Origin of the sequence: Sporosarcina sp. P16b (assembly GCF_002743065.1) — a bacterium.
Taxonomy (GTDB): domain Bacteria; phylum Bacillota; class Bacilli; order Bacillales_A; family Planococcaceae; genus Sporosarcina.
Genome location: NZ_PDYO01000013.1, coordinates 1 through 57,671 on the forward strand (window position 1 = coordinate 1; position 57,671 = coordinate 57,671).

Consider the following 57,671-nt stretch of genomic DNA (forward strand, 5'->3'; position numbering starts at 1 on the left):
TTGTGTTTAATTATATATATGAGCTAAATTTAGAGTTGAGTGATTGTAGATTTTAGTTAGTTGCTCAATAAATCATGTTAAGCGCTCTATCGTCTCGCTTACTCGCTCAATGAGGCATGGTATGCGCTCTATTGTCCCGCTTATCTGCTCAATGAGTCGCGCTAAGCGCTCTATCCCCCTGCCTAACCGCTCAATGAAACATCCCAAGCGGTCTATCCCGCTTATCCGCTCAATGAAGCACACCAGGCACACTATCGCCTTGCCACTTACCCACTATAAACCTTGCGAACCAAGCACCAATCAATCATCCCCCGTAGCGAGACGATAAAAAAATCCATGTCGGAAAGCCCATGGATTAGACAGCGAATGTTTCTATTCGAGATGATTGAAGCTGGCTAACTAATCATACGGGGTAGTAAATATCGTCTTCGCTTTCATAGCGTAATGCAATGGATAGTCCATTGTCTGACTTGAATTTAAGTGTAGTTGTGTCCAGATAACCAGTTAGAATAGAAAATGAATGGCGATCTTGTTGTGGAGGCAAAAGAGAATAGTGGATAATATCATGAATAAGCGAAGACATTTCCTCGTACGACGTAAAAACGTAATACTCATTGACCATATAAGCCGGCATACTGCTCATCTCCTAAACAAATAGAATGAAGACTTGAGCGACGGGAGAAGGAGAGTAAACGATTGCCTATTCAGCAAGTATTTCAGAATAGGCTTCAAATATAAAGCTGAAAATATAAAGCTGAAATTATACTTGCGAATAGAAGAATCATTGTACAGTTATTATATAGTAAAATGTTATAAAATACTATTGAGTATTGTCAAAAAAATCAAAAGGGTAAAAAAGATTAATTTTTAAAATTATACATAGTTTGCATGAATGCCAACAAAGCATTTTTATCAGCGTTGGATAACTTTATACCATTAAAGGATACTGGTTTTTGCAATAATTTCTCTAGCTCAATTTCTTTGGACGGCTCATCACTTTTTGAAGATGAAATGGCTTGATCTACTGTTTCATTCGGTAGGTAACCTGCCAATATTAGTAACTCATTCTTATCTGCCTCCAAGGCAGCTGCTAGTGCACAAATCGTTTCACGAGAAGGGTTGTATCTACCTTTTTCCAATGAAGCGATGAAGGAGTAACTCAGATTAGCTAGATCAGCTAAATAACGTAAAGTCATTTGTCTTTGTTCACGCAATTTTCGTAGGCGAATTCCAAATTTGTTCAAACATATTCCCTCCTTAACTTCTTGATGACTAATATTGCAAAGTATGTATTCCTATCATAACCTATTTACTTATAAAAAGCAGGAAATACTTGCCTAACGCTTTTAGGTAGAAAGACTTTAAATGAAAAATCATAAAGTAATTTTTGAATTTAATTTAAAAGTCTATATTACTAGTGGATAGAATCTGAGGAAAAAGTTGTATATTTTATCACTAACACATTATATTGTGAGCGGCATTATCATTTTACAACTTTTTTAAGTGCTACTATCCTCCATATCCCCAAGTTTAATAACCTTTAGTGTAATGTTCAGTGCATTGAGAATAAACTAGGACTAAAAAAATAGATGTTCGTGGTATTCCAAAAGTAATTGGCAGAATTAACTAATAAATGTGTTGACAAAAAGAACAAATCAATTTAATATGTGTTGTAAGGCTAAACAAATGGTTTTTTTAACCTATTTGTTTAGAAAAACAACACGAAAGTTAATGGTAAAAAGGAGGTGGTAAGTAACTTGATTATAATTGAAAACGCTCTTGTAATATGCAAATGTCTGCCCTGACTTTTATCCGTATTTACAAGGCTTTTTACTTACTTCCAACAGCGCCAGTGGTGAAAGACATAAAGTACATTATTACGATAAAAAGATAGTGTAAAAGTTGTTAAGTAAAGAAAATGTACTAATAAATTAGCATAACAGCTGCTCTAGATTCTCTATTAACATTGGTTGATCAAAATACACATACAAGGAATGCGTTTGTTTTCAAGAATTACGCATAAAAGTATAAAAATTTATGATGATACGGAAAGTGTAGGTGTTGAGAATGCGTTATGAATATCGGGAATCTCATAATCTTAACAAATTGAAATCTACCTCTCTTTTATTACTTCTATGTTCTTTATTGGTAGTAGGTGGATGTTCTCCATTGTTTGGAGGTAAAAAGAGTGGTGATTCAGCAGCCGTTGCTCTAGCTAGTGAAAAGGTCGCCCCATACGTGGAAGGGAAAAGTGAAGTTCTTTCTTATGTATGGACTACTAGGAAGGAGTTATCCCTTACGTTTAATGGAATGGCTGACAAAAAGACAATGGTGGAGCTTTTGGATGCACTAGAGGAAAACAATATTCCAGCTACATTCTTTTTACCAGGTATACGAGTAGCAGAAGAGCCCGAAATTGCCAAAATGATTTTGGATCGCGGTCATGAAATAGAAAACAACACACTAAATCAATTGGATCTTCAGAATATGAGTTATGAGGAATTATATAAAGAAGTCAAACTCAGCAATGAAGTAATTCGAAAAGAAACTGGTATAACGCCCCGTTATGTCAGAACACGATCGGGTGAATACAATGAGGATCTTCAAGCCGTTACTGCACAACTTGGTATGGATGCCGTTATTAATTACACAATCAACCCACGAGAAGGGGAGATGCAAGGAGCTAAGACAATCGGCAAATATATTGAAAGGTATATAACGCGTGGATCAATTATCTCCATGCATACGGATATTAATCCCGACGTGGTTGGAGCTATACCGTATATCGCGAAGGCTGTTGAAAATACAGGTTATAAATTAATCCCGTTAAATGAACTAGTTAATAAAGGTACCAAGCGTAAACCATTAGAACAAATAGCCGGCTATGATCGAATTAAAATCAATCCAAACTATAGCGATATTAAACCAAATATCTTTTACGATGCACCTACAGAAGAAAAAGTGATCGCACTGACATTTGATGACTGGGCAAGTGATTACACAGTTACAAAGATTCTTGAGATCTTGAAAGAAGAGAAAGTTCCCTCCACATTCTTCTTGATTGGTAAAGGGGTAGAGAAAAATCCAAACTTAGCTAGAGCAATTTATGAGCAAGGTCATGAAGTGGCTAGTCACTCATACGGTCATGAAGTAGTGACAAAAATCACACCTGAAGAACTGCAAGAGGATTTGGTTAAAGCGCATAAAGTCATTACTGAAGCGATTCAAGCAAAACCGACCATGCTATTCCGTCCAGCTACAGGTGAAATAGATGAAAAGACAGCAAAAATAGCTATGGCAACGGGTTACAAAAGCATTGCATTGTACGATGTCACGCCATTTGACTGGGATATAGAAAATGATGCCGATGAAATCGTTAAACGTATCATCAACAAACGCGGAGATGGAAGTGTCATTGTACTTCACATCCTAGACGGCACGCACACTATCGAAGCCCTCCCCAAAGTTATCCATACATTACGCGAAGAAGGCTATACATTTAAACATATGACGGAGTTAATGCGAATGAAGAATAACTAAATGACAGAGGTGGTATGAATGGTGAATTCATTATACGAGCGAATCATGTATAGACAAGAAAAGATTGCAGTAGTTGGATTAGGTTACGTCGGACTACCGGTAGCTATAGCTTTTTCTGAAGTAGCTGATGTCATGGGCTTTGATGTTAGTGAAAAAAAGATTGATCAGTTATTTGCTGGTATAGACGTAACAGGTGATGTTGGGGATGAACGAGTCCGCAATACGAGTATGCTCTTTACATCAAATGAAACGGATTTGCAGGACGCAAAGTTTTTCATTGTCGCCGTCCCAACACCTATTCAGTCTGGAAACCTTCCCGACTTGAAAGCCCTACAGTTGGCCAGCCAAGTGGTAGGTCGAAATATGAAGAAGGGGTCAGTCGTAGTCTATGAGTCAACTGTATATCCCGGAGTTACAGAGGAAGTGTGCATTCTTGAACTAGAGGCAGCATCTAACCTGAAATTCGGTACGGACTTTACAGTAGGTTATTCGCCAGAGCGTATTAATCCAGGTGATCAAGTCCACCGACTAGAGAACATTGTAAAAATTGTTTCTGGCAGTGATGAGGAAACACTAAATACTATCGCAAGTGTCTATGAAATGATTATCGAAGCTGGTGTATACCGAGCGGAATGCATAAAGGTAGCAGAAGCGGCAAAGGTTATCGAGAATGCGCAGCGGGATATTAACATCGCATTCATGAATGAACTCTCCATGTTGTTCAATCAAATGAAAATTGACACACAAGCGGTATTGCGTGCAGCAAAAACAAAGTGGAACTTCCTACCCTTTTCTCCGGGATTAGTAGGTGGTCACTGTATAGGGATCGATCCCTACTATTTAACGTTTAAAGCAGAAGATTGCGGATACCGATCTAAAATATTACTTGCGGGTCGCCATATCAATGATTCGATGGCGGCATATATTTCCCAGCAAATCCTTAAGATTCTTGTACAGCAGAAAGTGAATCTGAACAATATCAAAGTAGGCGTATTAGGTCTTACTTTTAAAGAAGATTGTCCTGACTTTCGTAACACAAAAGTACTCGATATTATCAAGGAATTAAAAGAGTACGGAATCGAGCCAATTGTCGCAGATGCATTGGCGGATCCCAAAGCCGTTAAAGAAGAGTGTGGTATCACGCTTGTCTCCACAGAGGAATTCAAAGGATTGCATGCAGTCATTGTAGCGGTGCCACATGAAGCATATAGAGGACTCACGTTGGAGGACTTCCAGCAAATGTTCGAAACGGATACTACTCAACTACTGGTGGATGTTAAAGGAATCTACGAGAAAAAAGAATTTGAAGATCAGAATATCCGGTATTGGAGTCTATAAGAAAGGTGTGAAATTATGGTGAAAGAAAAATTAAATGCTAAAACAGTAATTAGACACACTAGTGAATCGGTCCTTCTTCCAAACGTCCCAATACTGCAAAGAGATGACGAAGGTAAAATGGTCGAAACAAATCGCCTGTTGAAGAATTCCTACTCATGTAATTTTACTATCACAATGAAAAATAAAAATGTTGGTAAAAAAATGAAAACAAAAGCGATTGAATTATCCAAGACAGACCTACTTGTCGACTTCGACCCATCTATGAATTCACTGAAAGCCGGCGATGTAGTAAACCTACGTTTTAAAATTCCTAAAGGAACGATGGAAGAAGGATACGAGTCGACAGTGAGGATTCGTGGAACAGTTAGTTGGCAGGAAGTGAAAATGCCAAATGACGAAATCACTTGGAAGATGGTCTTTACATTCGTCGAGTCACTAGATTCCTACTTCCGGAGAACGAAGTGGAAGTTTATCACAACCTTCACCCTTGCCAGTCTCTTACTTGTTGCATTCTTTATTGTATTGATGCGAATTGAAAGTCTAGTCTATTTTAAATTTAATAAGTTTATTTACTTCTATAGTTTGATTGCAGCTACATTTTTGCTCACTCGATATATATTTGGAGCTTTCTATAGGAATGTACCAATCAATTCTAATTATCGTCCAGGTGTATCCATTATTATTCCGGTTTTTAATGAAGAAGAGTGGATTCATAAAACGATATATGGTTGCCTGAATCAAAACTATCCAATCGATAAGTTGGAAGTAATCGTCGTAGATGACCAGTCTACAGATCTCACAGTCGAAAATATCTGGAAAGCAGTAGAAAGGTTAGAACAAGAAGATGAAGTATACAAAATCAAAGAACGTTTACAAGTATACGTAATGTCGCAAAACGGCGGGAAACGCAAAGCATTAGTAGATGGCGTGGCAATGGCCAAACATGATCTTGTTGTTTTTGTCGATTCAGATAGTTTCTTAGAACCAAATGCCATTTTGAATTTAGTCCAACCATTTCAAGATCCTAAAATGGGTGGCGTTGCAGGACGCACAGATGTGGAAAATAAATATGTAAATAGTATTACAAAATTACAAGTTGTCCGTTACTATATCGCTTTTCGCGTCATGAAAGCAGCAGAATCTTACTTCGATTGTGTCACTTGTTTATCGGGTCCATTATCTTGTTATAGAAAGTCTCTAATTCTCGACCACCAAGAGGATTGGCTTAATCAAACTTTCTTAGGTCATCCAGCGACTTTCGGAGACGATCGCAGTATGACCAACTATATTTTACAAACACACCGCACCGCATACCAAGATAGGGCCATCTGTTCAACAGTTGTCCCAGATAAATTTGGCGTGTTTTTAAAGCAACAAATGCGCTGGAAACGCTCTTGGTTACGTGAATCACTACGAGCAGGAACATTTATTTGGAGGAAAGAAGTATTTATGGCTTTGTTCTTTTACGTAGGACTGATTGTACCAATTGCTGCACCAGTCGTCGTATTGTACAACTTACTCTATGTGCCGCTGTTTTACGGTATATTCCCCACCACCTTCTTGCTGGGACTATTTCTCATGGCCTTCATGATGAGTGCCGCCTACTTGTTCTTTAAGAAAAGCAGTCTGTGGGTCTTCGGATTTGTCTTCGTTTTGATGTATGAAGCCGTTCTATTATGGCAGATGCCTATTGCATGGGTGACATTCTGGAAATCTACTTGGGGAACACGCGATACGCCACAAGATATTGAAGCGCGCGATAAGAAGTTGGGCAAGAAGTTGAAAAAAGATCCTCTAACTATTAAATCATAACTATATGAGTTTGTAGATAAGGAGAATGACGTATGAAACGAAAAAGTGATGAAATATTAGATTATGAAAAGAAAAACCGACGGAAAGTCAGACGATCAATTCTTCAATTAGGTATTTTATTGGTCATTGTATTTCTTGTGTTCCAAGCGTTTGTTGAAATGAATCGTTATGATGCATTGAATAATGAAAAGTGGAAGAACAGGCAAGGTTTTATAGCCCTTTCATATCCAGGTGTATCAAGGGATGGATCAGATTCTCTGTTTGCAAATAAGCAATTGCAACGGCAGTTGGAAGCGTTGAGAGAACAAGGATATGAGACGATCTCTCAACAAGATATTCTGAATTTCTACAAAAACAAGAAACCATTACCTGAGAAAGCATTATTTCTTGCATTTGAAGATGGACGTACAGACACGAGCGTTTACGTCAATCCACTGTTGAAGAAGTATAACTACAAAGCGACATTGCTCTCTTTCGCCAACAAGTTAGATGAGAACGATAAACGTTTTCTTCAACCTTCACACCTAAAGCAAATGCAAAAAAGTGGGTTTTGGGAATTAGGTAGTAACGGTAACCGCTTAACATACATCAATATCTTTAATAAGGAAGGCACGTTCTTGAATATTCGTGATGATGAAGAAGTGCTAAGTAAAGATAAAATCGAATCGTACAATCACTTTTCGATGGACTTCATCCGCGATCAATATTTGATTCCAAGTGAGAATCGATTGGAAATGGAGAAGCGCATCACAAATGATTACAAAGCGATGCGCAAAATCTATCAAGAAAAATTGGGTGCTATTCCTGGGGTCTACATGATTATGCATGCAAATGGTTTGTATAATACAGCAAACAAATTGGTTACAGACGTCAATGACAAAGAGATTAGAAAAACATTTGACATGCACTTTAATCAAGAAGGAAATGCACTTAACACTAAAGGAAGAGAATTATATAACCTAACCCGCGTTCAGCCAAAACCTTCTTGGTCTACGAATCATTTACTCATGAAAATACAAAATGATACAAATCAAAAAGTAGATTTCGTAAAGGGTAACGAAAAACAAGCCAACCAATGGAAAGCAATTGAAAGCGCAGCGGAATTTCGTGATAGTCTGATTACCCTTACTTCAAAATCAAAAAAGGTTGGAAAACTGGTACTGAAGGAGAATACCGCAAAAGATATACAGTTTACAGGAAAAGTAGGGGGGAGTATCGAGGGCCAACAATCCATTTTCTTACGACATAGCGATAATGGCGACTCTTACGTGAAAATTACAGTTGAAAATAATTATTTAGTAATCGAGGAAAAGGTAGAGGGACAATTGAAAGAACTACTTGTAAAACAGTCCATACCAAAAGTTGAAATCGTCCAAACAACAAATAATGAAAACCCCATTTCACGAAAAGAAGATAAAGCACGGAGCGATGGACTGCCTAATGAAAAAAGCATAGACATCAAACTTCAGAATAATATATTAAACATCAGGTTAAATAACAAAAAAATTGTAAGTAATCTAGAAGTCAATCAAGACATTCAAGCTGGAAAGCTAGCACTGGGTTCTACCTGGGTACCGGGAGACTTCAATGATCCAATTCATGATGCACAGTTTAGTGAAGTGACGATTGCTTCATTAGCGGACAGTGGTGTTGAGCAGACGACCTTGTTCACAAATGAAATACAAAAGCCACAGCAACTGATGTATACATTTGTTGGTTCTATCAAGTCAGCAATGAACTGGGTAGTCGATAACTTCTAATAACCGGCATCAGTTGAAAAGGCGGGATTTCAATGCTTACTAATAAAAAAATACTATTCATGATGATTTCCTGCCTCTTTTTTAGTGGATGTCAGGATAAAAAACAGCAAACCGTAGATTTATCCATTCTAGATGAATTGGAACTTTCGGCTTGGGTGACTGAGTGGCAGTGGCAAAGTGGAGTGGGAGACCTCCGACAAGTTCAAGTTCTAGATAGGGCACAGGTTTTTGCAGCCTATTTTGACGGGGAGGATCACATATATTTACGGGACAAAATGGACGATGCCATTGGTGCTATGAAAATACTATCAAAGGAACGTAATATCCCACTCGATTTAACCATTGTTAATGATCAGTTTCTGCCTGATGGAACGGTCGTTCACAAAGACTCCGAACTAATTGGACGCTTGGTAGAAACGCCGGAAAGTCGTAAACGGCATATTGATAATATTTTGGAATACATCAACGCCTATCAATTCGAAGGGTTAGAACTAGATTATGAAAATGTAGATGGGGAAGATCTGTCAAACTTGCTTCAATTTTATAAAGAATTATATGATGTTCTGTTAGCACAAGGAAAGCCATTGCGTATTGTATTGGAACCCAACTTAGACGTCGAACAATACAATTTTCCTGTAGGGCCAGTCTACGTCATGATGGCCTATAACTTATTTGGCGGCCATTCAGGTCCAGGGCCAAAAGCAGACGATGAATTCATCCGCAAAGTAGTGGGTAAAATGAATACCCTTCCTGGGCAACCAGTTATCGCATTGTCGGCTGGCGGTTTTAGTTGGCAACATGGAAAAGATGAAACGAAAACCCTCACTGAAAAAGAGGCAGAAGAACTTGCTAGAAAAAGTGAGGTGAAGCCCATACGAGATCCATCTAGTGGCGGTATGTACTTTGATTATCAAGATGAACACGGTGATACGTACACAGTTTGGTACGGAGATCAGCAAACCTTGTATCAATGGATGAAAGTTGCGGCTGAAGAGGGACAAATGAGAGTTTCCCTATGGCGAATGGGTGGAATGGAAGACTCCACATTGAAATTCCTAAATAACGCAGTCAATTATAAAGCGAAAGTGAAAGGAGAAAACGAGATGTTTGCCAATCATATAAAAGAACTCAGGAAACAAATGAACCTGACGCAAGCTGAATTGGCTGAGCGGGTGGGCATCGGTCGTACAGCTTTATCCAAAATAGAGAATGGTGCTTACTATCCAAGTGCTAAGACCATGAAGAAAATATCGGATGTGCTCAATAAGCCAATAGGCGAAATATTTTTCAACACTGACATTTCGTAAAGGTGCGTAAAACTAGTACGTATAGTTGAGTTCTAGTGGGAGTCGTAATGCAATCGAAGGGAGTGAAGATTTGTGAAAGTATATATAGCTAATGAAAAGATTAAAATGCCTATAGCAAACGAAGAAGTAATCAGTAGAAAAGATATAGAAATTCCTATTCACTCGAAGTTGGTGCGACTTACCATTGTTCGCGCACCGGAGGGATATGGAAAGACCATGTTGCTAAGTAAATCATTTTCCCACATAACAGATTCGACGGCTTGGCTCACATTAGACGAAATGGATAACGACCCCATTCGTTTTTGGTCCTACATGATTACGTCATTAGAGAAAAGCGGCAATATGATTGATGCAGAAAAGTTATTGTCTTTCATCAAAACAAGTCCGCCCTATTACATGATTGTCGATATGCTGTTGAATGAACTAAATGCCCAACGAAGAAGAGTTACACTGATTCTAGATGATTATCATATAATCACGAATCCTGTCATTCATAACATGATGAACCAATTCATCGATTCTTTATTGCGTCATATAAAGGTTCTCATAACAAGCCGAAATGAAGTGCCGTTATCCGTTTCCAAGTGGCGGACAAAGGGCTGGGTGTACGAAATCGGTATCCAACAACTGCAATTCCAATTGAATGAAATCCGAGAGTTTTACGACAAGCGTTCTTCACTATCGAGATATTCAATATTTTTCTACGAGCAAGTATTACGTATTACAGAAGGTTGGCCTTTAGGTATTCAATTGATAAGTCTCAACGGATCAGCAGAAGATCCCCAATGGAATGTGGAGGAATCTTCCGTCCTATCACCTGTCGTAGCAAATTACTTAGTGTATGAAGTATTGTGCAGTCTCACTCCCTTCATGCAAGACTTTCTCATGCGTACATCGGTATTACAATATGTAACACCCGAAAGTTGTAATCAGTTATTGAATCGTAATGATAGTGAAGAAGTCCTGAGAGAAATAGAAAAGAGAGGTTTGTTTCTTAATCAGTTAACCGACAGTCAACTGACGTACACGTACCATAGTCTATTTTCAATTGCCTTACAGAATGAAAGACGTCGACATTTTTCGAATGACTGTATAAATGAGGTGTATGTTAAAGCAGCACATATCCGCTATGGACAAGGCGATTATGCAACAGGAATTGAGTTGGCGATTAAAGGGGAGTTATTTGATGTAGCTGATCGTTGGATTAAAGAGAATCTGGTAAACATCATTTTATCCAAACAGACCGAGACATTCATGCGATGGATGTTGATACTACGTAAAAGCTCTTTCGAACTCCATGCGGAAACGCTTGCAGTATATGCGTTCAATCTAGCCATTCAGTTTGAAATGGAAAAAGCGGGATTGATTATTCGAGAGCTTGACCGTAGGGATCAAAAAACAGGTTGGAAAAAGGAAGACTCGTTAGAAGATGCCACACTAATTTTAGACATTGTAAAAGTGTTTATGTTGTTTACACAGGGTGGTCCGACAGAGAAAAAAGACTTAGGTTCGCAAGAGCGAATTAACAATCATTCATTTTCCGCTGATTTACGATGGAAAAACGTATCGATGACGTATAACCACTTTCAACCTCAATTGCTGAGAACTTGTTTAGGCAATAGAGGTGGACTACACTCTGTCAAACGACTGTCTACACTGAATGACGTCTTACGTACTGATAAATTCCTTGCTCATAATTTGGCAGGATACAGTCATGGTCTACAAGCGGAAGCCTTCTATGAAATGAATCTATTATCCGAATCCACGTATTATATGAAAAAGGCTATAGAATATACTGATCGTCATAGTGATGCAGGCTTGTCTATACCCATGTACATTCTACAGGCTAAAATGTATCTGGCTAATCAGCAGTTCGTTAAAGCTCAGGCCATATTAAACCACGCGATGGAATCAACGGTTAATACTAACTGGCAATGTATTTTAATTATAATGAAAGCACTAGGCTATATTCGTGAAGGATCCTTCGACCAGGCAGAGATTGAATTGAACAGATCATATAATTTAACACATCGGCAAGCGAAATTTGATATGGAGTTCAGGGTGCTTGTACAAGCGCGACTGCATATGGCCAAAGGCAATACGCGAAAAGCCCTTTATTGTATTGATCAAGTTACGCAAGAAGCTAAAGAAGCATTGCATATAGCAACTACCATCGAGGCAAAGATATTGCGGTCCATCTGTATGTGGAATAACAACAAAAAAAGGATAGCAATCGATATACTTCATGAAGCATTGGAATTAGCGGTAAAGTCGGGCTTTAAACGCATGTTTTTGGACGAAAAAGCATTGAATCCAGTGCTAATGAGTTATATAAAATGTCGAATGAACTTTGAACAACCGCATTGGAAGACAGTTCCGCTTGTCTTTGCAGAGTCGCTACGGACGGATCATATCGCTCATCGTGCGGCTGCTCATCAAAGTAGTAAACCCAATTTAACTCCCCGCGAGGAAGAGTTGATTAAGGCACTCGCAACCGGCTCATCCAACAGGGAGATTGCGGAACAGCTTTTTCTTTCGGAAGGAACCGTTAGAGTGTACTTATCGAAAGTCTATAAAAAACTCAATGTTAGCTCACGGACTCAAGCAATACTGCAAGTCATGGATTGGCAGTAGAACAAAATATACTACTATTGATTAGGAGGTGACGGTCATGACCACATTACTAGCCTCAAAATTACAAAAACCTACCGTACGTGATGAGTGGATTAGCGGAGAGAATATGATTGCTGTCCAACATGAAGCAGTGCAATCAAAGGTACTGTTCATTACTGCTCCAACAGGTTATGGAAAGACAACATTTTTGACTAGTTGGTCAGGTAATTTGAATGAAAACGTCGCATGGTTGACAGTCGATGAAACTGATAATGATGCAGAGCAATTTTTTCGATATATCCTCTATACAGTCTACTCGGCGTGCAATTTGCTTCCGCAAGAAAAATTACAGCTAAAACTTGTCGATGCAGACCGCAACGATTTGAACACGATGTGGAATTTCTACAAAGAACTAGGTAATGTAATGACAAAGCGGGTTCGATTAATTATTGACGATTTTCATCATATTACTGCTCCAGAACTGTTGGAAATGATTCAGTATTTTGTAATGGATTTACCCGAATCCTTGAAGATATGCTTTGCTAGTCGCCACCTCCCTCCTTTTACACTTGCACTCTGGCAATCCTTATTCACTGTTACTGAAGTGAAAATGCAGCATCTGCGTTTTACGGTCGTAGATATGAAAAAATATTTGAAAAACCAACCCGAACAGCAACAATCAGTATGGCAAGAATTCGTGCAGACAGAAGGTTGGCCTGCGGCACTACGAAATGTTGTGCAGTCACAAAATACGTATGATCTGCAGCATTCTGGAAGGTACACTATGAATGTGTTAATGAATGATCTATGGGGTGAATTTTCAAGCTCGGCACAGCATTTCCTTTTAACAACATCCATCTTGAATACAATGGATCAAAGAATATGCGACGCATTACTCGGGAATAATGAAAGTCTGGTCCATTTACAAAATTTAGAGGAAAAAGGCTTTTTCATAGAAATGGACACGCAAAAAAACGCATATTATCGTTATCATCCCCTTTTTTCTATAGCCTTACAGCAAAAGTTGCAACAAACCTATTCAAAGGAGTTTGTATTAGAGCTTCATAAAAAAGCAGCAGGTGTATACTTCCAGCAAGGTGATATTGTATGTGCAATCACACACGCATTGATAGGAAAGGCGTATCCACTTGCAACTACTTGGATGATGAATCACGGCGTGGACATTATCAAAAGTCGAGAAACCTCTACTTTCATATCTTGGTGCCGTGAATTTGAAGAAGCTCATATTCCATTAACTTTGGATCTTCAGTTACTGTATGCTTTTTCTCTTCTTTCCGAGCACCAAATAGATGCAGCGGATCTCGTCACAAGTAAAATGACAACACAAGAGAATCGAAAAGAATGGAATGCTTTTACCAGTAGAAGCCCATCCGCTCCCTACGACTATTTCTTAATCAAGTCCTACATTACGATCATCCGAATGGGCGGTGTGACAGAAGTAGGGGAGTGGCTGCAAAAAGGATTTGATTTTAACGTAGAAAAACGCTCTAAGCTATATTTACTGCCACTTCAGTTCAATAAAACCGAGCCTACGTTATCACGTACACCATTGGGTTCACGTAAAATGTCAGCAACCCCTGAACAACAGAAATACCTATTGGAAAAGCAATCTTGCCAAGCAAATAAACTTTCTATAATCGGTTACTATCACGGAATTCAAGCGGAAACATTGTATATGAAAGGCTTAATGAAAGAATCTAGAGAACACCAAGTAGAAGCACTTCTGTCAGCCCATCACTTCCAAGATCCAGGTCTACTAATTCCTATGTATGTATTGAGTTGTAAGCTACATATGGCAAATGGCGAAATGGAAAATGCGCATGGAACGTTGCAGAGTGCCCTGTTTTATACAGAAGATAGCTACTGGAAAGACTTTTTATATGCATTTGAAGCATTTATTTACTTGAAGCAAAGTCGTCTAGAAGAAGCAGAAATCTCCTTTTTGAAATTGAAGGAGGATTTCGTGGATAATATTCAACATCCATTTGTCACACTCGTAGATGTAAGACTACTTTTGCAAAAAGGCCAATGGAGGGAAGCGTTAAAGAAAGTAGTACATGTGAAAATTGAAGCGTTACAGGAAGGGCAAATTGAGACATTTATCGAAGCAACAATTTTAGAAAGCTTGTGTTACGCCTATCAAGAGTACTGGTTGGAAATGGCACATTCTTTACATGAAGCCATGGTTTATAGTAAAGAATATGAATATGCGCAGTTATTTATCAAAGAAGAGACAATAGGTTCACTGTTGAAGGAATATGTCAGAGTTCGTAAACAACAACATGATGTGAACTGGACGCACGTTCCGTATTTCTATGTAGATCGACTAGTACAGGCAACAAATAACAGAATTCTATCATAGTGTTGCTGACACTACGCGAAAAAAAGTGAAAATAAAAAATACTAGTTAGGTTAACAGCGTATAAACAATAGAGTGTGACTTGAAAGCGATACTCCTTTAGTCAGGAGTGTCGCTTTTTGCTATACTGAGTAAAGGTAAAGGAGTGCGTAATAAATGAAATATCAAGATCGTCCACTTGTGCAAGCATTGCAGAATTTTCATAACCGAAAACCTGTTTCATTCCACGTGCCGGGACATAAAGGGGGCACATTATCTGATTTGCCGTCCGCTGTGCGTCAAGCACTTGCTTATGATCTGACGGAGCTGACAGGACTAGATGACTTGCATGAACCGGCAGAGGTAATTAAGGAAGCAGAAGATAAGTTGGCAAATCTTTATGGCAGTGAACGGAGTTTCTTTCTGGTGAATGGTTCGACTGTGGGAAACCTGGCTATGCTGTATGCAACAGTTCAGCCGGGAGACTGTGTAATGGTGCAACGTAATGCACATAAATCGATATTCAATGCACTGGAACTGACAGGTGCGATTCCGGTTTTTCTATCTCCAGAATGGGATGATCCAACGCAAACAGCTGGAACAGTATCATTGAAGACCGTAAAAGAAGCACTCAAGAAGTATCCGAATGTGAAAGCGGTCGTTCTCACCACACCTACTTATTATGGAATAATAAATAGAGATCTAGAACAAATTATAGAAGTATGTCATAGCTGTAGTTTACCGGTTCTCGTTGATGAAGCGCATGGTGCGCATTTTATAGTGAATGATGCATTTCCAACAAGCGCACTCGAACTCGGAGCCGATCTGGTCGTTCAGTCGGCGCATAAAACATTACCCGCGATGACAATGGCCTCTTTTTTACATATACATTCGCAATTTGTAAAAGTGGAAAGAGTTGCACATTATCTTCAGATGTTACAGTCCAGTAGTCCGTCTTATTTATTGATGGCATCCTTGGATGATGCAAGGTATTATGCAGAAACGTATGACGAAAAGGACTATGAGAGTTTTCGACTATACAGAAGTAATGTAGTCCGTGATCTATGCAACATAGCGCGTATCGAAGTAGTAGAGACTGATGATCAACTGAAGTTGCTCATTCGCGCAACAGGTCATACCGGATACGTCTTGCAGGAAGCATTGGAGCAACAGGGTATTTATCCCGAGTTGGCTGATCTATACCAAGTGTTGCTAGTACTGCCCTTAGTGAAAGCGAGGGACGCGGAACATGGCATTGACCTAGTGGACAAATTTAAGATAGCGATGGAGTGGATAGAAGGGAAAGAAGCTACTTCAGTACGGTTTAACAGCTTTTCATCAATTAATTTTACGTCAACGGTAGTATACACAGCAACTCAGCTTCATAGGATGGATATGGAATGGGTGAGTATGCAAGACGCAACTGGAAGAGTGGCAGCGGACGCGATTATTCCGTATCCACCGGGCATTCCACTAGTATGTGCGGGAGAGCGTATTTGTCAAGAGCACATGAAACAAATGCAGGATCTATTGACGTCCGGCTGTAGATTTCAAGGAGCAATCAATGGTAAGACGAAACAAGTTAAAGTAGTTTTGGAATAGATAGGGGATAAAAAGATGGCTGGATTATTCATTAGTTTTGAAGGGCCGGAAGGGGCCGGCAAGACGACTGTATTGCAAGCAATTGCGGAACGTTTATTGGCACAAGGACAAGATGTAATCATGACACGAGAACCGGGTGGAATTCCTATTGCAGAAAAAATTCGTGAAGTCATCTTGGATTCAAATCACAGTACAATGGACGGTAAGACGGAAGCGCTGTTGTATGCAGCTGCACGTAGACAACATTTAGTAGAAAAAATCATACCTGCACTACAACAGAATAAAATTGTTCTATGCGACCGTTTTATTGATAGTTCATTGGCATATCAAGGGTTCGCACGTAAATTAGGCATCGACGAAGTACTGGCAATCAACTTATTCGCGATTGAAGAGTATATGCCGGATTGTACTATTTTCTTCGATGTGCCGCCCGAAGTTGGACTAGCCCGGATATGGAGAGATAAGGAACGTGAACAGAATCGTCTAGATTTAGAAAAAATGGAGTTTCATGAGCAAGTGTACAAAGGCTATCAAGAAGTGATGTTACGGGATGAAGGGCGAATACAGATAGTTGACGCACAACAATTACCAGCACAAGTAATTGAAAATGTTTGGCAAATTGTAAGTACGGAAGTCAACTTACATAAGAATTCATGATATAATAAAGAAGAAATACGTTTTATGAGAAATCGGAAAAGGGGAGAGTACATTGAAACTGATTGTAGCAGTCGTACAGGACCAAGATAGTAACCGATTATCTTCCGCATTGACTAAAAGTGATTTTCGGAATACAAAATTAGCCAGTACTGGTGGATTCCTTCGCGCAGGTAACACAACATTTCTAATGGGTGTGGAAGATGAGTTAGTCTCCAAAGCACTAGATTTAATTCGTGATAATTGCCGTTCTCGTGATCAAATGGTTGCACCGGTTTCACCAATGGGTGGTAATGCGGACTCATATATTCCGTATCCAATTGAAGTAGAAGTAGGCGGAGCTACTGTATTTGTCTTGCCAATTGAGCAGTTCCACCATTTTTGATTTAGAGGTGAATGCTGATGAAAGTCAATGGTGAATACCGTACAGGGATGGATAAATTATCGCCTGATCCTCTTCGGCATGCACAGGGTAATCCCAAGTTTGGACAAATGGTAGAAAAACAAGGATCACGTCTGCAAGGAGAACAGATTGCCCGGTTGTTTGGGGATATCTCAAGTGCTGGAGATCGTCTCGCAAGGTCTCGAAATTTACGTGACATGGCGAAATACAAGATGCTGATCAAACGTTTTTTGAAAGAGGCAGTAGATTCAGGTATTGAGTTAACACAATCTCATACATGGAACCAGTTCGGTGAAGGTCGCCGGTTGAATTTGGTGCAAACAATAGATGAAAAACTAATCGCGTTGACGGAAGCACTGTTGGATGAAGAAGAATCATCCATTGATTTACTCGCCAAAATTGGTGAAATCAAAGGTCTTCTGATCAATTTATATACGTGATCCCGTGCCGCACTCACATGTAGCACGGGGTTTTTTGCAACATCTTTACTAACTAAGGAGGAGCTTGCATGTCACAGACGTTGCACGACCATGCATTGCAGTCTCAGAAGCAAGTTATCGACAAATTAACTATGATTCATAAAAGACAACGTATTGGACATGCCTATTTATTTGAAGGTTCGAATGGTGCAGGCAAAGAGGCAGTTGCACAATATTTCACGAAACTGCTATTATGCATGAATCCGAAAGAAAATGTTCCATGTGAAACATGTCACTCGTGTAAACGTATAGAATCAGGTAATCATCCGAACGTAGTCTGGATCAGACCTGATGGACAGGACATCAAAAAGGATCAAATGTCTGAATTAATTATAAAAATGACGAAAAAAGGGTATGAAGAGGGACGGAAAGTATATGTGATTGTTCATGCGGAGAGAATGAATGCCTCAGCAGCCAATACATTGCTGAAGTTCCTTGAAGAACCTGAAGGAAATGTCACAGCTATTTTACTTACGGATTCCTATCCATCCATTTTGTCAACAATTCAATCACGGTGCCAGCGAATTTCGCTTCAGCCGATGAATCGCCAAAATAGTATTGAAAGTCTCGTGGAAAAAGGAGTTACAGCTTCTATGGCATCTACTGTAACGATGATGACAGCAAATGTTGAAGCGGCTTATAGGATGGCTCAAGAAGATTCCTTTGTACAGAGACGGAAATTAGTGTTAAAATTAGTAGAGGCAATCGAACAGCGATCCCCAGGTGAGGCGTTGCTGTTCATTCAGACAGATTGGATGCCTGTCATGAAGGAAAAAAGTGATTGTGAACAAGGCCTTGATTTGCTTCTCTTCGCGTACCGTGATATTGTGGCGGTGAAAGCAGGTTTGCAATCAACTATATCGTATCCCGATCAATTAGAAGTCTTCACGGGACATTCTGTCAAAAATACTTATAGCAGTTTAACTGTTAAAATAGATGCCGCCTTGCAGGCGAAAAAACGATTGCATCAAAATATGAATCGTACGCTTTTACTAGAACAATTGGTGCTTACTATGCAGGAGGGGTTATCGTTTGTATAAAGTCGTAGGCGTCCGCTTTAAAAAAGCGGGAAAGTTATATTATTTTGACCCATTGGATATGCCGATTGAAATTGGCGACTATGTCATTGTGGAAACAGCACGAGGTGTAGAGTACGGTAAGGTAGCCAGTCGAAGTAATGAAATAGATGATGAAGATGTCGTCTTGCCACTGAAAAAGATCATTCGTCTTGCAGATGAGGGTGATCGTGAACGAGTCAAAGAGAATGAGCAAGAGGCAAAGGAAGCATTTGATGTCTGCGTTGAAAAAATTACAGAACATCAATTAGATATGCGTTTAGTAGATGTGGAATATACATTTGATCGTAATAAAATTGTTTTTTACTTCACCGCTGAAGGCCGAGTGGACTTCCGCAACCTAGTAAAGGATCTCGCTGCGATTTTCCGGACGAGAATTGAATTGCGCCAAATCGGTGTACGTGATGAAGCGAAAATGCTAGGCGGTATCGGTCCATGTGGTAGAATGCTTTGCTGTTCAACATTTTTAGGTGATTTTGAGCCGGTATCTATCAAGATGGCGAAAGATCAGAACCTTTCATTGAACCCATCAAAAATTTCGGGTCTATGTGGTCGTTTGATGTGTTGTTTGAAGTATGAAAATGATGCATATGAAGAAGCGAAAACGCTAATGCCCGATCTAGGTAAACAAGTAGTTACACAAGATGGAGTAGGAAAAGTAGTCGGACTGAACTTATTGGAGCGTGTACTTCAAGTGAATATGCCGGCATTTGAACGAGTAGTGGAATATGCGTGGAGTGAGATTGAGGATTTACAGAAAGAAACAGCTCAATTGACTAAATGATGAGGTGGAACAGTTGAAAGAAGTGAACTTTCTTGACAGGGTAATGGATTTTGAACAACAGTTGGATTCTATGCAAAAACAATTCCGGGAACTCATTGGATTTGTTGCAAAGATGACTGAAGAAAACCACTCGCTTCGTCTGGAAAACCATCATCTGCGAACGCGACTTGATGAAATCGATAAGATTACACAAGAAATAGAAGAGGCCGCGCGTGATGAACGTCCAAAGAAGCTTGACGTGGGCGAAGGCGTAGACAATCTAGCTCGTTTGTACAATGAAGGTTTTCATGTGTGCAATGTGCACTACGGCAGCAGCCGTAAAGGCGAAGATTGTCTATTCTGCCTGTCATTCTTAAATAAACAGAACGGTTGAGAGGTCAATTCCTATTTTTAGGTATTGGCTTTTTCTTTTGATTGAAGGAGTGTAGATTGTGAACCTAGAAAATGATGAACGAATGGACTATTTATTGGCAGAGGACTTGCGCATCATTCAAAGCTCTTCTGTTTTTTCCTTTTCACTAGATGCAGTGCTGTTGGCACGTTTTGCCTATATGCCGATCCGAGGAGGAAAGATTGTTGATTTATGCACAGGTAACGGTGTAATCCCTTTGTTCATGAGTGCCCGGACGAAAGGCGAAATCATAGGTATTGAATTGCAAGAACGCCTAGCGGATATGGCGCATAGAAGTGTAGTGCTTAACGGTCTAGAACAACAGATCACGATTGAAAATGGAAACGTCATAAATATTGCAAAAAAAATTGGTTATGAGTTATATGATACGGTTACATGCAATCCTCCTTATTTCCCGGCAAATGAAAAAAGTGCTAGAAACAAAAGTGAGTATTACACGATCGCTAGGCATGAAGTAGAGCTAACACTAGATCAAGCAGTGAAATCTGCAAGTGAATTATTGAAACAAGGTGGGAAAGCAGCATTTGTTCACCGTCCCGGTAGACTTCTTGACATCATCACATCCATGAGGCAGTATCGTTTAGAACCAAAGCGTATTCGTTTCGTCTATCCGAAAGAAGGGAAAGAAGCAAATACACTATTAATCGAAGCAATTAAGGATGGAAAACCTGATCTTAAAATTCTACCTCCTTTATATGTCTACCGTGAAAATGGAGAATATACGGATGAAGTAAGGCGGCTATTGTATGGGGAAAATTGAGCACTTCTTCTATGTACTAGTATGCAATGACGGATCATATTACGCTGGATATACGAATGATTTAGAACGCCGCTTACGTATACATAATGAAGGAAAAGGCGCAAAGTATACGAGAGGGCGTCTACCTGTAAAGTATATTTATCAAGAATTATTTGAAACTCAACGGCAAGCGATGCAAGCAGAGTATCAGTTTAAGCAATTAACCCGAAAACAAAAAGAACAATATATAAAAAAGGAGCGGTCCACATGATTACGTCACAAAAGAGTGCTGAAGCAACAGAGTTCGGGAAGTTGTTCATCGTAGGCACACCAATCGGCAACCTCGAAGATATGACATTCCGTGCAGTTCGGATCTTACAGGAAGCAGATTATATTGCGGCGGAGGATACGCGTAATACGATTAAATTATGTAATCATTTTGAGATTACTACACAAATGATCAGTTATCACGAACATAATACACGTGTGGCAGGAGAAAAAATAATAGAACTCCTTCAAGATGGGAATAACATTGCTATTGTCAGTGACGCAGGGATGCCATGTATTTCAGACCCCGGCGCAGATCTTGTGGAATTAGCGATTGAACAGGGATTCGCTGTCGTTCCCGTTCCGGGACCGAACGCAGCTATTACAGCATTAGTAGCTTCAGGTATTACAGCGCAACCGTTTTTGTTTTTTGGATTTCTATCGCGTCAAAAAAAGGAATTAAAAACACAGCTTGAGAAGTTACAGCACTATGAGGAAACAATAATATTTTACGAGGCTCCACATCGCTTAAAACAGACATTGCGCGGTTTAGTAGAACAATTTGGAGATAAACGAAAAATCGTGATGGCCCGTGAATTAACGAAGCGATTTGAAGAGTTCTTAAGAGGAACGATTGCAGAAGCAATAGAGTGGGCAGAATCCAATGAAATCAGAGGGGAGTTCTGTTTGATTGTGGAAGGTAATCAGAACGTGCAACACGAAGCCGCAATTGCTTGGTGGACAGACCTATCCATTAAGGAACATGTAGAACGTATAATAGAAGAAAAGGAAATTCGTTCGAAAGATGCGATCAAAGAAGTGGCAGATGTCCGTGAGTTGAGTAAACGAGATGTTTATCAAGCCTATCATGTAGGGTAAGAAAAAATCCTGAACGTGTCCACGTTCAGGATTTTTACAAATTAATTGATTTTATTTTGAATTTCATCCATCAATTGCTTTGCACCTTCAGGACTCAAAATTAACTTACCATCGATCAAACGAAGATTATCATCCGACACTTCTCCTGTAATCGAACATGTCATATTAGGCATGTACTTTTTTAAGATGATTTTGTCGTCATCCACGTATATTTCTAACGCATCTTTTTGCTCAATACCGAGCGTACGACGAAGTTCAATCGGGATCACAACACGACCTAGCTCATCAACTTTTCTCACAATTCCAGTAGACTTCATGGAAAAAATTCCTCCTACACTCCAGATTTAACATTCGTCAAAATTCGACAGGATTCTCTTGCCTGTTAAATATCATACCAACTCTTCCAATAACCGTCAATCATCATAACTCAAATAAACACTATTAATATTTATTAATTATTTGATAGGTAAAAAATGAGAGATGCTGAAGGTATGGGGATCGTAGCCAATGAGCAAGCTGAAAGAAGTTATAAAAATATAAGGTTCGGAGGAGAACATGGCACTTTCGTGCAACATCCTATAAAATGAAAATATACATTAATTATTTGGAGGAATTACGCGTGGAGAATCAATCAAAAACATTTTATATCACAACACCTATTTATTATCCAAGTGGGAAATTTCATATAGGAACGGCATACACGACAATTGCATCGGATGCAATGGCGCGATATAAGCGTTTACGTGGCTACGATGTCAGATTTCTAACTGGAATGGACGAGCATGGCCAGAAGATTCAAGAAAAGGCAGAAGAAGAAGGTCTGTCACCAATTAAATACGTCGATGGCATTGCAGATATTGCGAAAGATTTGTGGAAACTGATGGATATTTCTTATGATGACTTAATCCGTACGACGGAAGATCGTCACAAGACAATCGTTGAAAAGATATTTAAGAAGTTTCTTGATAATGGAGATATTTATAAAGGAAAGTATGAAGGATGGAAATGCGTTCCATGTGAATCATATTTCACCGAATCGCAACTAGTAGATGGAAACTGTCCAGACTGTGGTCGTCCAGTTCACCGAGTAGAAGAAGAGTCATACTTCTTTAATATGAAAAAGTATGCAGATCGTCTGCTTGCGTATTATGAAGAGAATCCTACATTCATTGAGCCGGAATCACGCAAAAATGAAATGATCAATAACTTTATTAAACCAGGTCTTGAAGATTTATCTGTTTCCCGTATGTCATTTGACTGGGGAATTAAAGTGCCTGGAGATCCAAAACATGTTATTTACGTCTGGGTCGATGCATTGACGAACTACATTACAGCACTTGGTTATATGTCCGATGACGAGTCTTTATTCGATAAGTACTGGCCTGCGGATGTTCATGTGGTAGGTAAGGATATCGTTCGTTTCCATACGATTTATTGGCCAATCTTCCTGATGGCACTTGACTTGCCATTGCCGAAGAAAGTATTCGCACATGGTTTCATCATGATGAAAGATGGCAAGATGTCGAAATCTAAAGGCAATGTAGTTTATCCAGAAATGCTTGTTGAACGCTATGGCCTTGATGCTACACGTTATTTCTTGCTTCGTGAATTACCATTTGGTCAAGACGGTGTATTTTCACCGGAAGCATTTGTCGAGCGTATTAACTATGACTTAGCGAATGACTTAGGAAACTTATTGAACCGAACCATCTCAATGATCAATAAATACTTCGATGGCGAGGTTCTGACTGAAGGTCTTGTACCAACTGAATTTGATGCACCATTACGCGATATGATTCAGCATACAGTGAAGAAATATGAGGTTTCTATGGAAAAGATGCAATTTAGCGTCGTACTTTCTGATGTATGGGCATTAATTTCCCGTACAAATAAATATATTGATGAAACGTCTCCGTGGATATTGGCGAAGTCAGAAGAAGATCGCATGAAATTGGCTTCAGTTATGTATCACTTAGCGCTATCCCTTCATCATACAGCGGTTCTCTTACAGCCATTCATGACAAACGCACCGAAACAGATGATCGAACAACTAGGTCTGTCCGAAGATTCATTAGGATGGAATACTTTAGATGAGGGCTATGCAATCGAAGCGGGCACAACAGTCATCAAGAAAGGCGTTCCTATCTTCCCGCGTCTGGAGACAGAAGTAGAAGTTGAGTACATTCGCCAGCAAATGGCCATTACTGCACCTGCTGAAATGGAAGAGAAACTGGAAGAAGAAACAAATGAAATCACGTTTGAAGAATTCATGAACGTAGACATGCGTGTAGCGACTGTCACGGCGTGTGAAAAAATACCAAAAGCCGACAAGCTGTTAAAGTTACAAGTAGACTTAGGCTATGAGCAGCGTCAAGTAGTATCTGGCATTGCACAATATTACAATGCTGAGGATGTAGTAGGCATGAAAGTCATTGTCGTTGCGAATTTGAAGCCGGTTAAACTACGTGGTGAATTATCACAAGGCATGATTTTGGCAGGCGAAAAAGATGGCGTGCTAAAACTTGCGACAGTTGATCCAGCATTAGAGAATGGCGCACAAGTAAAATAATTGATCACGTAATAAAGCTGTCATTAGAGGTCGGAATCCACGACTTCTGGTGGCAGTTTTTTGCGTTTAGGTATCAATTAGGTCATTGGAGAGTAGAATGCGGAGTTATGTTGTTGCGCATGAGTGATTATGCCTGTCCTGTAATGGTTTGGAGACTTGGCAAGTAGGAGACAGTTGTCGGATGAATCCTCAGAATAGTTATTTTACAAGGATACTGGTTCTGCCGGGAGACTTATGCGATGTGTCTAGTTGAAGAAATGGAAGAAGTGTTTACCTTTTCAATCGCACTTTCTTGGTCTAGAAAAAAACAATTTCACTTAACCTAGAAAGCGATATACCCACTTTGCTTGATTTTATGTCGTAAATGTTACAACAAACTTATAAATGTCGAAATTCTTCCATATACCCCCTAATACTTTTGCACGTCTAGTAGTAAAGCGTTTCGAAAACAGTAGACGGAATAAACAAACTATTTGTTACACAACTGTAATACAAATGAGATGAAAGACACAATCAAAGACAATAGAATAGAAAACAGTGTTAGGAGAGATACTATGTTTATTGATACACATGTTCATTTAAATGCAGATCAATACGAAGAAGACGTGGAAGAAGTCATTCAACGTGCAATTGATGCAAACGTAGAAAAAATGGTCGTAGTTGGGTTTGATACAAAGACTATCAACAAGGCCATGGAATTAGTAGAACAATACCCATTCATCTATGGTGTTATTGGTTGGCATCCTGTTGATGCAGTAGATTGCACAGAAAGTGATCTACAATGGATCAAAGAGTTGTCGGCCCATCCGAAAGTCGTCGGCATTGGAGAAACCGGTCTCGATTACTACTGGGATAAATCACCGAAAGATATACAGCAAGAGTTGTTTCGTAAACAGATCCAACTAGCAAAAGAAGTAGATTTGCCAATCATCATTCACAATCGCGATGCGACAGGAGACGTAGTTCGGATTTTGCAAGAAGAAAATGCGGCAGAGGTCGGTGGGATTATGCATTGTTACAGCGGTAGTGTTGAAACAGCTGCACAATGTATAGAAATGAACTTTCTTATTTCGCTAGGCGGACCTGTAACGTTTAAGAATGCTAGAATGCCAAAAGAAGTAGCAACAAAGATACCACTAGACAAGTTGCTGATCGAAACGGATGCACCGTATTTGGCACCACATCCTTATAGAGGGAAGCGCAATGAACCTTCCTATGTCACATTAGTGGCGGAGGAAATCGCGCGGTTGAAAGAAGTGTCGGTTGAAGAAGTAGCAAAACAAACGACTGCGAATGCATTACAACTGTTTAAGATTCAGTGAACGACTTACGGCAATTATTTATTTAATAAATCTGGAATGCCTCAAGTTAAGAATGATTAGTAGTTTAGAAGTTTGACAGTGTAAAACAAACGCTTTATACTCAGCCGTGTAATGAAAGGGGAATTTTTTAACATGTCTCAGAAGAATACAAAGGTTATGCGCATTGCGCTTTTATTTATGGCGATAGCATTATTCGTAACCACAACGTCACTCGTACTGATTGACGGAAAAAAGAAGAATATCTCAATGGATCTTAATGGCAAGCAAATAGAATTACGTACAGCAGCGGCTACAGTCGGAGAAGTACTAGCAGCAAATGATGTAAACGTACAAAAGCATGATCTAGTAGAACCAACAGTGAACACACCCATTGAAAATGATACAGAGATCAAATGGCAAAAAGCAAACAAAGTAGTAATAGACGTAGATGGCAAAACTCAAGAACTTTGGACAACAGAAGCTACAGTGAATGATGTACTTAAAACAGCAAAAATTGAAGTCTCTACACATGACGAAATTGAACCCGCTCTAGAGACGAAGATTACGGAAAATCAACCAATTACGATTGCTAAAGCATTCCCTGTGATTGTTAAAGACGGCGGTAAAGAGCATACTGTATGGTCAACACAAACAACCGTCAGAAAGTTTTTGACAGATCAAAAAATCCGTCTTTCAAACTTGGATAAAGTAGAAGGCGACACAAATGCAAAATTGACGGCATCTAATGCAGTGGTTAACATTGCACGTGTTGAAAAGATCACAGATGTAATTGAAGAAACAGCGGACTTCAAAACAAAAAGAAAAACAGATATGACTATGCTCAAAGGTAAAGAGAAAGTTGTCACGAATGGTAAAAAGGGTAAACTACAAAAGAAATTCCAAATTACGAAAAAGAATGGAAAAGTAGTTTCTCGTGAATTGATTGGTAAGACAATGGTAGAAGAACCTACACATAAAGTAGTTCACGTAGGAGCTAAAGCGCCGAAAGTAGAAGTTGCAACTGCAACGCCGGCTATAGTAAAAGCATCTGCCAATACAACAGCAAAATCTTCAAGTACACCAGCACGGGCGCAAGTTGCAGTATCACGTGGTAACGATGGTGAACCAAGCGGCGGTAAAGAATTCTACGCCAATGCAAGTGCGTATACGGCTTATTGTAATGGATGTTCGGGTATTACAGCGACAGGTATTAACTTGCGTGCGAACCCGAATATGAAATTAATCGCAGTCGATCCACGAGTGATTCCATTAGGATCTAAAGTGTGGGTGGAAGGCTATGGTTATGCCATCGCTGGAGATACAGGTGGCGCTATCAAAGGAAACCGTATCGATTTACACATGCCTACCAAAGAAGCAGCTTACTCATTTGGTCGTCGTCAAGTGAAAATTAAAGTTATTAACTAATAGCAATGTACCGATAAGAAGAGAAAAACTCTCTCTCTTGTCGGTTTTTTCTGTTTCCTACCGGTATGGATGTACAGAATTGAAAAAACACAGTAAAATGGGAAGAATGATATCGTAAGAAAAGAGGAATAGTGTGAATATAGAAGAAGTAGTCGTGGTGGAAGGGAAATCCGACACTATTGCTGTCAAACGAGCGACAGGAGCAGATACGATTGAAACAAACGGTTCAGCGATTTCAGATAAGACGATCCAGCGCATACGCCATGCACAGCAGACGCGTGGAGTCATTGTATTTACTGACCCCGACTTTCCGGGCCGACGTATTCGGGCAATTATCGAAGAACAGATTCCCGATGTGAAGCATGCATTTTTACCAAAGAAAGAAACTATAGCAAGAAATGGACGGGGAGTAGGAATTGAACATGCGAACGATGAAGCGATTCGTCAAGCGTTGGCTTCTGTTTATACGGTGAGTGAGCATACAATAGAAGAGATCCCGATGGCAGTATTATTGGAAGCTAAATTAATCGGTCACACCGACTCAAGAAAGCGAAGAGAATGTCTGTCGGAGTTATTAAATATTGGGCAGGTAAACGGCAAAGGATTGAAGAAACGACTGGAGATGTTCCGAATTTCTATCGTAAAGCTGAATGAAGCGATACAAGTTCTTGATGAGGAGGAAATGAAAACAGATGTATAAAGATATAGCAACGCCAGTGAGAACGAAAGAAATTTTACAGAAACACGGGTTTTCCTTCAAGAAGAGTTTAGGCCAGAACTTCTTAGTAGATTCGAACGTATTGCATAATATCGTTTCTCACGCAGCGATCACGAAAGACACAGGTGTCATTGAAGTGGGACCGGGAATCGGTGCATTAACTGAACATCTCGCACGACAAGCAGGGAAAGTTGTGGCATTTGAAATAGACGGTCGACTGTTACCTGTACTCGAAGATACGATGTCTCCTTATTCGAATGTCACTGTGATTCACCAAGATGTACTAAAAGCGGATATTCATCAAGTGATTGAAGAGCAATTTGCAGACTATGAGGATATCGTGGTTGTCGCCAATTTACCGTATTATATAACAACACCAATCATCATGAAGTTCCTGATGGAAAAAGCCCGCGTAAGTCAGCTTGTCATCATGATGCAAAAAGAAGTAGCAGATCGAATCACAGCAGTACCAAGTACAAAGGCATATGGGTCATTGTCAATCGCTGTTCAGTACTATATGGATGCAGAAATATCTATGATTGTGCCTAAGACGGTGTTTATTCCTCAACCGAATGTAGAATCTGCCGTACTTAGTCTGACGCGCAGAGAAGTGGCACACGCTCCTGTAGTGGATGAAGACTTCTTATTCACTGTGACACAAGGTTCGTTCTTGCATCGTCGTAAGACGCTGTGGAACAATCTCCAGTCCTCACTTCCTGAAGGTAAGGAAAAAAAGGAATTGATTCAGCAAGCGTTTGAACAATCTGGAATAGATCCAGTCAGAAGAGGGGAAACATTATCGATACCGGAATTCATCAAACTGGCCAATGCACTATACCCTTACTTTGGCAAGACAAAACTGGAATAAAATTAATGACAATTTCATACGAAAAAATAGTGAATTTCATCATAAAGTGATTGACAAAGACATATACAAACTGTTAAAATAAAAATTTTGTTGACAAACGCTTGGGAAAATGTTATGCTTGTATTTAGTGAGGTGTAAGTAACATGCCAAAAACATTAGCAGACATTAAAAAGTCACTGGACGCTCATTTAGGGAAACGTCTCCACTTGAAAGCAAATGGTGGTCGTAAGAAGACGATCGAACATGCTGGAGTCTTGCGCGATACGTATCGTGCCGTTTTCGTAGTAGAGTTGGACCAGGATGACAATGCGTTTGAAAGAGTTTCTTACAGCTATGCTGATATTTTAACCGAAGCGGTTGAAATAACAGTCCTTGATGGTTCGGACCAAACGGCCTTTATCATCAAATAATTTATCATGCTATTTTAATTTATTTCCTAGTGAATCCGCCCAGAACGTTCAGGCGGATTTTTTATTACGTTAACTAATTGGAGTGTAATTTTCTCTGTTTGGCGCACACTATAGATGTCAGCCGAAAAGGAGGAAACTAAAATGGCGAGAAAAGGCGTCATGTCAGATCAATTGAAAATTGAAATCGCGAAAGAGCTTGGCTTTTATGATGTAGTACAGAAAGAAGGCTGGGGCGGTATCCGCTCTCGTGATGCAGGGAACATGGTAAAACATGCAATTGAAATGGCAAGTAGACAAGCGGAGGAAAGAAAATAATCCAACCGATGTCCGTAGAATCCAAAACAGGCTGACAAATGGAACTGCAAAGGAGAAATTACTTTGCAGTTCTTTTTTACGATAAAATTGTGGACTATCTACCAGTCATTATAACTGGTAGATAGCCCTGCAATCATATGGAATTATTTACGTTTCCACTGTTTACTATCACTCGGAACATTCGCGCGGGTCCACCATTTCGCTTCATATAGATTGCCGTCATAGATTACTTGATCGCCAGCAACGTATACATTCGCAGTGCGCCATTGCGGTACGCCGGTAGTGGCGGATTTTACTAGTTTCCATACTGCCGAATCTCCTGGAAGATCACCACGAGTCCACCATTTTGCTTCATATAAACTATTTTCATACAATACTTGATTTCCTACTAAATAAACAAGTTTCTTTTCCCAGTTCTTCACATTGGCATTAATAATCTTAATGAATTTCCAAACATCTTTCTTTTCTGGAGTGTCACCGCTCGTCCACCACTGTGCTTCGTATACGATACCCTCGTGAACCACTTGCTCACCAACTGTGTAAACGTTTTTCATCCTCCAGTCACGTAAGTTTGAGTTAGCAGGTTCTACTAGCTTCCATACAGCCGAATCACCGGGAAGGTCTCCGCGGGTCCACCATTTCGCTTCATATAAAGAACCTTCAAATCGTGCTTGATTTCCTTCAACATAAACCATGCCTTTATCCCATTTGCCCACTTGTTGGATTGGCTTCTCTATAGTAGATTTTTCTGGCTTCGTTTCAGGTACTGGTTTGCTAGGTAGAATAGGAGACATCTCCAAAGTCTTGTCCAACTCGGTTGGTAATGCTTGCTTTCCACCGAAATCTACGTCAATGACGTTATAGAATGCATTCTGTGTATCGCCTATATTCCATACAGCGAGGATCACGTGATAACCCGTACGTTCAGGTAAGTTGCAAGTATGCGTTACTTCTGAAGGGGGTTTCTGTTTCTTGCCATCTACTGCACAAAACTTCTGAAAATCTGCACGTTTTAACGGTTGGTTCGTATCCCATCCTGTACGTGTTATGTAATATTCCCATGAACTTGTAACATGTGGTGCTGTGAATTTCCATTTGAATTGATAGTCACCACTTTTCAATGCGACTTTGTGCCAACGAAGGCGGGTTTGTGTATCTAACTCAAAGAAAATATTTGCGCTGGCAATTTTACCATCGGCTGGTCCGCCAATTGGAAAGTTCCCGGACGCTTCTAGGCTCTGTGGCTCATAGATGATTCTCCCGCAGTTCCTATTATCGCCTTGCTTGCATAGTAGTGCTCGATTTTCTGGCTGGCTTACATAGCCGTGTGCAGAGACTTGATTTGTAAATGGAAAAGTGAATACTATTACAAAAAGTACACCGAATAGTATAGGCACGATAGTTATATGGGGCATTCGTAACTTCATTTCTTTCTTCCTCCTTGTAGTTTGGAATAACTAGGTTCAATATAGATTCATCATAGAAGCATTTCTTTTAAGAATCAATGTTTGAAAAACAGCACTAGTATAGGAGACTTGTTTAGTAATTAACGTAAATGTGACGTGAAAGAAATTTTTAACAGTAAAAATGGATAATAGTCAACACTATATACCTACGACTAGGAGTCTATATATATAGAAATTTCATTTACAATTTGAGTGAAAATAGGATATTATGCTCGACTACTTTTTTAGCGTTGTGTTGCACAACACATTATAGAAGGTTAATTCTGACTACTAAATTTTTATGTGATAGCAGTGTACTGTTGAAGTCTTTAGATAATAGAACTGCGTCAATGTATATAGACAAATTATGATTTTGCACTTAGCGAATTTGGTACATTTGTGTAGTAAAACAACGTCTTTTAACGTATTCAACTTTTCATTTAATGAACGTGATATAGTCATTACATCTTATGGCGAAAAGGAGATCAACACGTATGAAGAAAGTTTTTGCAGTAATTCTACTACTTATTTTAACGTTTTCAGTAGCTCCTAAAACACAGGCTTCCACTAAAGTATTTACGGATGTACCGAAAAATCATCCGAATTATACTGCAATTATGTATTTGTTAGAAAACAAAGTGATTGAACCTAGCGCGCGCTTTGGATTGAATGACAAAGTGTCACGTGAAGAAGTAGCGGTCATGGTGGCTAAAGCTACGGGCCTTGACGGGAAGAAAACGAAGACGAAGTTTAAAGATGTTCCTTCTAGCAGATATTCCTCTGGCTATATCAATTCCGCGGTGAATACGGGAATTATTAATGGATATCCAGACGGTACTTTCAAACCTACGCAAAAGGTAACGCGTGGACATATGGCTGCTTTCATTGCGAATGCGTTCAAACTGACGAAAGAAAAAGACATACGATTTAAAGACGTACCAAAGGGTTCTACTGCTTATAATGCGGTGCGTAAACTGGCTTTTGAAAATATCACCTCAGGCTATCCAGACGGTACATTTAAACCAAATGAAACACTAACCCGTTCTCATATTGCCGCTTTCGTAGCAAGAGCCATGGACCCCGCGTTCCGACCTGCACCGCCAGTCATGGTGACAAGAGGAATTCACTTCGGAATGGACCCGGCTCAAGTGATGAATGTTGAATCGAGGTCACCGGCAATATTGCTTTCTAATTTACGTGAGGGGAATAAACGATTATTGATCTATCGAACTACAAAGTATAATTACTATACAGATTTGATTTACTACTTCGAAAACAACAAGTTGCAGTTTATAACCTATGACTTTATGGGAGGCGAGGATCACTATCATACTTCGGATGAAATGTTTGCGATGTACAATGAATTAAACGAGCACGCGCAACGTGAATTTGGAGTGGACCATTATTCTGAAACTGACTATGAAACCACGTTTAATTCAGGATGGGAAAAGACCGGCTATGTCGTGATATTGACGGTGAACGATGATAATGTAAGTACAGCGGCGAATTTAGTGTACTTACCGAATTCGATGATAAAGTAACAATCAAATTAGTAGAGTTGCAGAGTGAACTAGCTTTGCAACTTTTTTTTATTACTAAGAGTGATAGTAGAAACTTCATTTTTCTATGATGTACGATATGATAGAGTGAATATTCATTATACGTACTAGGATTCACGGGGCCATTGCAGGAGGAGAAAGTGTGAAGATAGGAAATATATGTCGTGCACTATTCGTTGGTGTCTTTGTCGGTGTCATCAGCTTTATCAAGAAGTTGGTTTTTCCAGCTTTGAATTCGTTTTTATCGATTGCACTTATGGTAGCAGCTGCTTTAATCGGTTATTGGTTGGGAAATAAAGTATTGATGAGACGTGAGGAAAAGAGAAACAGTAAAACTACTACATAATCTTTCGAGGGGGTAGTAAAGATGTGGAATAAAAATGATGTAACAAAAAAGCTTGGAATTACATACCCAATCATTCAAGCAGGAATGGCTGGCGGTACGACCACACCTGAGTTAATAGCCGCTGTATCCAATGCAGGTGGCCTGGGTACGCTTGGGGCAGGCTATATGAAGGCGGAAGATATGAGAGAAGCGATAAAGAAGATAAAGGCATTAACGGATCAGCCTTTTGGAGTCAATTTGTTTATTCCTGAGGCGTCAGAGGTATCCGCAGATAAGATTAAAAAGGCCAATGAATTATTACGACCTTATCGTGAAGAGTTACACGTAGCCGAGCCTGAGGTAAAGCAAGCATCTAGCGCGAACTTTGATAAACAAGTGGAAGTCATAATTGAGGAGAAGATAGCGGTTTGTAGTTTCACATTCGGCGTGCCATCTAAAGAGAATATCCAAAGATTAAAAGAAGAGAACATCGTCGTTATGGGGACTGCCACAACTGTGAAAGAAGCTATGATCAATGAGAAGTATGGGGTTGATCTGGTCGTGATGCAAGGAAGCGAGGCGGGCGGGCATCGTGGTACATTTTCAGGAAGCTTCGGTGATTCCATGATCGGAACGATGTCGCTTGTTCCTCAAGCAGTGGACCATGTGCAGATTCCAGTTATTGCTGCAGGAGGAATTATGGACGGAAGAGGTGTCTTAGCAGCTCTCACACTAGGAGCGCAAGCGGTTCAAATGGGGACCGCTTTTGTGACGGCCATCGAAAGTGGTGCAAAAATACAACATATTGATGCCATTCTCCAAAGTACAGAAGACCAAACCGTCGTCACGTCAGTATTTAGCGGTAAACCAGCAAGAGGTATTCAAAATGCCTTTATCCATGACTTAAAACCTTACGAAGAAGAACTACCGGATTATCCTATAATGAATACATTGACGGCAGGGATTCGTAGTGAAGCCGCCAAGCAAAATCGTCCCGAATGGATTCATCTTTGGAGCGGACAGTCACCTCGCTTAAGTGCGAGACGAAATGCCGCGGATTTGCTGTCGCACATCGTTTTTCAAGTAGAAACTATCCTAAGTAACAGATGATTGGAGAGTAACGATGACTACACATAAAATGTATACAATGAGTTTTGCCAAAGTGTACCCGCTCTATATTAACAAAGCGGAGAAAAAAGGGCGCACGAAACTGGAGGTCGATGAAATCATTCGTTGGTTGACAGGGTACAACCAGGAAGAGCTGGAAGTACAGTTGGAAAAACAGACAGACTTCAAAACGTTTTTTGCGGAGGCTCCTAAATTGAATTCTTCACGGACGCTAATCACAGGTGTTATATGTGGGACTAGAGTGGAAGAAATGGAAGAATCAACGATGAAAGAAATACGTTATTTGGATAAACTGATTGATGAGTTGGCAAAGGGAAAAGCGATGGATAAAATCTTGCGCAAATAACGAATGAAATGTTAGGCATGCAAAAGTAACTGTAGGAATCATCTACTACAGAACTGTGGTACGGAATTTCACGTGACAAAGAGACCTGCAAAGCTTTTGCAGGTCTTTTTTATTTAATCCTCTTATGTTCTATCCATTCTGTGGTAATATATGAGCAAGAACAATGCAGTGGGGAGGGAGCTTTTATCATGATTTACGAAAAGGCGCCTGCGAAAATCAACTTAACATTAGATGTGTTAAGTAAACGGCCGGATGGCTATCATGATGTCGAGATGATTATGACAACGGTTGATTTGGCTGATCGTATCTGGCTATGTCCTACGACGGATCATGCCATTACGATTAAGTCATCTCATCGATTTGTGCCAAATGATCGCAAAAACTTGGCGTACCAAGCAGCAGATTTATTACGCAAACGCTATCGCTTGGATTACGGAGTTGAAATTACTCTGGATAAAAACATTCCGATTGCAGCGGGGCTGGCTGGCGGTAGTTCAGATGCAGCCGCGACACTTCGTGGATTAAACCGTCTATGGGAACTAGGCTTAACTTTAGACGAGTTAGCAACCCTCGGTGCGGAAATTGGATCAGATGTATCATTTTGCGTGTACGGCGGCACTGCAATTGCGAGAGGGCGAGGAGAAGACATTACACATCTACCTGCTCCACCTAACTGCTGGGTCGTGCTGGCGAAACCAACAATCGGTGTATCGACCGGAAATATCTACGGTCAGTTGAACTTATCTTCTATCGTACATCCGCAAACGGACCGTATGATGGAAGCGTTGCAAGAGAATGATTATGACAAGATGTGCGCATCACTAGGGAATGTATTGGAGCCTGTAACGATGGGTATTCATGAGGAAGTTGTCACACTCAAGGAACAAATGGAGCGTTTTGGTGCGGATGCTGTTTTAATGAGCGGTAGCGGTCCAACGGTATTTGGACTAGTGAAACATGAATCGCGTGTACCGAAAATTGTCAATGCGTTGAAAGGGTTTTGTCAGGACGTACATGCCGTGCGTATGCTTGGGGAACCTATTGTAGTTGATTAATGCCGGACGATTATGATAACCTACTTATAAAACATTCGGGTTTAGGAGTCGGTATTATATGAAATGGAAAAGAAGTGAAAGGCTTGTCGATATGACACGTCATTTGCTGGAGAATCCGCACACACTCATTTCTTTGACGTTTTTTTCGAACCGGTATTCAGCGGCCAAGTCCTCAATTAGTGAAGATCTTGGTATTTTGAAAGAGACATTTGAAGAGAGTAGCACGGGTCGCTTAGTGACGATTTCAGGTGCTGCTGGCGGTATTAAATATATTCCGTTAGCCGGCCGTGAGGAGATAGAGGAAGTTATTCATTCATTAATGAATGAACTAAGGAAATCGGATCGATTACTTCCTGGCGGTTATTTGTATATGACTGACTTATTGGGGAATCCCCGGTTTCTTGATCGAATCGGTAAGGTAATTGCGACAGCTTTCTTTGATAGAGAAATCGATGCAATCATGACAGTTGCAACAAAAGGTATTCCGATTGCTCATGCGATAGCACGTCATTTAAACGTGCCTGTCATCGTGGTTAGACGGGACAGCAAAGTGACGGAAGGTCCTACCGTCAGCATTAATTACGTATCTGGTTCTGCTCGCCGGATCCAGACAATGGTGCTGTCAAAGAGAAGTATGCAGAGCGGTCAAAAAGTATTGTTAACAGATGATTTTATGAAAGTGGGCGGCACCATGCAAGGCATGAAAAGCTTACTTGAAGAATTCAACTGCGAACTTGGTGGTGTGGCAGTCTTAGTAGAAGCCGAACATCTTGAGGAAGTACTAGTAGATGATTATCTTTCATTAGTGAAACTACATGCAGTTGATGAAAAGCGCCGTAAGATTGAGTTGGAAGAAGGGAATTATTTCACGAGAGGCGGGAATGAATTATGAAATATGTAAAAACAGAAAATGCACCACAAGCGATTGGACCTTATTCACAAGCTGTAAAAGTGAACGGGGTAGTGTACACGTCAGGACAGATTCCTCTGACGCTTGCCGGTGAAGTAGTTAGTGGCGGAATAGAGGCACAGACAAACCAAGTTCTTCAAAACTTGGGCAAAGTACTTGAGGAAGCGGGTTCAAGTTTACAACAAGTCATTAAAACCACAGTATTTATTCAAGATATGAATGAATTTGGAGCACTAAATGCCATTTATGAAGAACACTTCGGAGAGCATAAACCGGCACGCTCGACAGTGGAAGTGGCCCGTCTTCCTAAAGATGTACGAGTAGAAATCGAAGCGATTGCAATTTGTAAGTAATTGAATGTGTTGCCCGCCCTGACAGAATCTAGATGAGGGCGGTTTTTTCTCGTTAGTAGAAAAAGAATAGGTAGAAAGTAGCTAAATGTGTAAATGAGTACACAAATTTTAAAAATTCACAAAAGATTCTATTTTCATTCGAGGTGAAAACTAGTATTATAGAATCAGCACCAGTATTATGGTTAAAAAAGTAATCATACCAACTAACCTAGAATACGTTTAGTGTGAAAATGACAACAAGGGAGTGGGGAAAATGGAAATCACAGATGTGAGATTACGCAAGGTAGACACTGAAGGTAGGATGAGAGCAATTGCTTCCATTACGCTTAACGATCAATTTGTCATCCATGATATCCGAGTCATCGAGGGGAATGACGGATTATTTGTGGCAATGCCGAGCAAACGCACACCGGATGGGGAGTTCCGCGATGTGGCGCATCCGATTAATTCAGATGCACGAACAAAAGTACAGGAGTCCATCCTGGCAGCTTATCATCAAGTAGACGAACAGCAAGGGGAATTGCAAGAGGCTGTTCTATAATTTTATATCGTTTGAGAAAGCGTTTCCATACTTCATATTCATAAAAAGGCCATCTATTCGATGGCCTTTTTATCGTCTTGAAATTTAAGTGGAGAAGCTGGCAGCGGGATAGGGTGAGACAACTAAAGGAACGTAGTGACTAGTAGGCTCACCACTCCTAATCACTTGCATTTGAACGCATCATCTATATTTACCTACCACTCTTATTCCTATACCAATATATTCGCAAAAAGATTAACAATCATAAAATAAAGTTATGTAATTGTCAAGGGGATATGCTTGAAAAAAACAGTCATTTCCGATATAGTCAATTATGAATTTATCAAACAAGGATGGAGGCTGACAGATGACAAATACATATGCGATCGTCCTAGCAGCGGGACAGGGCACGCGAATGAAGTCGGATCTTTATAAAGTGCTTCATCCAGTCTGTGGCAAACCGATGGTAGAGCACGTGATCGACCACATTCGCGATCTTCACTCAGATCGGATTGTCACGATCGTCGGTCATGGTGCCGAGATGGTAGAGCAGACGCTGGGCAACAAAAGCGAATATGCGCTACAGACACAACAGTTGGGCACAGCACATGCCGTGCAACAAGCTGAGAGGGTACTTGCGGATCTTGAAGGTACTACGCTCGTCGTCTGTGGTGATACACCGTTAATCAGTACTGAGACAATGGCAGCACTTCTTGCACACCACCATGAAACGGAAGCGAAGGCGACCATACTTACTGCAATAGCAGATGATCCAACTGGCTATGGCCGCATCATTCGTGCGGAGAACGGTGACGTAATGCGAAACGTCGAACATAAAGACACGAATGACGAAGAGCGTCTCGTTAAGGAAATTAATACAGGCACATACTGCTTCGACAATCGCGTGTTATTCGACACACTGAAAAAAGTGAATAACGAAAATGCGCAAGGCGAATATTATCTTCCGGATGTATTGGGGATTTTAAAATCAGAGGGACAGCGAATTTCAGCTTATACGACGCCGAATTTCCATGAAACGCTGGGTGTCAATGATCGTGTAGCGCTGGCACAAGCAGAAAAAAATATGCGTCAATTGATTGCGGAGAAGCATATGCGCAATGGCGTTACAATTATTAGCCCTGATCAGACAGTGATTAGTGCGGAAGCTGAAATTGGACGTGATACTGTCATCCAACCTGGTGTACTCATTGAGGGCGCTACAAAAATCGGGTCACAATGTGTCATTGGTCCGAACAGTCATATCCAAAACAGTACAGTGGGCGACAACACGACGATTCACTCATCAGTCGTTCGTGATAGTAAAGTTGGAAATCAGACTGCTGTCGGTCCATTTGCGCACTTACGACCCGAAACACAGCTTGGTGATCATGTGAAAGTAGGCAACTTTGTTGAGGTGAAAAAATCTCAGCTTGGTGACGATAGTAAAGTTTCCCACCTCAGTTATATAGGGGATACAGAAATAGGTAAGAATGTTAATGTTGGCTGTGGTACGATTACAGTGAATTACGATGGGAAAAACAAGCACAAAACAGAGATAGAAGACAATGCATTTATTGGCTGCAATGCCAATTTGGTCGCACCGGTCACGATAGGAAAGAATGCGATTGTGGCAGCGGGATCCACAGTTACGAAAAATGTTCCAGAAAATTCACTTGCAATTGCACGTGTTCGGCAAGAGAATAAAGAAGGATACGTAAAAAACTAATCTTACCCAACCAACAGGAGGGCCATCATGGCAAATCAATATCCAAACGACAAACTGAAAATCTTTTCTTTAACTGCGAACGAACCACTTGCAAAAGAAGTAGCAGATCAAGTCGGGCTTCCGCTCGGCAAGCTCTCAGTCAAGCGTTTTAGTGACGGGGAAATTCAAATCAATATCGACGAAAGCATCCGTGGCTGTGAAGTATTTGTTATTCAATCAACTTCTAATCCGGTCAACGATAACTTAATGGAGCTTCTAATTATGTTGGATGCCTTAATGCGTGCATCTGCGCGTACGATTAACGTGGTCATGCCATATTACGGGTATGCACGTCAAGACCGTAAAGCGAGTTCACGTGAACCTATAACGGCTAAATTAGTGGCAAACTTACTAGAAAAGGCAGGCGCTGATCGTGTAATCGCAGTAGACTTGCATGCACCACAAATTCAAGGTTTCTTCGATATTCCAATCGATCACTTGATTGCAGAACCCATCCTAACGGAATACTTCCAGGATCAAGGATTAGCAAGCGATGATCTTGTTATCGTTTCACCTGACCATGGCGGAGTAACGCGTGCGCGTAAAATGGCAGATCGTATGAAAGCGCCAATTGCAATAATCGATAAGCGTCGTCCGCGTCCGAATGTAGCGGAAGTGATGAATATTGTTGGCAATGTAGAAGGAAAAACGGCTATTTTAATTGATGATATTATCGATACAGCCGGAACTATAACAATTGCTGCGAGCGCTCTAATTGAAAGTGGAGCAAAAGAAGTGTATGCTTGTTGTTCACACCCTGTTTTATCCGGACCAGCGATTGAGCGTATTAATAATTCTCAAATCAAGCAATTAGTGATTACGAATTCTATTAAATTGCCGGAAAGTAAACAATCTCCAAAAATCAAACAACTATCGATTGCGCCATTGTTGGCATCTGCTATCATTCGTGTGTTTGAGAACAAGTCTGTAAGTACATTATTTGAGTGATAATAAGTTAACTGATATCTTCTGATATTGAATATCCAAAGATGTATAAAAAACTTTTTGATGGGATAGGTGACTATACAAATGAGCACAATTAAGTCGAACTTAAGAGAAACTGACAAGAAGACAGTAAGCGAATTAAGAAAAAGCGGATGGATTCCTTCAGTAGTATACGGTTATAAAACAGAAAGCACGCCAATCGCAGTAAAAGAGCGTGATCTTCTAGATACACTTCGTGAAACAGGAAGAAACGGCGTAATCAAATTGACTGTTGACGGCAACGATGTAAACGTCGTATTAAACGATTATCAATCTGACGTTTTGACTGGTTTCCTTACACATGCTGACTTCTTGGCGATCAATATGACAGAAGAGCTTGAAGTAGACGTAGCGATCAACCTTGTTGGGAACGCGCCAGGTGAAAAAGCAGGCGGAACAATTCAACAACCAGTATGGGAAGTTACAATTCGCGTAAAGCCATCTGACATTCCTGATCATATCGACGTAGATGTTTCAGAACTTGAAATTGGTGAAACAATTCTTGTTAGCGATATCCGCGACAAAGTGAAGTTTGAAATCTTGACTGAGGACGAAGTAGGGTTAGTAACTATTTCTGCTCCACGTACTGAAGAAGAAATGGAAGCATTAGATGAAGCAACTGAAAGCACTGAAGCTGAGCCGGAAGTAATCGGTGAAGATAAAGAAGAGAAATAAGTTACAAAATGGGCGCACGAGTTTGAACCGTGCGCTCCTTTTCTATGTATATATATCGTTTAGAAAAGGAAGAGAAGAACATGAAATTACTAATTGGTCTCGGAAACCCCGGGAAAAACTACGAAAACACGCGTCATAATATTGGTTTTCAAGTCATTGATGAATTGGCTAAGCGGTGGCAAGCCCCAGCATTCCAGCAAAAATTCAATGGTCAATTTACGACGGTCCATACGGCTGAAGGTAAAATAATATTATTAAAACCTATGACCTATATGAACTTATCCGGTGAATGTGTCCGTCCCTTAGCGGATTACTTTGAAGTGGACGATGAAGAAATAGTCGTATTATACGATGACTTGGACTTACCTGCAGGGAAAATCCGACTTCGTCAAAAAGGAAGTGCGGGCGGTCATAATGGTATGAAGTCACTCATTGCACATCTAGGTACTTCTGAATTCAATCGCATTCGTATGGGTGTCGATCGTCCTGCAGGCGGTATGAAGGTCGCTGATTATGTATTATCTCCTTTTAGCAAGGACGAGCAACCGTTGATTGAAGATGCGATACAAAAGAGTGCAGACGCCTGTGAAGAATGGACAATAAAAAAGATGCCATTTCTTGAAGTGATGAATAAATTTAACGGAAAAGCATAATATATCAATTCTTTGCCTATACTTTGAAAAAGGAAGGTGAAGAGAATATGATCCGTTATTCTTGCAATCACTGTCATACGGAGATCGGCTCCATTCCATTCGAATCGGCAAAAGATACGTTGAGTCAAATAAACGGTGCTGATAAAAATACGTTTTTGTCCGTAGATCCGGATGGTGGCCTGCATATACGATGTATTTGTGAACACTGTGAGCAATCATTGCAGGCGTTCCCGGATTATTACACCTTAAAAAAATGGTTACAATAAGTAACAGATGCTTTGGCGCTAATAGCCAAAGCTTTTTGTGCATAAAGCATCCTGTTCAATAGATAGATACACTTAGTCAATAGATAAGGAGGAGTAGTTGAGTGGGAGTAATAGAACAGCTTTTTCTAGAAGAGAAAGAGATTCAAGGCTTGCTGAACGACTTGGAAGATGGGCTGGATCGGCAGTTGATCACAGGCCTTGCAGGAGGATCCAAAGCGATCTTCTTTAAATTGATTCAGCAGTCACTGACACGCCCTGTCCTAATTGTTTCACCAAATATGCTTCAAGCACAGCGAACGTATGAAGATCTAAGCAAATTGGTCAATGACGAACATCTTCACTTATATACAGCAGAAGAACTTGTTGCCGCTGACTTTTCATTCGCGAGTTATGAATTACGTGCTGGCAGGATTGATACATTGGATCACATGGCGCGTGTAGGTAGTGGTATTTATATCACACCTGTTGCAGGTTTGCGCAAGTTGTTGCCGTCAAAGGAACGGTGGTTGACACACTACGTAACCGCTTCAACGGATGAAGAGATCGATATAGGTGTCTGGCTAGAGAACTTAGTATCTATGGGCTATATACGAAAAGACCTGGTGAGTGCACCGGGTGAATTTGCGTTACGCGGTGGAATAATGGATATTTATCCGCTCACAATGGCAGAACCTGTTCGTATTGAGTTATTCGATACGACAATTGATTCCATTCGTACATTTTCAGCGGAAGATCAGCGTTCAACAGGAAAATTGGAATCTATTACGTTATTGCCAGCGACCGAATTCATCTGGACGCCTGAAGAATTACAGCAAGTTTCACGAAAAGTGGAACAAGCGCTTGGCGAGAGCTTGACCAAAATCAAAAGTGAAGAATTACAGCAGCAATTATTGATGACAATCATGCAAGATATCGGCATGATGAAAGATGGGATAGTGCCAGACACAATAAAGAAATATGCCTCATTTTCTTCTGAAGCTAATGCCATGTTAACGGACTACTTCCCCGCTAATGGTGTCATAATATTTGACGAATTGGGGCGAATACAAGAGTCTGTAGCTACATTGGAGTCGGAGGAGCAAGAATACCAGCTAGCGATGCTCGAAGATGGAAAAATGTTGCATGACGCGAAACTGGCATGGAAATACGAGCAAGTACTTGAAAATATTAATCAGTAGCAACTCTACTTGTCTCTGTTTACACGCTCAGTACCTGGCTTCACTATCAAGAAGTCTATTTCGATTTCTTGTAAGCCGATGCAACAGTTTCATAGTCAGATGCCTCTATTGAAAAGTGAGATAGAGCGTTGGCAACAAGGGAACTATAATGTCTTTCTCTTGGCTTCTTCAACCGATAGAATGAAGGCAATCCAAGAGATTTTACGAGAATATGATATAGAAGCGGCGATTAATGGCAAGCCGAACAAAGATGGTGTGTTGTCCATTATAGAAGGGGATTTATCGGTAGGTTTTGAATTGCCGTTCCAGAAACTCGCTGTCATTACAGACGCGGAATTGTTTACTGGCAAGCCGAAACGCAAAGCGCGCCCCCCTAAACTAACGAATGCCGAACGGATCAAAAGTTATTCAGAGATCAAGCCAGGCGACCATATCGTCCATGTTCATCACGGTATTGGGAAATACTATGGTGTCGTTACATTGGATGTTAAAGGCATCCAGAAAGACTACCTAGATATTCGTTATCGCGGTGAAGATAAACTCTTCGTGCCTGCTGACCAGATTGATTTAATTCAAAAGTATGTCGCTACAGGGGAGAAAGAGCCAAAGCTACATAAACTTGGCGGTACAGATTGGGTAAAAACAAAACGTAAAGTAACGGCGGCCATTCAGGATATTGCGGATGACTTGATCAAACTATATGCCAGACGAGAAGCGGAAAAAGGCTTTGCTTTCGGTGAAGACGATGATTTACAGCGTTCATTCGAAAATGCTTTTCCTTACGAAGAGACACAGGACCAGTTACAATCCATTGAGGAAATTAAGAAAGATATGGAACGTATCCGGCCTATGGATCGATTATTATGCGGTGACGTAGGATACGGAAAAACGGAAGTTGCGATTCGGGCGGCGTTTAAAGCAGTAACGAACGGTAAACAAGTAGCGTTCTTAGTGCCGACTACGATACTTGCACAGCAACATTTCGAAACAATGAAAGAGCGTTTCGCAGATTATCCTGTGACAGTTTCATTACTCAATCGTTTCCGTTCTAAGAAAGAGCAGGACGAAACGATTAAAGGGTTGAAAGCGGGAACTGTTGACATTGTCATTGGTACGCATCGCTTATTGTCTAAAGACGTAGTCTATCAGGATCTTGGGCTTCTCGTTGTTGATGAAGAGCAACGTTTTGGAGTAACGCATAAAGAAAAATTGAAGCAGTTGAAAAATAACGTAGACGTACTGACGTTGACTGCAACTCCAATACCAAGGACTTTGCATATGTCGATGGTCGGAGTGCGCGATTTATCCGTAATTGAAACACCGCCAGCCAATCGTTTCCCTGTCCAAACATATGTCATGGAGCATAACGGTGGACTCGTTCGTGAAGCAATTGAGCGCGAGATGGGACGCGGTGGACAGGTTTTCTATCTATATAATCGTGTAGAAGATATGGATCGTAAAGTTCAGGAAATTCGTGACTTGGTACCAGAAGCACGTATCGCCTCTGCACATGGCCGGATGGGTGAGGCGGCCCTCGAAGCGGTAATATTAAGTTTTCTCGAAGGGGAATTTGATGTGCTTGTTACAACGACCATTATTGAAACTGGAATCGATATTCCAAACGTCAATACGTTAATTGTCCATGATGCAGATCGCATGGGACTATCACAGCTTTATCAATTACGTGGTCGGGTCGGTCGTTCCAATCGCGTAGCATACAGTTATATGCTCTATCAGCGCGATAAAGTGCTAACGGAAGTTGCAGAAAATCGCTTACAGGCAATCAAAGAGTTCACTGAGCTTGGCTCTGGTTTTAAGATTGCTATGCGTGATCTATCCATTCGGGGAGCAGGGAATTTACTTGGTTCACAGCAACATGGATTCATTGACTCTGTTGGTTTCGATCTGTATTCGCAGTTACTACAAGAAGCGATTGAAGAAAGACAGACGGGTGTCGTAAAAGAAGACAAGGTGGATGTCGAAATCTCCTTGCCTATCAATGCTTATCTCCCTGAATCATACATTCAAGACGGTTATCAAAAAATCCAAATGTATAAACGTGTAAAAGCAATTACTGGCGATGAGGATTATCTAGAGCTTGTTGACGAGATGATCGACCGTTTCGGTGATATGCCATTCGAAGCCGATTTATTGCTCCGTGTTGGACGTATGAAAGCGTGGGGTCGTGATGCTGGCGTAATATCCATTAAAAATGTACAGGGAATAGTGGAAATTCGATTGTCAGCAGAAGGAACAGATCGTGCTGACGGTGCGAAACTGATGGAACGTTCATTGAAGTTTGGCCATGCGGTCGGATTGACAATCGACAACGGACAAATTACCGTAACCGTGAATGAAAAAAAGTCCAAGCAGTTTACGGAATTCGATATGGTAGAAGATATGGTACACACAATGCAGGAAACAGCAAAGGAAGTAGAATCTACGGATGCCTTGTAACACCTTGATTGCATAAAATGACCAATGTTGATGCATACTATTCTCAGAAATACATTTAATTTCGAGAAAGTGAGGCATTATACATGAAAGCAACGGGTATTGTCCGCAGAATTGATGACTTGGGAAGAGTAGTTATACCAAAAGAAATTAGAAGGACACTTCGCATTCGTGAGGGGGACCCTTTGGAGATATTCACTGATCGAGAAGGGGAAGTCATTTTAAAGAAATATTCACCTATTTCAGAGCTTGGCGAATTTGCGGTAGAATATGCAGAATCACTTTATGAAACGATTGGTACACCTGCACTAATCAGTGACCGCGATGAGATGCTAGCGGTAGCGGGTCTTGCCAAAAAGGACTATATGAACCGACAATTAGCCCCGATATGCGAAGAAATCCTGAACGGCCGATCTACTGTCGTGGAAAAGCATGAGAAGACGGTAGAATGGGTGCCAGGTCAAGTAGAGCAGATTAAGTCTTATTGTATTGTACCAATCATTACAAATGGTGATGCAATCGGTGCGGTCTATTTGCTGTCAAAAGTTCATTTTGTCGGAGAGGTCGAGCAAAAAGCGGCAGAGACGGCAGCCAACTTCCTGTCAAAACAGATGGAAAGCTAAATGGATTTGATATAAATATTAAGTTTTTAATTAAAACTCACAATAGATGTATCTATTGTGAGTTTTTTTGATGTGTAAATTATTATAAATTAAATTGTGCATCTTATTATCAGAATCATGATATGTAAAGGAACATTGTTTAACCCATTAATTGGTAGTCGGGCAATGATTTTACTTGAATATAGTTCCTAATTTGGTCCGTGTGACCAAAACACATGTTACTATTTTCCAACACTTAAAAAGTGAAGTTTTTCACATACTACATCCATACACCTCTTTTTGACATCACTTTTCTTTACGTGAAGCTTTTCACAAAAGCCCTTAGTGAAGGGCTTCACAAGGCATAAATTGAAAAGTGAAAGGTTTCACATACTACGAAAAAGCATAAAAGTCAAAACTTTTTTCGAAAATTTTTTATGTCCTGAAAAACCCTAGGCAAAGGCAATGTAACCGCTTACGAATTTTCAATTTTTGGAGTTAATAGAAAATTGATGCTTGTAATTACTTCGCATTTGCGCTTATAATCACTACCAACACGAATGAACAATAAAAAACCAGACAGGGAGAGCGATATTATGAACAGGAAATACAAATCTTCTTTACACATGCATCAAATTCACAATGGAAAAATGGAAGTGGTTTCGAAAGTGCCACTAGAGAATAAAGAGGATTTGAGTTTGGCGTACTCACCGGGAGTTGCTGAACCCTGTGTGGAAATTGCTCATGATCCATCACTTGCGTATGAATATACAATCAAAGGGAACTTGGTTGCAGTTGTAACAGATGGAACAGCTGTACTAGGTCTTGGAGATATCGGCCCCGAAGCAGCTTTGCCGGTAATGGAAGGGAAAGCTCTATTGCTGAAGCAATTCGCAGGGATTGACGCATTCCCGATTTGTCTGGATACAAAAGATGTAGATGAAATTGTCAATATCGTAAAAGCTATGAGCCCGACATTTGGTGCTGTAAACCTCGAAGATATTTCGGCTCCACGTTGTTTCGAAATTGAACGTAGATTGCGTGAAGAATGTAATATTCCAATCTTCCATGATGATCAGCATGGAACGGCAATTGTAGTAGGTGCAGGTTTACTAAACGCATTAAAAGTAGTAGGAAAAGAAAAAGAAGATGTAAAAATAGTATTAAATGGTGCAGGTGCCGCTGGAGTTGCGATTACGAAATTATTGTTGAGTATGGGCTTCAAAAACATTATTATGTGTGATTCCAAAGGCATTATTTTTGAAGGTCGCGAGAATGCGATGAATGACATTAAGCATGAAATGTCACGCATCACAAACCTAGAAAAAATAGAGGGTTCATTAGAGGCTGCAATGGAGGGTGCTGACGTATTCGTTGGTGTATCTGTTGCGAACTTGCTGACGAAGGAATTGATAGCGCTAATGAATACAGATCCTATCGTATTCGGACTGGCAAATCCAATGCCCGAGTTAAAGCCCGAATTGGCAGATGAGTATGGCGTACGTATTATCGCGACAGGCCGTTCCGATTATCCTAATCAGGTCAACAATGTCTTGGCATTCCCTGGTATCTTCCGTGGAGCACTAGACGTTAGAGCGACAGAGATCAATGAAGAAATGAAACTTGCAGCGACATACGCGATTGCAGATTTGATCAAGGATGAAGATCTACGTGATGATTACATTATTCCGGATCCATTTGATGACCGTATCCCGACGATTGTTGCACATGCAGTAGGAAAAGCAGCGATTCGTACAGGTGTATCTGTTGCGAAGGAATTTGTTTTGCCTACACCCAGATGAAGATGAATAGAGACCCGTCTTCCCTATCACGTATAGGGAAGACGTTTTTTAATTTGTGAAGTGAGTGGTTGAGACGGACGGGGCGTTATTTGACGTTCTGGGTGGACTGTTGGTTATTGGCCCACAGACTAGGAATAAGTGCAGGGTAGCGGTGCTCATAAATTCTTGCAAGCGCTCATAGTTCATGGTTAAGCGCCCTATAGTGTGTAAATTCCGCTCTATCCACATTCAAAAGCGCTCTATCATACTCTATAAGCGATCATACTCGTTTGGTAACCGCTCAATGCGTTTATGAACGTATTTAGATCCCGACCGTAAACGTGTAATTACATGTCGTAAAATTAGGCGGTACCTATAATAAAGTCCTAGATTACCCATAGTTTGTAGCGGATACCTAAATTCGTCTCCTTCTATCTACATGTACTACACAGTTTACCCACGTTCATGGAAAAGTCCGGTTCTATTACGCGCCTAGCGCACACACGCCTGCCTCATTGCGCGCGTATAGTATGATAAAACCAAATGGGGGAGCGAAATGACTTGGCTACTGATTGCAGGCTTTGCAGTTTCATCTAGCATTGACAACTTTGGAGTTGGACTTTCTTATGGTGTACAGCAAGTCCGGATTCCATTTACATCGAATGCACTCATTGCGGCAATTTGTTTTATCTTTAGTTTAATAGGCATTGTCGCCGGTGCGTGGCTGGCTGGAATGTTACCGGGCCTACTACCCGATCTTATAGCATTTGTTGTACTTAGCATGATCGGAATACGTATTATGGTTATGGCCTTTCGTCAACCAAGAAAACATCAAGCAAATGTATTTAGTGAACCGGAAAAAATGGATTTTGACGGATCTTCACATATTAGTATTGGGGAAGCTTTACTGCTTGGTATTGCGCTTTCCGCGAATGCACTAACGAATGGTGTCGGAGCAGGTCTTCTAACATTGTCGCCGATTGCAATCGCATTATCAGCGGCTGTCGGTAGTTATATTACATTGTCTATTGGTGTAGGACTGGGCGCAAGACTGGCAGGCGTGCGGATTGGCAAGATGTCAGTAGGGCAGTTCGGAACATTCATGAGTGGAGTTATTATTTTATTGATTGCGGTCACACGCCTATTCTGACGTGATGAAATGGTATACTAGAAATCATCATCGAATGAAAGAGGCGCGTATATGGCGTTGACTAAATGGAATATGAAGTCGTTTATGAAAGGTGCATCGATTCTAACTATTGCCGCCATCATCGTCAAAGTGCTGAGCGCAGTCTATCGTGTGCCATTTCAAAACTTAGTTGGAGATAAAGGTTTCTATATTTATCAGCAAGTGTATCCGTTTATCGGAATATTTATCGTTTGGACGTCTTCGGGTTTTGCTGTCGCGGTGTCTAAAATGCTTGCAGAAAGCAAAAATCCCGGGGAAGCACGTGGGATTTTACGTGTGTCACTCGCATATCTTCTCGTTTTATCAGTAGGAACCTTTCTATTATTGCGTTCAGGTTCATCTTTCTTTGCTGAACTAATGGGAGATACCGCATTGGCGCCCGTTTTGCAGGCCGGTGCGTACATCGTTCTCGTACTTCCGTTCCTAGCTGTATTGAAGGGCGTCTTTCAATCAGAAGGACAAATGATACCTGTAGCGATTTCTAACGTTTCAGAGCAGTTGTTCAGGGTGATCATCGTACTTGCAGGTACGTGGATTGCGATACGTGCAGGAACATCTCTTTATAAAATAGGTGAAATTACGATGTGGGCGGCGGTTGCAGGAGAAGTGGTAGGTGTTTTGATCCTGACTTGGTTCTTCCTACAGCGGGAAAGTTTGGCGGTAGCTACTGTAAAGCCATGGCAAGTGATGAAAGATTTGACCAAGATTAGCATTGGCGTCAGTGCAAGTTCATTAATTTTACTGGTATTTCAATTGGTGGACTCTTTTACGATCTATAACGCATTAGTCGAGGCAGGGGCAATGAGTGAGACCGCCATGGAAATGAAAGGTGTTTATGATAGGGGACAGCCGCTTGCGCAAATGGGTATTTTGCTAGCATCTACATTGGCGCTAGCACTCGTGCCGTTAATCGCGCACCATGCCACTAAAAATGATGGACGGGGTGCCTTACCGTTCATTGGCTTGACGTTCCGGACATCCATTTTATTCGGTTGGGCAGCGACGATCGGATTGGTTCTTGTACTTCCTTTCGTCAATGAAATGCTATTTCAATCACGAGCAGGCTCTGTTGCGCTAATCATCTTCTGTATACAGATTTTCTGGTTGTCGATTATTTTACCGCTAACAGCAATTCTTCAAGGAAGTGGTAAAGTGCGTGGGCCGTTGCTACTCATGCTGCTTGGAATCGTAATAAAACTATCAACTACACCCTTGATGGTTCGCCAGTATGGAATTGAAGGTGCCGCTGCATCGGGTACTATTTCATTCGCAGTCGTTGCTGTGTTATTGATTCTCTACTTTAAGAGATATTGGAGATTCCCACTAGCTTCGCGACGTTTTTATATCGTGCTGATTATTGCCGGCGTGGCAATGGCGGGGGTATTAATTCCTTGGATGCTTCTAGCCGATTCATGGCTATTTGATGGATTATCCTCACGCACTAGCTCAATGTTCACTGCATTGTCTGCTGTCACAATTGGAGCAATCATATTTCTTTTCGTCATCTTGAAATCACGTATAATGAAAGAAAAAGAGTGGTACTTACTGCCTTTCGGAAAACGATTGGCGACTGCTCAACTATGGCTAACTAAAAATAGAAGGTGAATTATGTGAACAAAATAACTGTTATCGGACTTGGCGCAAGTGATTTAGAGCAATTGTCGCTAGGCACGTACCGATTATTGAAACAAGCGGACCATCTCTATATTCGCACGGAAGAACATCCTGTAATTGCAGAATTGCGTTCGGAAGGGCTAAAGATGGAAAGTTTTGATTCAATCTATGAAGCAAATGATGCATTTGAAGACGTCTATCGGCAAATTGTTGATAAACTTCTCGAACTGAGTACGCATCGGCCGATTACATACGCTGTGCCAGGCCACCCACTCGTAGCGGAACGTACGGTCCAACTATTAATTGAAAAAGAACGTGCAGGTGATATTGAACTTCATATCGCAGGTGGTAGTAGCTTTTTAGATCCGATTTTTACAGCGTTGCGTATTGATCCAATTGAAGGATTTCAGTTGCTGGATGGGACTGACATGAAACGTGACGATGTACGGATGGATCAGCACGTATTAATAGGACAAGTGTATGACGCATTCGTCGCTTCAGATGTGAAATTGTCTTTGATGGAAAAATATCCCGATCATCACGTTGTCACCATTGTTACGTCAGCCGGTTCCCAAGATGAAAAATTAACTGAAATCCCACTGTTTGAGCTTGACCGTACAGTAACATTGAATAATTTGACGACTGTATATGTACCACCGCTACCTGATCACCAACAACGACTAAAAGAGTGGAGTTCGTTCAGGGACATCATCGCAACGTTACGTGGGCCGAATGGCTGCCCTTGGGATCGCGAACAAACGCATGAATCCTTAAAGCGCTATTTAATCGAAGAATCCTTTGAGTTGATCCAGGCCATCGATGAAGAAAATGATGACGCTATTATCGAAGAACTGGGAGATGTTTTACTACAAGTCTTTCTTCATGCACAAATCGGGGAAGACAATGGGTACTTCTCGATGGAAGACGTACTCGAAACTGTAGGGTCCAAAATGATACGTCGTCATCCACACGTATTTGCGCAAACGCAAGCTGATACAACCGAAGAAGTGTTGACGAACTGGCAAGCCATCAAGGAGCAGGAAAAACCTAAACCGCCTACGCTGTTAGAAGGACAAGAACGTTTGGCATCATCCTTGCTGACATCTTATAATTACCAAAAGACTGCAGCCAAAGTGGGGTTTGACTGGCCATCTATAGAAGGGGCTTTCGACAAGTTCCAGGAAGAGTGGCAAGAATTTCAGGAAGAAGTAAAAAGTGGTGGACCTGAGCAACAGCTAGACGAGCTCGGAGACGTATTGTTCACTATAGTCAACATCGCAAGATTCCTGAAGCTCTCACCAGAAGAAGCCATGTGGCATGCCAACGAAAAATTCAAATCCCGTTTTCAGTCCGTAGAGCAATCCGTGAAGCAAGGAAGCGGAAAATTTGAAAGTTATACAGTAGACGAACTAGAAGAATTCTGGCAACAGGCTAAACGAAAGGAAGGAACTAAATGAGACTCGATAAGTTTTTAAAAGTATCACGCTTTATAAAACGCCGAACGCTTGCGAAGCAAGTGGCTGACCAAGGTAGAATTACAATTAATGGAAAAGTAGCCAAAGCATCGTCCGTTGTCAAACCAGGTGATGAACTTTCAATCCGTTTCGGCCAAAAGATCGTTAATGCTACGGTAAATGAGCTGAAGGCGTCAACGAAAAAAGAAGATGCAGCAGGTATGTACACAATCACTAGCGAAGAGCGCTTGGAGAAAGTGGAGCCTGAGTTTGTGGATGACGAGGAGGCAAACTAATTAACCACGAAACAGACTAAAGGGTTTAGAATATAGAATTTGCACCTCAACTTAAAAACGGCTTGTCATGTTTGGCCAAGCCTCTGCATATGATAAGGGGAACGTACTAGAGAAGGGGGACGCATATGCAGATTCAAACAGACAGCTCCATGTATACTATTCCATCAGGAGACCACGTAGTGACGATGCGCAATCGCAAAAGAATGGACCTCACATCCGTGAAAACGATCGACCGCTTTGACCAGGAGGAATTTCTCGTTAGAACATCGCTAGGCGTACTGCAAATCCGTGGGGAGGAACTGCGTATTGTACATCTAGACGTGGACAAGGGCCTGCTAACGCTTGAAGGCACAGTCCAAACACTTCAATATGATGACGAAGAAGCAGGCTCACGCAATTTCCTCCATAAACTATTCGGATGAGCCTATCCGTCCAGTTCTTCAGTCTGTTGGCGATGATCGGGACAGGAATTACTGCTGGAATTGTACTGGATTTATTCGGAACCATTGTCGCCGGGTGCGATAAACGTTCGTTCATTAGAAGGTGGGCATTCTGGTTTGAATGCCTTATCTGGATTATGTTAGGCATTATGTCGTTTTGGGTATTAATGATGGTACGTGACGGGGCATGGAGAATGTATGACCCCGTCGCGCAGGTTAGTGGCCTGTTATTGTATGCAGCCATCTTCCATTATCCTGTGAGATTCGTAGGTAGACTACTGTTACTTGTGGTGCTTAGGCCGATTTGGCTCATCATTCGTCTTGTCTACCTAACGATTCAACGGATTTTCTATGTAATTGTCTCTATTCTGTCATTCATCACATCACCGTTTCTGAGATTAGTAAAGAACATAGGGAAATTCCTTCAAAATAAATGCAGAGTACTATATAATAGAGTGCAATAGTAGAACTACGCCAGAAAGGTGTGTGCGCCATGAAAAAAACACAGAACCCTTCAACAAAGAATGTGACATCAATCGATACAGACTATGTGCGCTCCATGCAAAAAAAAGAAAATTTTAAAAAAGCACAACAAAAACGCTTGCGTAATCGGTTGGCCGTATTTTTTGTCATCGTCTGTGTGGTTGCTGGAAGTTTATTCAATATGAATGCCGGTCAAAAAGAAATCTTGGCAGCCAAACATAAGGAAAAAGCCCAAGCAACGGCTACACTAGAGGATTTGAAAGAACAGCAAGAACAACTGAAAACACAGTTGATTCGATTGGACGATGACGAGTATATTGCTAAACTCGCGCGGAAAGAATACTTTCTTTCAGAGTCCAATGAGATCATTTTTTCAATTCCTGATAAGAAAAAAGAGTCAGAAAAAGACATAAGAAAAGAGTAGTCATGTTGACACTCTTTTTTTGTTGGCTATAATATAAGTAGGAGCCTGTAAAATACAGGCACTGCCAATATGGTTGATAGGCTTACGAGCCGCTTAAAACTTAAGGAGGAGCATTTTTTTTATGTCAATTGAAGTAGGCAGCAAGTTAGAAGGTAAAGTAACCGGGATCACAAATTTTGGGGCATTTGTTGAATTGCCAAGCGGGTCCACAGGATTAGTCCATATTAGTGAAGTAGCTGACAATTATGTCAAAGATATTAATGATCATTTAAAAGTCGGCGATATGGTTGAAGTCAAAGTAATGAATGTGGGATCTGACGGTAAAATCGGTCTTTCCATCCGTAAGGCGAAACCTGAGTCAGAACAACGTCCACAGCGTCCACAACGTCCAACTAGACCTCGTCAAGGAAGCAAACCGAGCTTTGAACGACCAGAGAATTTTGAACAGAAGATGGCAAAGTTCATGAAGGACAGCGAAGAACGTCTAACTACCTTAAAGAGAGCAACAGAGTCCAAGCGTGGCGGTCGTGGAGCCAGAAGAGGATAACTTGCTGACTGTTTCAACTGTAAACTAAAATCAGATGACATCCTACACGTATGTTCCCTATTATGGAGCATGCGTTTTTTTGCGAAGAATTCGGGGTTGAGAGCTAGGCACACTTGATTAATGTTCTGGCTCGTTGTTGGCAAAACAAAACTTAACACCGCCCCTCACGCACCCATAAAAGAATCGTAATCCAAATCGCACTGAATCGACGTTAACCAAAGTTCATATGCGTTCCTCGGATCATTTTTTTCAACAAAAAATCCTCTGCCTAAGCCAGAGGATTTTTTGATTTACTATTATAGCGGCGGAGGGGGTCGAACCCACGACCTTTCGGGTATGAACCGAACGCTCTAGCCAGCTGAGCTACGCCGCCAAGATATTGATGCAATGAAATGAGGTAATTCCATACGCAACGTCTCTTATCATACTAGGCATTTGGAGAAGTGTCAACATACATTTTACTAAAAAATATACATACGGAATACGTCGAAATGTTTTGTGAATATGCCGCCACAAACAGACAAATTTTCTCGTGAACCCCATGTATAGTTTTACGTAAGAGAACATAGGGGGTATGGGAAATGAAGATGATTGACAATATGGAGCGACCAATTTTGCAGATGTTTAGGGCATACTGGCAAGAATTTATGAATCGTAAAGTATACTTGCTAACTGCCTTACTGTTCTTAGTAGGATCATTCTTTCTATCACAAGCAGTAGTATTCGATATGGCAGTACCATTCTTCTTGCCAATCTGGGCATTAGCAAGTATGCGCTACCGTCAACACATGATCTACGTATTTATAGGTGGAATGGCGGGCAGCGCGTTTCTTGGGGTGGGACAAGCTGTCATTCATTTGGCGCAATTATTACTGTTTCATTCAATTATAAAGATTCCAGTCGTGAAAAGGTCTATTCCAATCGCTGTGGCTGGAGGAATGATTATTCCGCAATTAATCTGGCAGCTCGTAAAATACGGCGACGGGATGTTACCTTTAGCGGTTCAGTTGTCAATAGGGTTAGAAGCATTGCTTGCATTGTTTATGACCATTTTCATGTTACTAGCTTTTCCTTCTATAGAAAGAATGCTGTATGGGCCGTGGAATCCCGAGCAGATCAGTGCGATGTGTATTGTGGGAGCGCTTGCAGCCACCGGAATGGGAGGGTTCCAAATCGGTACAGTATCGGTTGCTGGGGTATTCTTGTTTTTAGCGATATTTGTAGCTGCAGTTGTTGGGGGAGTGCCGTTCGCTACAACCGTCGGAATGATTATCGCGTTGATCATAGGTGTATCAGAATTGTCCTTTACGGGCATGATGGCGTTATATGGTATGACTGGTTTGTTGGCGGGTTCACTAAAACGCTTTGGAAAGCTTGGGGTCATCACCGGCAGTGTCTTTGTTTCGCTCTTTTTCCTTCTATATGATGCGACGCTGCCTCTTGATACCGTTCATTTTTCCACAGTTGGCGCCGCAGCTTTACTGTTTATATTGATACCTTCGCGCAAATTAAGTCAAATACGACAAGTTTTATTACCGAAACAAGAAGGAATATCGGAAAAACGACAGCAATGGCTCGCGGATAAACTGGATGGGCAGTTAGAGGAGTTCCAACAGTTTGCTCATTTCATGTCAACGCTCGTGAATGATCGTCTGTCCCCCGAAGAGGAAGTGGCAGCGACAAGTCAAGTACCATCTATTTGTCAATCCTGTTTTCGTTACCGCAAGTGTTGGGAAAGTGAAGAGGACAGTATAGAACCGTTGATTGACGAATGGGAAACCACCTATTCTGCAACGAAGAAAGCAGCTCGTGTACGTGTTGAACAGAAGATGAAATATAAATGTCTACGTTTTAAGGGGTTAATGAATGAATTGGAGGAGAGAGGGGCCAATAAATTATTGATGGGGCAGTTACAGCATGGTCGAAAAATGCTAGCATTGCAATTACGCGATATGAGTACGCATATCGAAAAAGTTATGAGAGAAGTAAAGGAAGATCTGACTACGTATAAGTTGGCTGAAGAAGAGCTTGCGAATCGTTTACAATCACAAGCCATAGAGTTTTTTCAAATAGATATATTATCGGAAGAACGGGGTGCCTGCAGAATTGTGATTTCTGTACCGGAAAAAAAGGCGGATTTTGAAGCGGAAACGACGGTTGGAGAATATTTATTACTGCCCATCTTGGAGCAAATGTACGATGAACCGATGCATATTTCAAAATCGACTTATCAGCCATTCCCGTTCCCACATGTGCAATTGACCTTTAGTTCCGCTGTTCGCTTTTCACTTGATTATGATATCGTCACAACAGCCGGGAAGGGATCGTTCAATGGTGGCGATGCGTATGAGTTATTCAAGATTCACGAAGGCTTGTCGGCTGTATTGTTGTCGGACGGAATGGGACAAGATATCAATGCATACCACGAAAGTAGAAAGGTAATCCGGCTGATGCGGGAATGTCTGGGTCAAAAAATGGATCCGGAAACAGCGATCCACACCTTGCATTATATGATGGCGTTAAATGGACTGGATGATATGTATGCAACGCTCGACTTGGCGTTAATTGATTTACAAGAAGGGCGACTGTGGTCGTGGAAGGCAGGTTCGATGAGTACCTACATTAAAAGAAGTGATGATTGTATCCGGTTAGACAGCAAAACAGTACCATTTGGCTTCTTGCCGTCATTTTCTATAGAGGCGAAAAACGAAAAGCTCAAGTCCGGTGATATCGTCGTTATGATGACGGACGGCATATTTAATGGGGATATACCGCTTGATATTCAAGAAGATGTGATGAATCAAACGATAGAACGTTTTAAAGATATGGATTGCCGGACGATTGCCGATCAAGTAATGATGGAGATGGAACGGGTATTTGAGTCAGTAGAAGATGATCGGACGATTCTCGTAATGAAAGTCGGTCATATTGTACCAAAGTGGGCAAAAGCTAATAAGCAACCTCGAATCATTTCTAGCTAAACAATGGTAGAATAGAGAGAGGAGGGAGATGGATCATGAAAAGTTTGCAGCAGAAGGTATTAAAGTTTATTGACAAGCAAACGTTGATTCCTCCCGGCTCTCGTGTATTGGTCGCGTGTTCGGGTGGTGTGGATTCCATGGCACTGCTTCACTTTCTTGCGACGCATCGGCAATCTCTGGTCATTGAAGTAGCGGCCATCCATGTAGACCACATGTTGCGTGGAGTTGAATCTGCTGAAGATGCGTTTGTTGTGAAGCAACTGTGTGAGGAATTCGGGCTACCCTTTTATTCTGAACAAGTACCTATTCCGGCTATCTTGGAAAGCCAGGGCGGTAATATGCAACAAGTGTGTCGGCAACAGCGTTATGCGTGTTTCGAACAAACGATGAAAAGCGAGGGGTTCACGGTTCTCGCAACGGCCCATCATGCAGATGACCAACTGGAGACGGTGCTGATTCAATTGAGTAAGGGGCAATCATTAAATGGTATACCGATACAACGGACAATTAACTTGGGTAAAGTCATACGTCCACTCCTTCCATTGAGAAAGAACGAATTGTACATGTATGCGTCACATCACGACATCACATTCCGAGAAGATCCAAGTAATCAG

General features: G+C 40.9%; 53 protein-coding genes, 1 tRNA gene and 1 pseudogene (1 of these 55 running past the window's edge). 50 read left to right on the forward strand and 5 right to left on the reverse strand.

All coding sequences use genetic code 11. The features are described 5' to 3' along the window. Positions 1 to 403 precede the first annotated feature (403 nt). Positions 404 to 634 carry a hypothetical protein gene (locus CSV77_RS12800; RefSeq protein WP_099637340.1) on the reverse strand — a complete coding sequence of 77 codons (231 nt, stop codon included), beginning with the start codon at positions 632 to 634 and terminating at the stop codon, positions 404 to 406. A 226-nt stretch (positions 635 to 860) separates the two neighbouring features. Next, positions 861 to 1,244: a helix-turn-helix domain-containing protein gene (locus CSV77_RS12805; RefSeq protein WP_099673713.1), complete on the reverse strand. Its 384-nt coding sequence runs from the start codon at positions 1,242 to 1,244 to the stop codon at positions 861 to 863. 925 nt (positions 1,245 to 2,169) lie between these two features. Between CSV77_RS12805 and CSV77_RS12810 the strand changes: the two genes are divergently transcribed. The 17 genes from CSV77_RS12810 (at position 2,170) to rsmI (ending at position 22,024) form a co-directional block, all read left to right on the forward strand. Further along, complete coding sequence (locus CSV77_RS12810) at positions 2,170 to 3,540, forward strand: polysaccharide deacetylase family protein (protein ID WP_233212246.1); 1,371 nt, start codon at positions 2,170 to 2,172, stop codon at positions 3,538 to 3,540. A gap of 18 nt (positions 3,541 to 3,558) precedes the next feature. Beyond that, positions 3,559 to 4,878, forward strand: coding sequence for a nucleotide sugar dehydrogenase (locus CSV77_RS12815; protein WP_099673715.1), 1,320 nt, complete (start codon positions 3,559 to 3,561; stop codon positions 4,876 to 4,878). Positions 4,879 to 4,893: 15 nt separating this feature from the next. Further along, a complete protein-coding gene (locus CSV77_RS12820; protein ID WP_099673716.1) occupies positions 4,894 to 6,690 on the forward strand; it encodes a glycosyltransferase family 2 protein in 1,797 nt (598 codons plus the stop codon). A 32-nt stretch (positions 6,691 to 6,722) separates the two neighbouring features. Next, the gene (locus tag CSV77_RS12825) at positions 6,723 to 8,450 is read left to right on the forward strand and encodes a polysaccharide deacetylase family protein (RefSeq protein WP_099673717.1); all 1,728 of its coding nucleotides are present in this window, start codon (positions 6,723 to 6,725) and stop codon (positions 8,448 to 8,450) included. A gap of 32 nt (positions 8,451 to 8,482) precedes the next feature. Further along, positions 8,483 to 9,757 carry a helix-turn-helix domain-containing protein gene (locus CSV77_RS12830; RefSeq protein ID WP_158232077.1) on the forward strand — a complete coding sequence of 425 codons (1,275 nt, stop codon included), beginning with the start codon at positions 8,483 to 8,485 and terminating at the stop codon, positions 9,755 to 9,757. Between the two features lie 72 nt (positions 9,758 to 9,829). Continuing rightward, positions 9,830 to 12,391: a helix-turn-helix transcriptional regulator gene (locus CSV77_RS12835; RefSeq protein ID WP_099673718.1), complete on the forward strand. Its 2,562-nt coding sequence runs from the start codon at positions 9,830 to 9,832 to the stop codon at positions 12,389 to 12,391. A gap of 37 nt (positions 12,392 to 12,428) precedes the next feature. Next, the gene (locus CSV77_RS12840; protein ID WP_099673719.1) at positions 12,429 to 14,753 is read left to right on the forward strand and encodes a winged helix-turn-helix domain-containing protein; all 2,325 of its coding nucleotides are present in this window, start codon (positions 12,429 to 12,431) and stop codon (positions 14,751 to 14,753) included. 153 nt (positions 14,754 to 14,906) lie between these two features. Then, positions 14,907 to 16,331, forward strand: a complete 1,425-nt coding sequence (locus CSV77_RS12845; RefSeq protein ID WP_099673720.1) for an aminotransferase class I/II-fold pyridoxal phosphate-dependent enzyme — start codon at positions 14,907 to 14,909, stop codon at positions 16,329 to 16,331. A gap of 15 nt (positions 16,332 to 16,346) precedes the next feature. After that, complete coding sequence (gene tmk, locus CSV77_RS12850) at positions 16,347 to 16,988, forward strand: dTMP kinase (RefSeq protein ID WP_099673721.1); 642 nt, start codon at positions 16,347 to 16,349, stop codon at positions 16,986 to 16,988. Positions 16,989 to 17,040: 52 nt separating this feature from the next. Further along, positions 17,041 to 17,370, forward strand: coding sequence for a cyclic-di-AMP receptor (locus tag CSV77_RS12855; RefSeq protein WP_009499399.1), 330 nt, complete (start codon positions 17,041 to 17,043; stop codon positions 17,368 to 17,370). Positions 17,371 to 17,387: 17 nt separating this feature from the next. Continuing rightward, entirely contained in the window at positions 17,388 to 17,828 is a 441-nt protein-coding gene (locus CSV77_RS12860; RefSeq protein WP_099632504.1) for a YaaR family protein, read from the forward strand. Positions 17,829 to 17,896: 68 nt separating this feature from the next. Next, a complete protein-coding gene (holB, locus tag CSV77_RS12865; protein WP_099673722.1) occupies positions 17,897 to 18,907 on the forward strand; it encodes a DNA polymerase III subunit delta' in 1,011 nt (336 codons plus the stop codon). Beyond that, a complete protein-coding gene (locus CSV77_RS12870) occupies positions 18,900 to 19,727 on the forward strand; it encodes a PSP1 domain-containing protein (RefSeq protein WP_099673723.1) in 828 nt (275 codons plus the stop codon). Before holB ends, CSV77_RS12870 begins: the two co-directional genes overlap by 8 nt. 13 nt (positions 19,728 to 19,740) lie before the next feature. Then, positions 19,741 to 20,100: a DNA replication initiation control protein YabA gene (yabA, locus tag CSV77_RS12875; RefSeq protein ID WP_099632507.1), complete on the forward strand. Its 360-nt coding sequence runs from the start codon at positions 19,741 to 19,743 to the stop codon at positions 20,098 to 20,100. A 55-nt stretch (positions 20,101 to 20,155) separates the two neighbouring features. Beyond that, positions 20,156 to 20,899 carry a tRNA1(Val) (adenine(37)-N6)-methyltransferase gene (locus CSV77_RS12880; RefSeq protein WP_199173206.1) on the forward strand — a complete coding sequence of 248 codons (744 nt, stop codon included), beginning with the start codon at positions 20,156 to 20,158 and terminating at the stop codon, positions 20,897 to 20,899. Further along, on the forward strand, positions 20,886 to 21,149 hold the full coding sequence (locus CSV77_RS12885) for a GIY-YIG nuclease family protein (protein ID WP_099673724.1): 264 nt from the start codon (positions 20,886 to 20,888) through the stop codon (positions 21,147 to 21,149). The genes CSV77_RS12880 and CSV77_RS12885 overlap by 14 nt, the downstream gene beginning before the upstream one ends. After that, a complete protein-coding gene (rsmI, locus tag CSV77_RS12890) occupies positions 21,149 to 22,024 on the forward strand; it encodes a 16S rRNA (cytidine(1402)-2'-O)-methyltransferase (protein WP_099673751.1) in 876 nt (291 codons plus the stop codon). The genes CSV77_RS12885 and rsmI overlap by 1 nt, the downstream gene beginning before the upstream one ends. Positions 22,025 to 22,065: 41 nt before the next feature. Here rsmI and CSV77_RS12895 read toward each other — a convergent pair whose 3' ends face one another. Further along, positions 22,066 to 22,341 (reverse strand): transition state genes transcriptional regulator AbrB, encoded by a 276-nt coding sequence (locus CSV77_RS12895; protein ID WP_029054857.1) that lies wholly within the window; start codon positions 22,339 to 22,341, stop codon positions 22,066 to 22,068. A gap of 266 nt (positions 22,342 to 22,607) precedes the next feature. Here CSV77_RS12895 and metG point away from each other — a divergent pair, with 266 nt between their 5' ends. The 7 genes from metG to CSV77_RS12930 all read left to right on the forward strand — a co-directional run bounded on the left by metG (position 22,608) and on the right by CSV77_RS12930 (position 29,630). Further along, positions 22,608 to 24,593, forward strand: a complete 1,986-nt coding sequence (gene metG / locus CSV77_RS12900) for a methionine--tRNA ligase (RefSeq protein ID WP_099673725.1) — start codon at positions 22,608 to 22,610, stop codon at positions 24,591 to 24,593. Positions 24,594 to 25,147: 554 nt separating this feature from the next. Further along, positions 25,148 to 25,915 carry a TatD family hydrolase gene (locus tag CSV77_RS12905; RefSeq protein WP_099673726.1) on the forward strand — a complete coding sequence of 256 codons (768 nt, stop codon included), beginning with the start codon at positions 25,148 to 25,150 and terminating at the stop codon, positions 25,913 to 25,915. A 132-nt stretch (positions 25,916 to 26,047) separates the two neighbouring features. Continuing rightward, positions 26,048 to 27,319: a G5 and 3D domain-containing protein gene (locus CSV77_RS12910; protein WP_233212248.1), complete on the forward strand. Its 1,272-nt coding sequence runs from the start codon at positions 26,048 to 26,050 to the stop codon at positions 27,317 to 27,319. A 133-nt stretch (positions 27,320 to 27,452) separates the two neighbouring features. Continuing rightward, complete coding sequence (gene rnmV, locus CSV77_RS12915; RefSeq protein ID WP_099673728.1) at positions 27,453 to 28,019, forward strand: ribonuclease M5; 567 nt, start codon at positions 27,453 to 27,455, stop codon at positions 28,017 to 28,019. Continuing rightward, positions 28,012 to 28,905 carry a 16S rRNA (adenine(1518)-N(6)/adenine(1519)-N(6))-dimethyltransferase RsmA gene (gene rsmA, locus CSV77_RS12920; RefSeq protein WP_099673729.1) on the forward strand — a complete coding sequence of 298 codons (894 nt, stop codon included), beginning with the start codon at positions 28,012 to 28,014 and terminating at the stop codon, positions 28,903 to 28,905. The genes rnmV and rsmA overlap by 8 nt, the downstream gene beginning before the upstream one ends. 143 nt (positions 28,906 to 29,048) lie before the next feature. Then, positions 29,049 to 29,315 (forward strand): biofilm formation stimulator Veg, encoded by a 267-nt coding sequence (gene veg, locus CSV77_RS12925; RefSeq protein ID WP_029054863.1) that lies wholly within the window; start codon positions 29,049 to 29,051, stop codon positions 29,313 to 29,315. 141 nt (positions 29,316 to 29,456) lie between these two features. After that, complete coding sequence (locus CSV77_RS12930; protein ID WP_099632514.1) at positions 29,457 to 29,630, forward strand: small, acid-soluble spore protein, alpha/beta type; 174 nt, start codon at positions 29,457 to 29,459, stop codon at positions 29,628 to 29,630. Between the two features lie 143 nt (positions 29,631 to 29,773). On the opposite strand, the gene CSV77_RS16800 is transcribed toward CSV77_RS12930, so the two are convergent. Continuing rightward, the gene (locus tag CSV77_RS16800) at positions 29,774 to 31,057 is read right to left on the reverse strand and encodes a lytic polysaccharide monooxygenase (RefSeq protein ID WP_144034678.1); all 1,284 of its coding nucleotides are present in this window, start codon (positions 31,055 to 31,057) and stop codon (positions 29,774 to 29,776) included. A 512-nt stretch (positions 31,058 to 31,569) separates the two neighbouring features. Here CSV77_RS16800 and CSV77_RS12950 point away from each other — a divergent pair. From CSV77_RS12950 to CSV77_RS13065, 24 genes and pseudogenes are all read left to right on the forward strand, one after another. Then, positions 31,570 to 32,616 carry an S-layer homology domain-containing protein gene (locus CSV77_RS12950; RefSeq protein ID WP_099673730.1) on the forward strand — a complete coding sequence of 349 codons (1,047 nt, stop codon included), beginning with the start codon at positions 31,570 to 31,572 and terminating at the stop codon, positions 32,614 to 32,616. 160 nt (positions 32,617 to 32,776) lie between these two features. After that, on the forward strand, positions 32,777 to 32,980 hold the full coding sequence (locus CSV77_RS12955) for a hypothetical protein (protein WP_099673731.1): 204 nt from the start codon (positions 32,777 to 32,779) through the stop codon (positions 32,978 to 32,980). Positions 32,981 to 33,001: 21 nt separating this feature from the next. Continuing rightward, positions 33,002 to 34,069, forward strand: a complete 1,068-nt coding sequence (locus CSV77_RS12960) for an NAD(P)H-dependent flavin oxidoreductase (protein ID WP_099673732.1) — start codon at positions 33,002 to 33,004, stop codon at positions 34,067 to 34,069. Between the two features lie 13 nt (positions 34,070 to 34,082). Beyond that, positions 34,083 to 34,433 (forward strand): DUF2200 domain-containing protein, encoded by a 351-nt coding sequence (locus CSV77_RS12965; protein WP_099673733.1) that lies wholly within the window; start codon positions 34,083 to 34,085, stop codon positions 34,431 to 34,433. 188 nt (positions 34,434 to 34,621) lie between these two features. Continuing rightward, entirely contained in the window at positions 34,622 to 35,488 is an 867-nt protein-coding gene (gene ispE, locus CSV77_RS12970) for a 4-(cytidine 5'-diphospho)-2-C-methyl-D-erythritol kinase (RefSeq protein WP_099673734.1), read from the forward strand. A 58-nt stretch (positions 35,489 to 35,546) separates the two neighbouring features. Continuing rightward, positions 35,547 to 36,380, forward strand: coding sequence for a pur operon repressor (purR, locus tag CSV77_RS12975; RefSeq protein ID WP_099673735.1), 834 nt, complete (start codon positions 35,547 to 35,549; stop codon positions 36,378 to 36,380). Next, positions 36,377 to 36,751 carry a RidA family protein gene (locus CSV77_RS12980; RefSeq protein ID WP_099673736.1) on the forward strand — a complete coding sequence of 125 codons (375 nt, stop codon included), beginning with the start codon at positions 36,377 to 36,379 and terminating at the stop codon, positions 36,749 to 36,751. The genes purR and CSV77_RS12980 overlap by 4 nt, the downstream gene beginning before the upstream one ends. Before the next feature lie 253 nt (positions 36,752 to 37,004). Beyond that, the gene (spoVG, locus tag CSV77_RS12985; protein WP_099632522.1) at positions 37,005 to 37,292 is read left to right on the forward strand and encodes a septation regulator SpoVG; all 288 of its coding nucleotides are present in this window, start codon (positions 37,005 to 37,007) and stop codon (positions 37,290 to 37,292) included. Between the two features lie 346 nt (positions 37,293 to 37,638). Then, the gene (gene glmU / locus CSV77_RS12990; protein WP_099673737.1) at positions 37,639 to 38,997 is read left to right on the forward strand and encodes a bifunctional UDP-N-acetylglucosamine diphosphorylase/glucosamine-1-phosphate N-acetyltransferase GlmU; all 1,359 of its coding nucleotides are present in this window, start codon (positions 37,639 to 37,641) and stop codon (positions 38,995 to 38,997) included. Positions 38,998 to 39,024: 27 nt separating this feature from the next. Further along, a complete protein-coding gene (locus CSV77_RS12995; RefSeq protein ID WP_099673738.1) occupies positions 39,025 to 39,984 on the forward strand; it encodes a ribose-phosphate diphosphokinase in 960 nt (319 codons plus the stop codon). 81 nt (positions 39,985 to 40,065) lie between these two features. Next, positions 40,066 to 40,695: a 50S ribosomal protein L25/general stress protein Ctc gene (locus CSV77_RS13000; protein WP_099632525.1), complete on the forward strand. Its 630-nt coding sequence runs from the start codon at positions 40,066 to 40,068 to the stop codon at positions 40,693 to 40,695. A gap of 80 nt (positions 40,696 to 40,775) precedes the next feature. Next, positions 40,776 to 41,348 (forward strand): aminoacyl-tRNA hydrolase, encoded by a 573-nt coding sequence (pth, locus tag CSV77_RS13005; protein WP_099673739.1) that lies wholly within the window; start codon positions 40,776 to 40,778, stop codon positions 41,346 to 41,348. 47 nt (positions 41,349 to 41,395) lie between these two features. Next, positions 41,396 to 41,614: an anti-sigma-F factor Fin gene (locus CSV77_RS13010; RefSeq protein WP_099632527.1), complete on the forward strand. Its 219-nt coding sequence runs from the start codon at positions 41,396 to 41,398 to the stop codon at positions 41,612 to 41,614. A gap of 101 nt (positions 41,615 to 41,715) precedes the next feature. Then, positions 41,716 to 45,249, forward strand: a pseudogene (gene mfd, locus CSV77_RS13015) (transcription-repair coupling factor). Between the two features lie 83 nt (positions 45,250 to 45,332). Further along, complete coding sequence (gene spoVT / locus CSV77_RS13020) at positions 45,333 to 45,869, forward strand: stage V sporulation protein T (RefSeq protein ID WP_099673740.1); 537 nt, start codon at positions 45,333 to 45,335, stop codon at positions 45,867 to 45,869. A 575-nt stretch (positions 45,870 to 46,444) separates the two neighbouring features. Then, positions 46,445 to 47,650, forward strand: coding sequence for an NAD(P)-dependent malic enzyme (locus tag CSV77_RS13025; RefSeq protein WP_099673741.1), 1,206 nt, complete (start codon positions 46,445 to 46,447; stop codon positions 47,648 to 47,650). A gap of 535 nt (positions 47,651 to 48,185) precedes the next feature. Next, entirely contained in the window at positions 48,186 to 48,779 is a 594-nt protein-coding gene (ytaF, locus tag CSV77_RS13030) for a sporulation membrane protein YtaF (protein WP_099673742.1), read from the forward strand. 51 nt (positions 48,780 to 48,830) lie between these two features. Beyond that, positions 48,831 to 50,423 (forward strand): putative polysaccharide biosynthesis protein, encoded by a 1,593-nt coding sequence (locus tag CSV77_RS13035; RefSeq protein WP_099673743.1) that lies wholly within the window; start codon positions 48,831 to 48,833, stop codon positions 50,421 to 50,423. A 5-nt stretch (positions 50,424 to 50,428) separates the two neighbouring features. Then, complete coding sequence (yabN, locus tag CSV77_RS13040; RefSeq protein ID WP_099673744.1) at positions 50,429 to 51,889, forward strand: bifunctional methyltransferase/pyrophosphohydrolase YabN; 1,461 nt, start codon at positions 50,429 to 50,431, stop codon at positions 51,887 to 51,889. Next, positions 51,886 to 52,182, forward strand: coding sequence for an RNA-binding S4 domain-containing protein (locus CSV77_RS13045; RefSeq protein WP_099632534.1), 297 nt, complete (start codon positions 51,886 to 51,888; stop codon positions 52,180 to 52,182). The genes yabN and CSV77_RS13045 overlap by 4 nt, the downstream gene beginning before the upstream one ends. A gap of 125 nt (positions 52,183 to 52,307) precedes the next feature. After that, on the forward strand, positions 52,308 to 52,604 hold the full coding sequence (gene yabP, locus CSV77_RS13050) for a sporulation protein YabP (protein WP_029054884.1): 297 nt from the start codon (positions 52,308 to 52,310) through the stop codon (positions 52,602 to 52,604). Next, positions 52,601 to 53,086 carry a spore cortex biosynthesis protein YabQ gene (gene yabQ / locus CSV77_RS13055; protein ID WP_099673745.1) on the forward strand — a complete coding sequence of 162 codons (486 nt, stop codon included), beginning with the start codon at positions 52,601 to 52,603 and terminating at the stop codon, positions 53,084 to 53,086. The genes yabP and yabQ overlap by 4 nt, the downstream gene beginning before the upstream one ends. Before the next feature lie 29 nt (positions 53,087 to 53,115). Then, the gene (locus CSV77_RS13060) at positions 53,116 to 53,529 is read left to right on the forward strand and encodes an FtsB family cell division protein (protein ID WP_099632536.1); all 414 of its coding nucleotides are present in this window, start codon (positions 53,116 to 53,118) and stop codon (positions 53,527 to 53,529) included. A gap of 121 nt (positions 53,530 to 53,650) precedes the next feature. Continuing rightward, entirely contained in the window at positions 53,651 to 54,076 is a 426-nt protein-coding gene (locus CSV77_RS13065; protein ID WP_029054887.1) for a S1 domain-containing RNA-binding protein, read from the forward strand. Positions 54,077 to 54,375: 299 nt separating this feature from the next. Here the strand turns inward: CSV77_RS13065 and CSV77_RS13070 are convergent. Then, a tRNA-Met gene (locus CSV77_RS13070) sits at positions 54,376 to 54,449 on the reverse strand. Positions 54,450 to 54,657: 208 nt separating this feature from the next. Between CSV77_RS13070 and CSV77_RS13075 the strand changes: the two genes are divergently transcribed. After that, a complete protein-coding gene (locus CSV77_RS13075; RefSeq protein ID WP_099632537.1) occupies positions 54,658 to 57,057 on the forward strand; it encodes a SpoIIE family protein phosphatase in 2,400 nt (799 codons plus the stop codon). Positions 57,058 to 57,092: 35 nt separating this feature from the next. Then, positions 57,093 to 57,671, forward strand: partial view of a tRNA lysidine(34) synthetase TilS gene (gene tilS / locus CSV77_RS13080; protein ID WP_099673746.1) — the 5' end (the start) only. 831 nt of this gene lie beyond the right edge of the window; the window shows 579 of its 1,410 coding nt (coding positions 1–579); the start codon lies at positions 57,093 to 57,095; its stop codon lies off the right edge, out of view.

Coding starts and splice junctions, on each gene's coding strand:
- CSV77_RS12800 (WP_099637340.1), bottom strand. CDS start 634: ATGCCGGCTTATATGGTCAATGAGTATTACGTTTTTACGTCGTACGAG.
- CSV77_RS12815 (WP_099673715.1), top strand. CDS start 3,559: ATGGTGAATTCATTATACGAGCGAATCATGTATAGACAAGAAAAGATT.
- CSV77_RS12820 (WP_099673716.1), top strand. CDS start 4,894: ATGGTGAAAGAAAAATTAAATGCTAAAACAGTAATTAGACACACTAGT.
- CSV77_RS12825 (WP_099673717.1), top strand. CDS start 6,723: ATGAAACGAAAAAGTGATGAAATATTAGATTATGAAAAGAAAAACCGA.
- CSV77_RS12830 (WP_158232077.1), top strand. CDS start 8,483: ATGCTTACTAATAAAAAAATACTATTCATGATGATTTCCTGCCTCTTT.
- CSV77_RS12840 (WP_099673719.1), top strand. CDS start 12,429: ATGACCACATTACTAGCCTCAAAATTACAAAAACCTACCGTACGTGAT.
- CSV77_RS12845 (WP_099673720.1), top strand. CDS start 14,907: ATGAAATATCAAGATCGTCCACTTGTGCAAGCATTGCAGAATTTTCAT.
- tmk (WP_099673721.1), top strand. CDS start 16,347: ATGGCTGGATTATTCATTAGTTTTGAAGGGCCGGAAGGGGCCGGCAAG.
- CSV77_RS12860 (WP_099632504.1), top strand. CDS start 17,388: ATGAAAGTCAATGGTGAATACCGTACAGGGATGGATAAATTATCGCCT.
- holB (WP_099673722.1), top strand. CDS start 17,897: ATGTCACAGACGTTGCACGACCATGCATTGCAGTCTCAGAAGCAAGTT.
- CSV77_RS12885 (WP_099673724.1), top strand. CDS start 20,886: ATGGGGAAAATTGAGCACTTCTTCTATGTACTAGTATGCAATGACGGA.
- CSV77_RS12895 (WP_029054857.1), bottom strand. CDS start 22,341: ATGAAGTCTACTGGAATTGTGAGAAAAGTTGATGAGCTAGGTCGTGTT.
- metG (WP_099673725.1), top strand. CDS start 22,608: ATGAAAATATACATTAATTATTTGGAGGAATTACGCGTGGAGAATCAA.
- CSV77_RS12905 (WP_099673726.1), top strand. CDS start 25,148: ATGTTTATTGATACACATGTTCATTTAAATGCAGATCAATACGAAGAA.
- CSV77_RS12910 (WP_233212248.1), top strand. CDS start 26,048: ATGTCTCAGAAGAATACAAAGGTTATGCGCATTGCGCTTTTATTTATG.
- rsmA (WP_099673729.1), top strand. CDS start 28,012: ATGTATAAAGATATAGCAACGCCAGTGAGAACGAAAGAAATTTTACAG.
- veg (WP_029054863.1), top strand. CDS start 29,049: ATGCCAAAAACATTAGCAGACATTAAAAAGTCACTGGACGCTCATTTA.
- CSV77_RS12930 (WP_099632514.1), top strand. CDS start 29,457: ATGGCGAGAAAAGGCGTCATGTCAGATCAATTGAAAATTGAAATCGCG.
- CSV77_RS16800 (WP_144034678.1), bottom strand. CDS start 31,057: ATGAAGTTACGAATGCCCCATATAACTATCGTGCCTATACTATTCGGT.
- CSV77_RS12950 (WP_099673730.1), top strand. CDS start 31,570: ATGAAGAAAGTTTTTGCAGTAATTCTACTACTTATTTTAACGTTTTCA.
- CSV77_RS12960 (WP_099673732.1), top strand. CDS start 33,002: ATGTGGAATAAAAATGATGTAACAAAAAAGCTTGGAATTACATACCCA.
- CSV77_RS12965 (WP_099673733.1), top strand. CDS start 34,083: ATGACTACACATAAAATGTATACAATGAGTTTTGCCAAAGTGTACCCG.
- ispE (WP_099673734.1), top strand. CDS start 34,622: ATGATTTACGAAAAGGCGCCTGCGAAAATCAACTTAACATTAGATGTG.
- purR (WP_099673735.1), top strand. CDS start 35,547: ATGAAATGGAAAAGAAGTGAAAGGCTTGTCGATATGACACGTCATTTG.
- CSV77_RS12980 (WP_099673736.1), top strand. CDS start 36,377: ATGAAATATGTAAAAACAGAAAATGCACCACAAGCGATTGGACCTTAT.
- spoVG (WP_099632522.1), top strand. CDS start 37,005: ATGGAAATCACAGATGTGAGATTACGCAAGGTAGACACTGAAGGTAGG.
- glmU (WP_099673737.1), top strand. CDS start 37,639: ATGACAAATACATATGCGATCGTCCTAGCAGCGGGACAGGGCACGCGA.
- CSV77_RS12995 (WP_099673738.1), top strand. CDS start 39,025: ATGGCAAATCAATATCCAAACGACAAACTGAAAATCTTTTCTTTAACT.
- CSV77_RS13000 (WP_099632525.1), top strand. CDS start 40,066: ATGAGCACAATTAAGTCGAACTTAAGAGAAACTGACAAGAAGACAGTA.
- pth (WP_099673739.1), top strand. CDS start 40,776: ATGAAATTACTAATTGGTCTCGGAAACCCCGGGAAAAACTACGAAAAC.
- CSV77_RS13010 (WP_099632527.1), top strand. CDS start 41,396: ATGATCCGTTATTCTTGCAATCACTGTCATACGGAGATCGGCTCCATT.
- spoVT (WP_099673740.1), top strand. CDS start 45,333: ATGAAAGCAACGGGTATTGTCCGCAGAATTGATGACTTGGGAAGAGTA.
- CSV77_RS13025 (WP_099673741.1), top strand. CDS start 46,445: ATGAACAGGAAATACAAATCTTCTTTACACATGCATCAAATTCACAAT.
- ytaF (WP_099673742.1), top strand. CDS start 48,186: ATGACTTGGCTACTGATTGCAGGCTTTGCAGTTTCATCTAGCATTGAC.
- CSV77_RS13035 (WP_099673743.1), top strand. CDS start 48,831: ATGGCGTTGACTAAATGGAATATGAAGTCGTTTATGAAAGGTGCATCG.
- CSV77_RS13045 (WP_099632534.1), top strand. CDS start 51,886: ATGAGACTCGATAAGTTTTTAAAAGTATCACGCTTTATAAAACGCCGA.
- yabP (WP_029054884.1), top strand. CDS start 52,308: ATGCAGATTCAAACAGACAGCTCCATGTATACTATTCCATCAGGAGAC.
- yabQ (WP_099673745.1), top strand. CDS start 52,601: ATGAGCCTATCCGTCCAGTTCTTCAGTCTGTTGGCGATGATCGGGACA.
- CSV77_RS13060 (WP_099632536.1), top strand. CDS start 53,116: ATGAAAAAAACACAGAACCCTTCAACAAAGAATGTGACATCAATCGAT.
- CSV77_RS13065 (WP_029054887.1), top strand. CDS start 53,651: ATGTCAATTGAAGTAGGCAGCAAGTTAGAAGGTAAAGTAACCGGGATC.
- CSV77_RS13075 (WP_099632537.1), top strand. CDS start 54,658: ATGAAGATGATTGACAATATGGAGCGACCAATTTTGCAGATGTTTAGG.